Raw genomic sequence first — 45,081 nt, 5'->3', positions numbered from 1 at the left:
GTTTCCCGCAACTCACGACGAGGAAGCACCCGCCCAACCCGCGCCTTCAGCGCTGTGAGCTCCTGCTCCCAAGCCAACAACGACCCTGACCACGAAGCGACAGACATGGTGCCTCCATAACCTGCCGAAGTGAATCAGAAAATCAAATGATCCGCAACTGTAGTACTAGGTCGGCCGTTGCAAGAATTGGGGGCCGCCCGGTCGGCAGGACAAATTCGATGGCTTCACGTAGGAGCAGACCAATCCTTGCCCTCAAGCAGGATGAGCGCTCTTCTCGCTATTGGCCGCCCATCGGTTACGTGCTGCAGCAGGCTGAGCACACCTGGCTTCAGACTTTGAAGCGATCGGTACCGTTGGCAGCGATTTATGGGCGCAAAGAATTTGCGAATTTGCGTGAAATGAACTGTTGCAACATTTTGATGGCCGATAGTGTGGCGTCCACCAACTTCGGAAGGCTGCGATGCCACCGGCATCGCAGCGGCAGACTCGTCCGCCGCCTTCGCAACCTCGATGCCGATGCGAGCAGGACCGGGCGCGCCGCAACGAGCAACTTTGCGCCCACTAAGACGCTGCCGCATGGAAACCTCGGCGCGTTGCGCTTGTCCGCGCTCTGGCCTGGTAATCAGCATTGCACGCCTTTCAATCTATCCTTCGGGCAAGTCGTCCAACCAGCAGGCGCCCTCAAGGTAGGGCCGGGAAAATATCTTTCCGACTTTTTCGTAAGCTCTATTTTGGTGGTATCGCATATACACGCGGCTATCGGCTCCAAGGTCGAGGATCTCGATCTTTCCTGTGTAATGGGACATGATGTATTTGAATGTCTTTTGGATGCCGCTGAGACGTTGGTTGATACTGTGCACAATCTCTAGTCCGCGGCGAAAAGGAACCTGAAAATGTGACGCGCCCTTCACCGGCCTGCCTTGAAAGAGATAATAGGGGCGGATACCCATTTGATGGCACTTCGCGAAGGTCGCCGCCAAAATCTCGGGGTCGTCATTGATTTTGGCGAGAAGCACGGACTGGTTGAGGAACTGTACGCCCTGCGCGCGCAAGGAGCGAATGTTGCGCTCAGCCTCGACTGAGATTTCACCGAAGTGGTCGAAATGTGTGACGATCACCGCGGCTTTACCCGCTTCATGGATCCGTTGGAACAAGGCCGGCAAGGCGGGATCCTCGAACCGCTTGGGCGCGTAGGCGGCTATTTTTGTGCCAAATCGAATCGAGTCCAGATGTGGGATCGGCAGCAGATGATTAAGAATTTTTTCGAGCTTGGCGGTGCTGAGCACGAACGGGTCGCCTCCTGATAACAACACGTTCGTCATCTCAGGATGGTTCCCAATATATTGTGCGATCTGCGCGAAGTCAGTTGCGATTTCATCGGAGTCCTTGCCAACGATCCGTTTCCGAAAGCAATACCGACAATAGGAGGCACAACGGTCTGTTACCAGCATCAACCCGGTCTGGGCATACTTGTGCTGAAGTCCGGGCACGACCGTGTTGTCGTGCTCGCCGCTCGTATCCAGATTGCCGGGACTCTCGAATTCTTCGAGTGAGGGCTCGACAATGTACTTAAGCTGGTCGTAGTAACCACTGGTGGTAATCTGCTCACGATAGGATTTTGTGACACGATAACGCGTGATGCTGTTGGCCTGCAGCTCACCCTCGGCAATGACCCTTGTCCCCTCTATAAAATTCACGGACGACGTTCCTCCGCCAACTGGGGTGGCGCCGACCAGAACCGTTGCTCGGGGTCGGCCACCGTCCGGCTCACCGCCTGCTGCAGCTGCCTCGCAAAGCGTTCGACCGTGCTCCGCTCAAAAAGCGACGTCGCGTAGATCAAACTCCCACGGACCGCCTCCACATCCGCTGCAGCCGTCAGATCGTCCCGTTTCAGCGGCAGGCCGACGTCCGCCGGCCCTATCCGCTGGAAGGGCTCACCGTCCTCCACCCCGAAAGCTGTGCGCAGCACCTTATGACGCACCACCAACGCGTCCAAGGCTGATTGCAGGGCAGCCTCTTCCAGCTCGCCGCGAAGCCGTAATCCCATCTGGCTATTACAGGTCTCGCTGCCACCGCCCAGGCGCGAAAGGAACCAAAGCCGCTGCTGGGAGAATGACAGCGGTACCCGCGACGCACGCGGCAAAGCTGCAATTGGCGGGACCGCACTCGGCGCAGCGTCTATCACATTGATGTGGGTCGTTCGCGCAACTTTCATTTAGAAACCCCTGGGCTGGCGACTCCGAGACCACCAACGTATCCTTCGCCGTGCCTCCTGCAATCGGCGTGCCACCGAACCGCAATCCGCGTGCCACCGAAGAGATTGTGGGAGGAAGGGGACAAAGCTATGTGTTTTGCGCCACAACCGTGACCTACTTGTCCCTCAGCGTGTCAAGTTCCCAACATGGACGTCTTCAACCGAACAGGACGGGCACAGTACTATAGCATAGTCGGGCGGAGCGCCCCTCGTGTCCCCGCCGCTTCCGCACCATGTTAGTCGTCTCGTTGCCAGGCACTTATTGCGATGGCCGCCCCGAAGTTTGATGTCGACGAGGATCCTGCTCGATCCCCCTGTTCATTGCAGGATACCTACCGGTTTCAGTGTGCGTCGTGACCGATCAACGTCATAGAGACAACACCCGCTGTGCCGCGGACATCCTAAAACGTTGCAAGAGATCATTAAAATCATTTTACAGAATCTTTGCGACCGCAAATCGGCTGTCGATGGTACTTTTCACCGCAAGGTCTGGGGTCAGGCACCAACAAAAAGCCGACGCGTGTCTGCGCTCGAACCAGCACAGCACGCCACGGAGGTCGACGCAAGCAAATGACAAGAAGAGCGCTCATTCTAGTTGAGGGTCACAGGAGTATTGGTCCGCTATACGTGAAAGCGGCCCAGCGTTTTGGTCTTCATCCAATTACCCTGTCGGCTGATCCAGCTCAGTACGACTATCTTGGTGCGGAAAGCCTTGAGGTCATCGGTGTCGATACAGAGGATTTCGATGCTCTGATCCGCGAATGTTCCCGGCTACGTGCAACCTATGACATTGCTGGCATTACCGGCTTTTCGGGCCTCGACGAGTCGATCTATGCGAAAGTTGGCAAGCTCTGCCGGCATTTCGATCTGCCAGGACCAAACCCTGCATCCATCGAACGATGCTGCGACAAATTCACTCAACGTCAACTCCTCGCGGCGGCCGGCGTTCCAATGCCTGGTTATCGCTTGGCAGCGGATGTGACGGAAGTGGAAAGCTCTGCAATGGAGATTGGCCTACCTGTCATTGTTAAGCCAGCCGTCGGTAGCGGCAGCTGCGGCGTCCGATTGTGCCGCGACGTCGATGAGTTAGCCGAACATACGACCTATCTGTTGGGCGGGAAGCACATATGGCGGTCTTCGCCCAGGATACTGATCGAAGAATTCGCTCAAGGTCCCCAGTATAGCGCTGACACAATGGGAAATGAGGTCATTGCAGTAGGTGCTGCTGAGTTCGGGTGCCCACCGCATTTTCTCGTTCTTGGCAGCATCTTTCCGGCCCCCCTTACTGATTACCAGCATAATCGGATCGCCGATCTTTCACTGAGCTGTTTGCGCGCTCTCGACCTTGGTTGGGGACCAGCGAATATTGAATTCCGATGGACGGAGCGTGGCCCAGTCGTCATCGAAGTCAATCCCCGTCTTCCGGGTTGGACCACTCCTCGGCTGATTGAGCTGGCTTATGGTATCGATCCCATTGCCGAACACCTCAAGCTTGTGATCGGCGAGGAATGGGGTTTGCGCAGAAGGCATTCGCAGACTGCGGCCGCGCGGTTCCTGGTTGCTGCGGGCGACGGCGTCCTCGACTGGATCGAGGGCGACAGTCTGGCGGTTGCCATACCAGGTATCGCCGAAGTCGAGTTGTATGTTGAACCCAAGACGCCGATAGTCAGGAAAGGCGATTTCCGAGACACACTGGGTCATGTCATCGCCGTCTCGCCCAGCCATGTTGAGACGGAGGCGATACTGCAGCGTGCCGTCGGCCTAATCGGTTGGTCAATCACACCCTTTTCGCCCGTCGACGAACAGAAATCAATCTGCGGTTCCTCACCTTGAGGCCACTAGGGTGGGGCCAGCTGCCAACACTGCCCGCCCCGGGGAGGCGTTTGCGGTCGAGTTCGGCCGATTTCTAGAGCAGACCGATGGCGTTGCTCAATCCGAGCAGTTGTTCGACCTGTTGTCTGCTCTTGCTCTGAATTTTGATTGCCGGTGGGTTTCCTATGACTCAATTTCACCTGGCCCAGAAGGCTTAAAGTCGGTCCGACGCGACCCAGCCGTTTTGCTAAATTTTCCTGAGGAATGGCAGGAGCGCTATTACGAAATGGGTTTTGACAGGATAGACCCCATTATTAAGACGTGTCGAACGCGAGCAGACGCCTTTCGATGGAGCGAGGTATACAAGGACGTATGCACTACGCAAGACGAACGGCGCGTTTTAGACGAGGCCGCGACGTTCGGCCTAAGGTCAGGCATTAGCGTTCCATTGCATGGCCCCGGCCGCAACTTTGCGATCATGAGTTTCGCTCAAACCGAGAACGGCGAACTCCATAATAGAACAATCACGTACTTGCAGTTTGCCGCGCTACATTTCCATCGGAAGGTCATTAAGTTTGCTAGTTCTAGCGGTACCGAGAGAGGGCCTGACCTTTCTCCCAGAGAAAGAGAGTGCCTCTCATGGATAGCCCGCGGTAAATCCTCATGGGAAATAGGGCAGATTTTAGAAATATCTCTTGATACTGTGAATTTCCACGTGAAGAACGTATTACGAAAAATGGATACTTCGAACAGGACGGCAGCAGCTGTAAACGCCATAAGATTAGGAATTATATAGTTTTAAGAAGCGCCATTGGCATAAATTGTTTTGACGTGAAACCGTCTGTTACGACAGAGAGATCGCACTCTTTACTTCAGTGTCTTAAAATCTGTTCGGCAACTGCGTCCTCTACAGCCGATTGGGGGGTCGTGTCGGAGGCCGGCAGCATCTGACACGCCAAGGGAATCATGATAGTGCCGGCCTTTCGAAGCGCGAGGGTCTGTAACTGAAACGCCTCACCGCTATGACGGATGTGATACCTTCACTGTTGCGCAAATCAGTGGGTCCCTGTCGACCGCCCCGTCAGGTCCACCAGAGAACAAGATCCGGGCGAGCAAACCCGAAAAAGCTGTTCAGCACTAGGCGACGCTTTCCGTTGCCTGATTGACCGGTGACCCCGTGAACGAAACCGCCATCGATCAGGCCGATATCCCCCGCCCTGAGTTGGAAGTCGCGACAAGGAACGCCCTCGAGATAGGCTGCCGAATAGGGATAGCCCGTAGTCTCCACACCTTGAGACCTTCGGTCGGTGACTGTCGGCTTGTGGCTCCAGAGCCGCAGATTGCCACCTTCCTCGGGCATGCTGGGATAGAAGTTGAGTGCTGCGACGGTGTTGTGCGCCACCGCAGAAAGCTCGTAATCGTTCCCAGCACATAACACTTGAGCGACGTCGTCGTGGGGGTCCAAGGAGAATGTGCCGCTGCCAGACCAACTGAGTGCGCGACAAACATTAGCCTGACCGTGCTCCGAACGGGCCAGCCGCAATTCAATGCCCTGGTCGTGAAGCTCGCGCTTCAACGCGTCGAATAATGCTCGGACCGGATCAACCAAATTGCCGAAGAGGGCGTCTAGTAATGGTCGCGCAGATTCCGATTCTGCGAAATAGCTGGCTGCATCTTTCCTGTAGTGTGATGCGCCGACATATTGTCCGGGGACGCCATCTTTACGCTCCCTGAGGCCGGGACTGTCAACAAAGTTCGCGGTGATTTCTTCCGCTATTTCCGTACTGAAAGCTTGCTTAATGTGCAGAGCGGTGATCTCACCTTTCAGGACTGAGATGATCTCCGCAGTGCTGATCGAGCCGGTTCGCTCTCTGATCTCGACACGCGAGATGGCTGGGGCTTGGGATACTTGATTATTCTCCATTGGCTTGCTCCTTTAGTGCGTGATCAAGGATGGCGATGCCATGATCGAGTTCGTCATCGGTGATGGTTATCGGTGGGAGGACTTTGATGACGTCGCGATTTGGTCCTGAAGATTCGATCAGGAGGCCATTTTCGAACGCGACATCGTGCACACGGCCGACAACGGCCTGCGAACGGCACTTGAGGCCGGCCATCAGACCGCGGCCGCGCTTTTGTTCGATGCACTTGGGAAATTTCGCGACGAGGCTATCAAGGTGTCTTTGCAGTTTGGCGGCCGTCCGCTCGACGCCTGCAGTAAACTGCCTGTCGGACCACATTTTGCACATGGCCCCTGCAGTCACAAAGGCGAGATTGTTGCCTCTGAACGTCCCGCTATGTTCTCCGGGATTCCAAATGTCCAAGTCGGGGCGAATCAGAACAATGGAGAACGGACTACCTGAACCGCTTAGGGACTTCGAAAGGCATACGATGTCGGGTGCGATCTTCGCGAACTCGAATGAGAAGAACTCGCCCGTTCGTCCCGCACCGGCCTGAATGTCGTCAACGATCAAAACAACGTCGTGCTTGCGGCAAATCCGCTGAATTTCTGCCAGCCAAGGTGCGGATGCAGTGTTCATGCCGCCTTCTGCCTGGATGGTCTCCAGAATAATTGCGGCTGGCTTTTCTATGCCGCTCCCTGGGTCGCCCAATACGGAGTCGATGTAATTCGCGGAATCGAAAGCTTGGGTAGGGTAGCCGTCATAGGGGACACGGATCACATCGTGGCGGGCGACGCCGCCCAGTTCCCTGGTTGACGCCGAACCCGACACTGCCAGAGCGCCGAGCGACATCCCATGGAAGGCGTTTGTGAAGGCCATGACGCTTGAGCGGCCGGTATATTTTCGTGCCAGTGCCAGCGCTGCTTCGTTAGCGTTTGTGCCGGTCGGCCCAGGAAATTGTATCTTGTAAGACAGCCCCCTGGGCTTCAGGATCGAATCCACAAACGCTTCAATGAAGTCACGCTTTGCCGCTGTATACATGTCTAGCGATAGGAGAATGTTCTCCCCAACCATATATTCGATTGCCGGTGCAATAATGTCTGGATTGTTGTGGCCGTAGTTGAGTGCGCCGGACCCTACAAGAAAATCGATATAAGGGTTACCGGCCTCGTCCCAGATTGTCGCCCCAAGGGCCTTCGTAAAGACTGCAGGAAACGACCGCCCGTAGCGACGAACGTTGGACTCATAAGCCGTAAAAATTTCAGTGTTCATTTCAGGGTCCCTCTGCGTGCCGCGTCGCGTTCAATGAGTCCGCGACAAAAGGGAGACGCTCGCGCGGCAGCTCAACTGCTGCACTGACGCATTTCGGAACCTCCTCTACCGTAGTCACGTTGCTCTGCACGGCAATATCTCGCGTCTATGCGTTGGACGAACTCCGTTCTAGAGTTTTCGGGGAGGCGTCGATACTACGGCATTTGGTAGTTGACGCACCTGCTTGTACCCGGCGAAACGCCCTGCCAATCCTATCAAGCTCAGCGCTAGCACCGGCTCATGTGTGACAGGCGCTTCTGCCATGCAGCAGCATGCTAAGGTGTTGCAGGCCGCTTCGGCAGCAACACGAACCGCATGGTGCCCCGGCTCGTAGTGTAGCTCGGCGGTAGCGAAGCCGCGCGCGAGCGCGCCCTCAACAGCGCCGTAGCGAGCGAGCGGCGTAGCGGGCGATGATCGGCGTTCTTCGATGTCGGGGCCGCTTTCGGACCGCTTCTGAAGCGTCTCGACCAACTATGCATAAATGAGGATCAGGGTCTCGAAGCCGACGGCGGAGGACATTACAGTCTGTATGTCGGACCAGACTAAACTAAGCCGGTTCCCCCCCTTTTAGGCCAACAAAAGTTTACCAGACAACTTTGTGCTGAGAGATACCCACATGATCTGTCGAAGCCGCGTAAAAGTAGGGGACTAGACTCCATCGACCGGGTTCACACGAGGCAGATGGAGGCGGCCCGCCTTATGCAGTCTCGAGAAGATCGACATTCGCTCACGCGCTTTCAGGCGGTTTGCCGACCTCCAGTCAGCATGCGGACGCCTTTGGATGGGCATATTCGCACATCCTACAAAGCAGAAAGCCATCCGTCCCATCCCATTCATGCGGTCGACGATTTGGCTAAAAACTGGCCCTTCAAAGAGATCTGCGTATTCGTCGCGCAGAAGATTGCCCAATACGTGGCGCCGTTCAAAATCCATGCAGCAGCGCGTAACGTCACCGTTTGGGAGAAGAACATTCCGATACTGCCGTCCGTCAACGCACGTCAGCGCGCCGACGACTGGCTGCCGTGGTTCGACGACCTTCGGATCGACGCTTCCACCCCTGCTGCTCAGAGGCCGCGCGCGAACTAGCGCTTCGGCGGGGATTATCCCGGCGATATCCGGATGGACCTCGCCCAGGGCTATAAACCGAATCAAGGCGATGTCTGTGTCGACCACTTGACGAATCAAAGCGAGATACTTGTCTCCGACAAGACGGCTATTCATGTATGCGCCATCATCGAGAACATGGACCACGAATACCCTTGAGCGCAGCGCTTGCAAGCGGTGTAGATCCCGCCCCTTCATTCCTACAAGCGTCGTGAAAATCCGGACGCCATGGCCTCTGGCGTAAGCGTGCTCGACCATTTCGGTGCAATCCGGATTGAGCCAAGGCTCGGAGTACCCGGCGAAACTAATGTCGACGGAAGTTGGTACGCGCGCCAGGCACCGCTTGAATCTTCAAGACCAAGGTGCTTCACATGAGAGACCGCTTTTTGCCGATGGGCGAATTTGTCCTGCGGACAATAAGAACATCCGACGATGCAGCCGGTGGTCGTCGTTATTTCCAAAACCCTGCCGCCGCCTGGGATGGCAGAGCCCAGTTCCTGTAAGATCATCGGATATGCCTCCACTTTTATGGCATTCTTGGCGAATCCTGATTATTCAAGTAACAAGTTACTGATTTGATTGAAATCTGGCGTTATCGCATACCTCGCGTATATTAATTACCTCTCTCATAATATCAGATATATCGACCACGGTTCTAATATTCGACGATAATACCGATTTTCGGTTTCCGTAGTATCGATCGGTCAAATTTCTCGATAAACTCAGTCAGCTTCGCGTTGGGCGGCAAACAACCCCCGACTCCATTGGTTTGCTGGGCGGCCCTGGCACCTAGTTTGGGCGCTTCGCCCGCACGGCAGGATGGCGAAATCGCAATCTGCCGAGCGTCAGCCGTGGCGGAAGGTGTCGCTGTACCCGTTGATGGCCGGCCCGCCGCCGAGATGCGCGTAGAGCACCCTCGATCTCTCTGGAAAGAAGCCTTTCTGGACGAGGTCGATCATCGCTTGCATAGATTTGCCCTCGTAGACGGGATCGGTAATTATACCCTCGAGCCGCGCACACAGGCGGATGGCCTGCTTCGTTGCCTCGGACGGAAGGCCGTAACCGGGAGACGCGTACCCCTCGAGCAGCACCACGTCATCCTGGATGATTTCCATGCCAAACTTGACGAGCTTCGCAGTATCCCGGGCAATACTTAGCACCTGCGCCTTGGTTTGGGCGGGGTGGCGGAGGCATCGATACCGAGCACGTCGCGCTGTCGACCGTCCTTGGCGAATCCAACGAGCATGCCGGCATGCGTCGAGCCTGTGACCGTGCAAACGACGATGTAGTCGAAGGCAAACCCAAGCTGTTTCTCCTGGGCGCGCACCTCCTCCGCCAACCCGACGTACCCAAGCCCGCCATATTTGTGAACTGAGGCCCCGGCCGGTATCGCGTAGGGCCTGCCGCCCCTTGACTTCACCTCATCGAGCGCCTGTTCCCAACTGCGGCGGATGCCGATATCGAAGCCCTCATCGACAAGGCGCACCTCTGCTCCCATGATCCGGCTCAGGAGAATGTTGCCAACCCGGTCATAGACGGCGTCCTCATGTAGTACCCAGCTCTCCTGAACCAGGAGACATTTCATGCCGATCTTGGCGGCGACCGCAGCGACCATGCGCGTATGGTTGGATTGCACACCCCCGATGGTGACGAGCGTATCAGCGTTTGACGCGATCGCGTCGGGGATGATGTATTCGAGCTTGCGGAGCTTGTTTCCGCCGAACGCGAGACCGGAGTTGCAGTCCTCGCGTTTGGCGTAGATTTCCACCTTGCCCCCCAGATGCTTGGAGAGGCGGTCGAGCTTTCTCGATCGGCGTGGGTCCAAATGTGAGCGGATAGCGTTCGAACTTTTCCAGCATTTTCTCTCCGGAAACACGCGATGGAGCTGAATTAGCCATTCACAATTCATTCGAGAGGCGTCTTTGATTTGACGTCATCTGCATTATCCGGCGCCAGAAGAGTCCCATTACCTATTTCCAGCGCCTCGTTTGTCATTGAGAGTTGTAACTGCACGCCGGCGTGCGGGAGATTACCCCAATGCGTACGGCATTCAAGAACTGCATCTCCTGGATTATCTAGAATGACCGGATTGCTGTCACCATGGACCTCTCAAGCGCAGTATTCCTTCTAATATCTGCTCAATGTTGATGGTTGGTCCAAAGTGGCGCTATCTTGGGCACTGACCTTGTCACGGCGCCTCAAGGCAGCAGCAGCGATATGGCCATCATTTGATCGCGCTGGAGCAAATCTGCGGATTCATTCGTCACCTCATCAAGGTCTGGCGGCTCGCATCCAACTTCCTTGCAACTGCCGAAATGCTCAGCCCTTTGGCCAGCTCGGCTAACGTAGCCAGACCGCCAGATCAGAAAGAGCACGCTTGCGAAATAGGCCAGCTGAAGGAGCAGCGAATAAGCCAGCGTGGTGACGACTACTGTGCCGATGGAATGAGAAGCGAAGTAGACAGTCAGTGCGGTGCTGCACAGCACCAGCCCCAGGACGCGACAAAAGATTCTAAAGGGCAACGCCGTTCTCCTGGTCTTGTCTCCTCAAATCATGCTGCGACCTGGTCGGCCGCAACATGGGTCTGGCAGTTCTTCGGGCAGACGCGGCCGCAGGCTCCGCAGCCAATGCAGCGGCCGGCATGGTCGACGACCATGATCATGCGATTGAGCTCGCCGTCGAAATCGTCGTCTTCACCGTCGCAGGCGCCGAGGATTTCACCCGCGTCATCGACACCGTAAAGATGCATGACCTCGCGAGAGCAGACTTTGAAACAGCGGCCGCAGCCGATGCAGGTCGTGCCGTCTATAGCGGTGAGATATTCCGGCACCCATCCGGAGCCGTCGCGGGTGATAAATGTGCTCGTCATCGTAACTTCTTCATTGCAGCGAGCGCTCTCTTGGCACCATCCAACTGGGCAAAAACCGCCGACGTTTCTTGGGCAACTTCCTCTATCTCCGTCCATTTTCCCGGGAGATTCTCTGCAAGGTCGCGCAATTTCATCTTGGCAACTGCCGCGCGCAGCTGAAGCTTTCGGACTTTCTTCCCCATCTCATCTAGCTTTGACATAAATCCTTCCTCGAAATCGGTTTCTTCACGCCCGTGCCACGTCGGGATAGGCTTCGATGGCTGCAGTCGCATCGTCGGCCAGTTTCGTACCGGCCTCCGCGAGCTTCCTGAACGTGTCGAAGCCGAACCGGTAGATGTCTCGACAGAGCGACCAACCGCCCGGCCGTGAAAAGCAATCGTCCGAAGCCCCCATGGGTTTCATCTCCATCGTTGGCGATCTCATCAGGCCGGAGCGCTCCTCGATCCTAAGCCCGACGGCCGTGTAGAACATATCGAGCTTCCACAGCACTTCCGGATCGGGATCGCCGATGATGGGGATCGCACGGCGCTGTTTTCTGGTGATGATGAAGTCGCCCAGCAGTTCGGCGTCCGATTTGCCTTCCCGTGACCCGGAGGCATCCTGAGCACCGATCAGCCGCACGAGGCATCTGACAAAAAGCACGGCAAGGGCCGCCTCGTCCTCGTTGACCGCAGGGCTGACTGCGGTATCAGTTCGCCTTCTCCTCATTTCAGTCCTCTTCCTCGAAGCACGCTGCCTGTTTTCGGGGACACCTACTTCGGGCACACTTGCGCAGCCGACGCCCGGCTCGGCGCGGCTGATTCCACGCCATTGATGTCCCTCTGGCCGACCTTGAACACGTCCTCGACTGCGAAGTCTTCCACGCAAATTCGCGTCGAATATCACCTCCGCCGCAATGCGGCCGGAGGCCATGAAGATTCGAGCCTCGATCCTGCTGCAAACGATCGACCAAGTGCTGCATGGACCCTCCTTGCTGCGGTCACACCAGGGAAATGGACGAATTGGCCAGTAAGCCATTTCGACCAATCATCCCTTTCTATGTTTTCTCCTTGGCCGACCGCGCTTTGGCACCTTCGGGAAATTGTTTTGCGGAGCCGCACAGAGAGCTCCGTAACAAACTTTCCCACCCCTGTACTTGGCGAGGGCCTGCAGCAAATCCGGCAGATGCTGCTCTTTCAATTCGGCCGGGATAGGCTCCGGACCGTCCAGCGACGTCAGTGCCATTTCGACCAACTCGATCGCGCGATCATTGTTGCCGTTCTCGTGATAATACCGGGCAACCGCGGGATAGGACCGGAACTTAGGGCTGTCGCCTTGCGGGGGATTCAGCGCCAGGATGTGTTCGGACAGCTCCTTGCCCATCGCGAAGCGCTCAGCAGGGGGAAGGCGCGAATGGTCATTGGCCGGATGGAAAAGTTGGTCTAGCGCCGAAACCATCCAGTCCTCGGAGTTTTTGTCGATTGCGTCGCGAACCAATTGGCGCATCACGGGCAAGCCGGTCCACATGTCTTGAATTTTGTGTAGCAACAGATGCGCATGAGCCAGGCGAAAATTGATGTCGTCGGGCATCAAGGCGATGCCCTCTTCGATCGCCCAGAGCGCCGTCTTCCAATCTTCTAACTTCACCGCCGCCCAGAATCTGTCATCGATCGGCTGCTTCAACGCTTGTTCGCGCGCCATTGGTTCGCTTGTGGCGATCCGCTCCATATCGGCGGCTTTAGCTTTATCGCTGATGCGCCAGCTGCCGTTGAGCACTTTGGACAAAACCTCATCGAGTTGGCTGGGATGACCGGTAAAGGCGATGTGGCCGTCTCGGTCGACCACGAACGAGGTCGGAATCCCGACGGAAAAGCTGGGTTTCATCCAAAGCTTGTTCATTTCACCTGTGTGGTCGAACGCGATCCGATAGCTCAGATGCGAGCACTTTTCGGTCAACCACGCGTCCAACTTGGTGCGAGCCTCAACGGCTGTTGGAGCGTCTTCATTAGCCGCGACGCCGACGACCTCAAGTCCGCTGTCCCTGTATTTTTCCTGGAGCCGCATCAGATCGAGCATCTCCGCCATGCATAGTTCGCACCAAGTTGCCCAAAATTCGACGATATAGACTTTGCCGGGCTGGAAGTTCGCAAGGGGCTCGCCACGCAGCCAGTCCTCCACTTTGATCGAAGGAGCCGGTGACCCCATCTGCAATACCATGTTGCTCTCCAAAGCTGTTGCCAAAGGTTGCGTGACCTATGCGCGAGCTTGTTCCCCCTTTGAGACGGGGCACGAGGGTTCAAGGAAGGGAGAGCATCGCTCGTCTTGCGCATCTGCGTGCAGTCAGCCTCCACTCCGTGTTGCTGAAGCTCAATTCGCAAAGGCCGTGCCAACGCGCTAAGCGCGCACTAAACGCATGATGACACTAGAAAATCACCTCCGGATGCCCAAGATGGCCGGTTGTATTGAACCCGACATGTTTTCTGCTGCTGTCCGGTTTCGGACACGCATCACTCGCTTCGCCGCGCCAGAAAAGCGTGGCCACGAATGGCTGAACAGGCATTCGGGCTGAGGGACGAGCAGATGGACATCATGACTGCGTTGACTGCCGCTAGGCCCGTCATCATCGTCCGCTTCACGCCACCGGCTTGAGCGTCTTGCCGTTCCGGTCCATAAGGCGGTAGCGGATCTCGCCATTTGCGATTGCAGGGGGGCCGCTCCATCCGAGCCCGGCCTCGGCCCCCTCGCCCGCCTTGCGATTGAATTCCTGGGCTGGTGTCATGGGAGTTCTTCACGACCCAAGCCGGTCCAGCTGTAGCTCGCCAATACCGCCATCCTCAGATCGATGATGTCGTTGCGAAAAAGGCCAGGATGAGTGCCGGCATGTGCGGCCGGTGAGCTCTCCGGGGTTCCTGCTTTGTGCCGATATGTTCTGTGTTCCCTGTGCTCAGGCGCTACAGGGACCGCCTGGTGCGATGTGAGCGTTGTCAGAATTTGACCAACCCCAAAGGCCGCTCCGTCGCCACGCGGGTCGGGCGACGGCCGTCCTTGCCGCTAACCCGCTACCATCCCTGACGACGACAACGTGATTAATGCGATCGAGTCCCGCCGACTCCGGCAGAGCACGACCCTCCAGACTCGAAGTTGAGGGCCTTGGCCACGGCACGGTCGCGTTGTTCAGCTCCGGGCCAGTAGTCAGGAGAGATCGTGATAGCGCTAATACGATGCGGCTACGGTCCGAACGCCGCCTGCCGCGCTGAAACGACGCTCTTTCTCGACCTTGACGCCGACCTGCGAAGCCCCGGTTTTGACTGCATTGAGGAGCGCCTGTACCTCTGCCGGCCGTTGGTCTCCGCGTTACGGATCATCTCGGGCGAGGAGAACCCCCGAGCGCGCGTTAGAGACGTCCGCGATGTTCTCGGCGACGGCGCGTGCAGATTGGCTCCGAGGAGCTTCGCGAAACTGGGCGCGTTTGCCGCGGCCTTTCTCCGACTTGGCATCAGCATAGGTGACCCAGGGGAGTAGAGCTTCGAACAGCATCGGTGCTGCTTCAAAACCCGTTAGCGAGCCAAAAAACAGCGGCAATGGCGGCTTCCCCACTATCCATCTCGTTACGCCACCGAAGAGCCGCTCGCGCAGCGGTCGGCTGCCGTAAGCGCCCATCACTATCATGTCGGCAGACGTGTCGATTGCGTGCTGCGCGAGCACCGTGGCCACTGGTTTGCCGGCGCTCGCCAGCCGGTCAACCGACACCCAAGCACCGTGCCGAGTGAGATAGGCAGCGATGTCGGCTCCCGGCTCGGTGTCGTTTCCGGTGCAGGTCGCCTCCGGATCGACGAGTGCGACACGAACTTCCTCAGCATCGGCTAGCAAATCCAGCGCTTCCCGAACTGAACGGGACGCCTCGATTCGCAAATCCCAGCCGACCAGCACGCGCCGTGGAGACAGAGTCGCCTCAGCGCCCTCCGGCACGACAAGCACCGGCTTTCCGGTGTCGAACAGGCTGCCGTTGATAACAAGGGGACCGACGTTAATGTCGTTGAGAAGTGCGGGGCCGACGATTGTCAGGTCGTTGCAGAGAGCCCGCTGTCGCACCGCGTCACCGATGCTGGCCTGATCGCAGTTGGCAATATCGACATCATAGCACCGCCACGTGGCTCTCAGCAGTTTGTGAATTTCCCTGGATGTTTTCTCCAAACTGGCTGTGTCCTGTGAAAATCTCTCGATTTGCCTGTACCGTTTTTCCAGTGCGGCAATGGCGTGTGCGCGATTTCCAGGCCACTCGGGGATGCCATCGCCCAGCGGCGGAGGCGACATAACGAGCCGCGGAGGCGACATAATCAGTACGGAAAGATACGCGCCGACTTCGGCACACAAGCTCGCAGCTGTTCTGACGTCCTGGTCGGAGTGGTCAGCTCCCGCTACACTGAGTAGGCTTTTGAAGGCCATCTGACTGCTTCTTTCTGAATATGTCGTACCTGCCGGCGCGTTTCGAAGCCGCAAGACTTGCCCTCAGCACGGCGGAAATGCGGAGTGGCACCACATCGGTTATCTATTCAGCCGTCCGGCCACTCGAGCGAGTAGCCGGCCGACCTGACGGTACGAATGACGCTGGAGGGGGAGGCCGCATTCAGAGCCCTTCTGAGCCGGCTGATATGGACATCCACGGTGCGTACACCGACATGGATATTGGCCGGCCAGGCCGCGCTGATCAGCTCGTCTCTGGTGAAGACCTTGCCGGGAGTCTCAAGCAAAAGCCGCAGCAGGTTGAACTCGATCGGCCCAAGGTGGACTTCGTGGCCATTACCCCGAACGCGGTGGGCATCGAGCCTTATCTCAAGGTCGCCACAGGAGATCCAGCCGCCGTTTTCAATCCCGTTCGAACCCGGCTTTGGCAGCGCCAGCTTCATCCGTAGACAGTCAAGCAGCTGGGCCGGCGCGAAAGGCCGCACAAAGCTCTCGTCAATACCAGCCTTCAAGAGATCGAGGTGCTGGTTCTCGGCGCCGGGCGCGATCAGCGCAATTACGGGCAGGCCGCCGGTCCGGGGCTCCCCCTTGAACCGGGCGCAGATTGTGGAGCCTGTCGCGCCTGCCGGCCCGCAGTCCAGCACTACCGCCTGGAGCTCCCGTTCATCGGCCAATGCAAGTGCTTCCTTCACGCCGCCTGCCGGCTCACTCGTGAAGCCGTCCACTCCCAGAATGTGGCTGAGGAACAGATACAACTCAGCATCTTGCGAACAGATCAGGACCAGTGGCTTCATCAGCGCTACCCCAAGAACCACATCGGCCTCGACCGCCTCCATTGAGAGGGCTGGCCATCGCATGTCCTCAAAGCCTGACATGATCCCCTTGATCGAAAATTGGTTCCATCACGCCCGCGCCACCTCGGGATGAGCCTCAATGGCTGCGGTCGCATCGCCGGCCAGTTTGGTACCGGCCGCGGCGAGTTTCCGGAACGTCTCGAAGCCGAACCGGTGGACGTCGCGCAGGGTCTTCGACAGAACGACCAACCGCCCGGCCGTGAAAAGCACGCGCCCGAAGCCCTCATGGCTCATCTCCATCATCGGCGATGCCATCAGGCCGGAGCGCTCCTCGATCGCAAGCCCGACGGCGGTGTAAAACATCTCGAGCCTCCACAGCACGTCCGGATCGGGATCGCCGATGATCGGGATCGAACGGCGCTGTTCCCTGGTGATGATAAAGTCGCCCAGCAGCTCGGCGTCCGATTTGCCTTCCCAAGACCCGTGGGAATCATGAGCCCGGACCAGCCGCACGAGACATTTGACGAACGGGGTGGCAAGGGCCGCCTCGTCTTCGGCGACAGCAGGGCTAAGCACGGCGTCAGACATTCGCCCACTCCTCATTTCAGTCCTCGTCCTCGAAGGACGGGCTCTGTTTGGCGACACCTGCCTGCGCCAGCACCTTGCGCAGCCAAGGGGGAGGACACGTCCTGAGCATCATCTGCGTGCGCAACAGCACCTCTTCGATTGTTTGGGGCTGCGGCACTTTGATCGGATGAATTTTTGCCGAAACAACCTTGGCTGCCGAAGGTCCGCCGATCGCCAGACAAAACAGGAGATGACATCCCTTGAGCGCCTCCACCTTCGGCGTGATGCGGTCATCGCCCTCAGTTCGGTGCTTCCCGCTCTCGTCGGAAACGTCATCGAAGGCCACGGCCTCGACGAGATTCCACTCCTCGCGCGACACGTCGTAGACAGCAAAGCGCCTGGCCGACCCGAAATGGGCATTGAGGTTCTTCATATCCTGCGTGGCGATCGCCACGCGCAATGCGCCGGCTTGGCGTTCCGGCGTCGGTGCGTGAACCTCGTCAGTGACGAGCGAGAGGCGACGAACGGAGCTCATCTGGGATTTCTCGCTTACGGAGTGGATCAAGCGCCTCAGGGGTCGGCGCGTGCCGGTTGGCTTCAAAGATGTTGGCAACCTCGAAGATCATGTCGCGGGTCCCCTGATAGAGGATTGTGAGCTTGTGCTGGCTGCCGAGCCGGTCGAAGATCGGGAAGCCGACCCGCATGAGCGGAATGCCGAGGCGCTGCGCCGCCTGGCGGCCATGGGAATGGGTGACGAGAAGATCAGCGCCGGCGCCAAGAGCTTCCAAATCGCCGAGATCGCCGATCTGAACCGACTGCGCCGGTACTTCCTCCAAAATTTTCGACATGTCGGTCGTGGTGACCGCCGCTGCGATTTCGGAGCCCATGCCGATGAAGAAGCTCGCGAGTTGGTAGAGTTGGTCTGGTTCAGCAGCGATCGCAATTTTCTTGCCTCCAAAGTGGAAATGTCCGTCGAGCAACGCGTCCTGCAACTGCGCCCGGCGACGGCGCACCTCAGCCGGCGCCGCAGCGCCCGAAACCGCGGAGAGCAGCGAGACGAACCGGTCTGCGTCCTTCAATCCAGTCAGCGACCGGAACAGCACATAAGGCACGCCGGTCAACCTCTGCAGCAGGTCGGCCGGGCGGCGCATATGCTCACCGATGACGATGCATTGCTCGGCCGTGCCAAGCTCGCGGATATCCTCGACGCTGGTGCCGCCATAGGTGGTCGTGACCCAGCGGTCGGGCACGGTACCGTCAAGCGAGCCGGAGACGTCCGGCAGAATCACCGGCTTCAGTCCAAAGCTTTCAACCATCTCACGCAAATGCTCTAGGTCAGCCACAGTGAGGTTCCAGCCAGGCAGGATCACGATCTTCTTCGACTGCCGCGCCTGCTCGCCGCGCCGCGTAATCCTTTCGATCATCGCGGTGACAGCCTTGGCCCAGCCCTCTTCGATCGCGCCGTCGAAATCCGGCGTGTTGGCTAGTACCACATCCGTACCCGCGAGTTCTTCCGTGCGCTTCAGCCTGATATTGGAGATATCTCCTGCGCAGTCTTCGCCCCGGGTTTCCACCAGCGCCGTCGTGCAGACCCCGATCAGCGTTGGCTTTGTGCGGGCCTTGAGGTTGAGGATCGCCTCTTCCAGATGGTCTGCCCCGCCAAGGATCGTCGCCACCTCGTCCATCGCCGTCGTCTGCAACGGGATGGCTTCCTTGAAATGCCGCACGAACAGCACGAGCGCAAAGCTGGTGCACCCCTGGCTGCCGTGGAACAACGGCATCGCGCCGTCGACCCCAAGGAAGGCGAAGGCGGCACCCAACGGCTGCGATGACTTCAGCGGATTGACCGCCGCCGCTTTGCTCTGGGGAAGGATGCGGACCATCGCTTCCTCAACACTCGCTGAAATCGTCGGTCATCGTGCCGGCGAATTTCTTGAAAGCCTGGACGGTCGGGGTCTCGCTCTTTGTGCTCGGCACTTCGTCCTTCATCGCAGGCTGGCAATCCCATGGTGCCGGCTCCCGCACCTGGCACCAGATCGGGTTATGAATGGCGAGGTCGATCTGGCGTACGAGTTCCACCATGCCGTCATAGCCGGCGTAAGGGTGTTGGCGCTCCTGGTTGATATCGAGCCAGGGTGTCTTGGCCTTCAGCGCGATGAATTGCGTACGCCCGCCCGACAGCATGATATCGGCCTTATGTTCTGAGAGCATGGCGTAAAGCTCGCGCGGTGCCATCTGCTCGAACATGTGGTTGTCGTCCTTGAGCATCTGTTTGACGCGCTCCTTGTCTTCGACTGTGGATTTCTTGACCGAGGTGCCGACGATCTCGATGCCGATCTCCATCAGTGCATGGACGACCGACCAGGACTTCACACCGCCGGTGTTGAGCAGCACGCGCTTGCCTTCGAGCCTCGGCCGGTAGGCCGCGAGCTTCTTCCACGCAATCGCCTCCTCCTCTGCAATCAAGGCCTCCGTGCGGTCCAGGATCTCCGGATCGGCACCCTTCTTCACGAGCAGCTGAGATATCTGTCGGAGCGCTTCCGAGGTGTCCGTGATGCCGTAGAAGGAGCCCTCGAAGAACGGAATATCCCAGCGCTGCTCCATCTTGCGGGCGAGATTGATGAGCGCGGTCGAGCACACCATCATAGCCGCCCGGGCGCGGTGCGCGCAGGCAATGTCGAAGTAACGCGCGTCACCCGGAATGCAGGCGCGCACCCGGATCCCGAGCCGATCAAGGAGCGGTTTCACGAGCCAGAACTCGCCGGAGAGGTTGAATTCCCCAAGGATATTGATGTCATACGGCCCGGCGTCGTCCGGTTCTACCGTGCCGATGACATGCTTGAGCAACGCCTCGCCGGCAAGCTTGTTGCCGAGATTCTTGGAGCCGACGAAGCCCGGCGCATTGACCGGCACCACCGGCAGGCCGAACTTTTCCGCCGCGCGCTTGCAGACGGCCTCGATGTCGTCGCCAATCAGCGCCGTCACGCAGGTCGGATAGACGAAGATAGCCGGCGGCCCATACGCTTCCTTGATCTCGCGGATCGCTTTGAAGAGCTTCCGCTCGCCCTGCCCCATCACCACGTCGAGTTCGGTGAGGTCGGTCGTGAAGCTTGTGCGCCACAGCGTTGGCCCGGACGAAGCCGCACCGCGGTTGTCCCAGGAATTGCCCTCGCAGGCGAGCGGCGCATGGATCAAATGCGCAACGTCGGTGATCGGCTGCAGCACGATCTTGGCGCCATCGAAGGCACAGCCGCCGGCCGCTGCCCCGGGGGTCGGTGGCTTCGAACAGCCCTTTTTGCGTGCCTTGGCATCCTTGCCGCGGTTCTTCTCGCAGGCAGGCTCGTTGAAGACATCCTGGATTTTGGCTCTGAGCGAGGACATTGCGTCGGTCTCCAAAGTCCCTTGGGAAGACGACCGGCCTCACCGAAGCGCCGGCCGCCAGCCTTAGCGGGTGAGGTCATACGAATAGTCCGTCACGCCCGTCTCGCTTGTCTCGCGATCGAGCTTGTCGAAGATCTTGTCGAGGATCGTCGTCAGGACGCGCAACCCGCCTTGGTAGCCCATAAGCGCAAACCGATGGTGATGGTGGCGGTCGAAGATCGGAAACGTCAGCCGGATCAGCGGCGTGCCGGTGTCGCGCTCCAGATACTTGCCATAGGAGTTGCCGATCAGCAGGTCCACCGGCTCGGTGAAGAGCAGCGAGCGCATCGCCCAGAGGTCCTTGCCCGCCCAGACTTGAGCACCCTTGCCGAAGGGCGATGATGCAAGCAGTTCGTTCAACTCCGCTTCCCATGCCGAGGTGCCGTTGGTGGCGAGGCAATGGGTCGGCTCGCCGCCCGTCTCCATAATGAAGCGGGCCATGGCGTAGACAAAGTCCGGATCGCCGTAGATGGCGTATTTCTTACCGTGCAGCCAGGATTGGCTGTCCGCCATCGCGTCAACAAGTCGGCCGCGCTCCAGGCGGATTGCCTCGGGGATTTCCTTGCCGGAAATCGCGGAGACCTCCATCAGGAAGTCGTCGGTCGCCTGGACTCCGAGCGGGTAATGGAACGAGGCAGTCGCCTGCCCTACCCCCTCGCAATACTCCAGTGTTTTTCGGGTATTGTAATGCTGTAGCGAAAGTGTCGCCTCGGCGTTGAGTGCCTTCCTCACGTCTTCGATCTTCGTGCCGCCGTCATACATGCGGTATTCGCCGTCCGACGGCGTGTCGAACTGATCAGAGGCGTCTTGGATGAAGGTATAGGACACGCCTATCAGATGGAGCAGGCGCTTAAGTTCCCGGTTGTTGCCAACGCAAAAGCCGTCGAAACCCGGAATGATGTTGATGATTCCCTCGGCTTCCGTTCGCTCCTCGCCTTTCCAGAAGTGCTCCAAAATGCCCTTGATCGTTACGTCATAGCCGTCGACATGGCTACCGACGAAGGCGGGCGTGTGGGCGAAGGGCACGTCGAAGTCGCGCGGGACCGAGCCTTCGTCCTTGGCGTTCTCGATGAAGCTATGCAGGTCGTCGCCAATGACCTCTGCCATACAAGTGGTCGAGACGGCGATCATCTTCGGGTCGTAGAGTTGGTACGTGTTGGCGAGCCCGTCGACCATGTTCTTCAGACCACCGAACACTGCCGCGTCCTCGGTCATCGAAGAGGAAACTGCCGAAGCAGGCTCCTTGAAATGGCGCGACAGGTGCGAGCGGTAATAGGCCACGCAGCCCTGGCTGCCGTGGACGAAGGACATGGTTCGCTCGAAGCCTGCGGCCGCGAACACCGCGCCGAGCGGCTGGCAGGCCTTGGCGGGGTTCACGACAAGCGCTTCGCGAGCAAGGTTCTTTTCGCGGTATTCCCACGTCTTGGTGAATTCGCGTTGGTCGGTAACGACCTGGTCCGGGTGCGGACATTCGAAATTCAGCCTCTTCTCGGCGAGCATCTGCCTGTATTCCGGCTCGCGGAACAGGGGCGCGTGGTCGAGAACTTTTTCAGCCGACTGCGGCATGGGTGGTTACCTCTTTCCATCTGGCCCGCCATACGGCGGCACAGGGACGTCGAAACGTTTCAGGTCTCCCGCGGACAAAGGGCCACAGGCGTTCAACGGCCTCCCGGCTTCCGGGAGGCCAGGTTTTCATTCGGCTGCGATCGCCGCCGACGGCTCGGCTTTTTTCTTCCAGGGGGCGTCGTAGAGGTTCCAGACCGGGTTGTTGATGGCGAGATCCATGTCGCGGGCGAAGATGGCGAAGCCGTCGTAGCCGTGATACGGGCCGGAATAATCCCAGGAATGCATTTGACGGAACGGTATGCCCATCTTCTGGACCGGGTACTTTTCTTTGATGCCGGAGCCAACGAGATCAGGACGGATCCCCTCGATGAACTTCTCCAGCTCGTAACCAGTCACGTCGTCATAGATCAGCGTGCCCTTCTTCACGTAATGGCCGGTACGCTGATAGTCATCATTATGGCCAAATTCGTACCCAGTGCCGACGATCACCATGCCCAGGTCCTCATATGCCGTGACGACGTGACGGGGGCGCAGCCCGCCGACATAGAGCATCACCGTCCTGCCTTCGAGGCGCGGCCGGTACTTGGCGATGACGGCATCGACCAACGGCCGGTATTTGGCGATGACCGCCTCGGCCTTGGCCTCGATTTCCGGCCCGAAATGCTTGGCTATCTTGCGCAGAGAGGCTTCGGTCTGGGAGGGGCCGAAGAAATTGTACTCCATCCAGTCGATGCCATACTTTTCCTCCATATGCCGGCAGATGTAGTTCATCGACCTGTAGCAATGGATGAGATTGAGCTTGGCCTTCGGCGCGCGCTCTATTTCGGCCAGCGTAGCGTCGCCCGACCAGTTGCCGACCACGCGCAGGCCCATCTCCTCGAGCAGGATGCGCGAAGCCCAGGCGTCGCCGCCGATATTGTAGTCGCCGATCACATTGACATCGTGCGGGCTGGCCTCGAACTCGACGTCCTTCTTCTCGAACACCCAGTCGCGGATCGCGTCGTTGGCGATGTGGTGGCCGAGTGATTGCGAGACGCCGCGGAAGCCCTCGCAGCGCACCGGCACGATCGTCTTTTCGTGCTCCTTGGCCTTGTTGCGGGACACCGCTTCGGTGTCGTCGCCAATCAGGCCGATCGGACATTCGGATTGCACGCTCATGCCCTTGTTCAGCGGAAACAGTTCCTCGATCTCGTCGATGATCCGTTCCAGCTTCTTGTCGCCACCAAAAACAATGTCCTTCTCCTGGAAATCGGAGGTGAACTGCATCGTGACGAACGTGTCGATGCCGGTCGTGCCGACGTAGTAGTTGCGGCGTTGCGACCAGGAATATTGCCCGCAGCCGACCGGGCCGTGCGAGATATGGACCATATCCTTGACTGGACCCCACACCACGCCTTTCGAGCCGGCATAGGCGCAGCCGCGAATCGTCATCACGCCGGGGATGGACTTGATGTTCGATTTGACCTCGCATTCGGAAAGGACCTCGCTTTCATTGCCAGCCTCGTCGCCGCTCTTTGCGACGCTGAGGTGCTTTTTGCGGCGCTTCGCCGCCTTGTCAGGATATTGCGACAGCACCTCCTCGATAAGCTTCGCATGGAGGGCGCCGTCATTCTCGTATTCCAGGCTCATGGGACCCCTTTCAAGGTTCAGGGTGACGCCTCACCGACGAGGCGCCGTTCTTTGAAAGGCGCGCCAGGTCAGGCCGCGCCCCCAGTCAGTAGCGGTCGTTACTGTGCGGCCGCCTTCGCCGCTTCCTTGACCTGAAGCTCGGCAAGCATCTGCTCATCCGTCTTCATGATGCCGAAGTCGAGCAGCATGTCCTCGAGCTCCTCCATGGTGATCGGGGTGGGGATGGTGCCCTGGCCCGAATTGGCATGGATCTTCTCGGCCAGCGCCCGGTATTCCCCGGCCTGCTTGGAGTCCGGCGCATACTGGATGACAGACATCTTCCTGAGTTCGGCGTGCTGGACGATGTTGTCGCGCGGCACGAAGTGGATGAGCTTGGAATTGAGCCTGGAAGCCAGCGCTTCGGCGAGGTCGAGCTCGCGGTCGGTTTGGCGCTCGTTGCAGATCAGGCCGCCGAGCCGCACGCCGCCCGAATGGGCGTATTTCAGGATGCCCTTGGCGATGTTGTTGGCCGCATAGAGCGCCATCATCTCGCCGGACATGACGATATAGATTTCCTGGGCCTTGTTCTCGCGGATCGGCATCGCGAAACCGCCGCACACCACATCCCCGAGCACGTCGTAGGAGACATAGTCGACATCGTCGTAGGCACCGTTCTCCTCGAGGAAGTTGATCGAGGTGATCACACCGCGGCCGGCGCAGCCGACACCCGGCTCAGGGCCGCCCGACTCCACGCATTTGATGCCTTTGTAGCCGACCTTGAGCACGTCCGCGAGTNGACACCCGGCTCAGGGCCGCCCGACTCCACGCATTTGATGCCTTTGTAGCCGACCTTGAGCACGTCCGCGAGTTCCAGGTCTTCCACCGAACCTTCCTCTGCCGCGAGGTGCAGGACCGTATCCTGCGCCTTCGCGTTCAGGATCAGGCGGGTGGAGTCGGCTTTCGGGTCGCAGCCGACGATGAGGATTCTCTGCCCGAGGTCGACAAGGGCGGCGAGCGTATTTTGGGAGGTGGTGGACTTGCCGATGCCGCCCTTGCCGTAAAAGGCGATCTGACGCAAACCTGACATGTAGCTTTCCTTCCTTCGTTCCATTCATCGCGGCTGCCGCGACATGAATGCCGGTCGGGCAGCTGTCGCCGCCTCGCACCCAAGGATCTCAAGACTCGTGCCAACTTGGCTGATCGAACCGAAGAATAATTTCGTGGTTGCTTTTCAGGGATTTAGCTCGAGGCCAAAGAAAGGATCGTCGGAACAAGCCGTGTAGCGGACCCGACAATGGCGACACAAAGCGTCGGATCGCGATCCTCAGTCACCGCACTCGTTCGAACCGCATCGTTGTGTTGAGGTGGGCGAACAGCATCTCGACCCTCTAGCGTTAATTGCGGCACCGTGATGGAGCCGGAGGACGAGGCTGACAGCAGCAACACCGCCTGCAGAATTGCAGTGGAGTTCATCGCAGCGTTCACTTCGGCGAGGTTCCGGCGATCTTCTCCAGCGTAGACCGCGCCTGTGGAATGAACCGTGTCGCCACTGCGGGTGCGAGCGTGAGAAGCAGTTCGGCGGCGGACGCGATCGTTCGCTCGGGTCGCGCAAGCACAGCCTCGACCGGCGGCACCGTGGTCGCCGGAAACGAAAGGCGGAAGCGGCCGTTGCTGACCAGATAGGCGCACCCACCGAAAATCCACGCCACGAGCGGCTCTTCAACACCGAGACGGAGCCGCGAGGCATTGACATGGAACAGTAGCCATGCGCTTGCCCAGCAGAATTCGGCGGGGCGCGCCGTTAGGTCCTCGCGCAGCAGCCAGATCGTGTTGGCGGCGCCATCTCGATCGGTCGCGATTATCGTAAGGTCGCCACGCATGCGGCGAAGCAAGGAATGAAGTGCTCCGATCTCGGACGAGGCCAATCCCTCATGAACAACTGCGTCGATCGCGTCGAACGCGCCGGCGAGCGCCGCGGCCGTGGCGAAGCTCAACAGATAGTCTTCAGCCGCACGGCGCAGGTCCTCATCGGCGTCTTCACGAATCGTCGCCAACGGTATCGTGCCGCGTCTGGGGTTCTTGAGCGCAGCGTCGGTTTCGAGCCACTCACCGGAGGCGACCATTTCGGCGACCGAGGCATGGCGCCGCACTCGCTGGACGAAATCGGTAGGATCGTGGGTTGCGATAGTCCTTCGATCCTCGGCGATGGCCGCTGAAAGCTCCGACGAGACGATCGGGCCCTCTACGAGATAGTCACGAAAATCGCGATAGAAGCCGGTGGGTGCCGCGAGTGCTTCGTCCGCATCGGCGAGTAGGTAGAAGGCGACGTCGAGGGCGACGACTGGATGTTCGCGGATAGCTTCAAGCGGCTCGGTGTTGCTGGCGCAGCCAGGCGAATAGATCACTTCTTCCTGAGCGCCGGCCTTGGTCCCCGTGATTTCGCGGTAAAGCCAGAGCAGGCCATGGCGCACGACACGGTGGCAATGGGCTTCGGCTAGCGTACCCTCCGGGTCGATGCCAGGCAGGGCCGACAGGGCGTCGCGCATCTTGACGATCGCGATTTCAGGCCGGCCCGCGCAATAAGCGGCATGGGCGGTATCGGCGAGCAGCCCGATCGCCATCGCGCGCACCGAAGGCATCTTGTCGAGCGTCGAAGCCTCCCCCTGAGCACGTTCGAACCATTGCTGGGCGGCTGCCCAGTCGCCGAGCGTCGCGGCGCTTATGCCAGCCTCGCGAGCGATATAGGCCCGTTCGATAGTGTCCTGGCCGCCGGCTTCTGCAGCCGCTGTCAGCAGCGGGAGCGCCGCGGCATGATCGCGCCTGAGCCAATGGATCTTGGCCCGGGCGCGCGAAATTGCGATGTCGAAGCCGAATTTGCCCTCGGCTTGCGCGAGGCAGGCAAGTGCCCGTTCGGCATCGTCGCCATTCTCGTCGAGGCAAATGGCCCGCGCTATCGCGCAGCGCGTCGCGAGCATGGCATTGCCCCAACTGATCGCGAGGTCTGCGCAGGCGGCATAATCGCGGGCAGCGGCCTCCCAATCAAACGTGTGGGTTCGCGATTCCTTGAGCCAGCCATGGTTGACGAGGATCGAAATATCGCCTCGCCCAGGCTGGAAGGATGAGAGGACCCGGTCGCGCGTCGCGGGCTCTTCATTATCAAGTCGCTCCAGGATTTCCTTGAACCGAGCGACCGTTCGGACGTTGCCAAGTTGCGCCCCAAACAACACGCCGCTCACATGCGGATCGCCGGCAACGGACTTGAAGTTGCTGTTGGCCGTGGCGAGTTGGGGCGAGATCCCAAGCAGCCGGTCGAACCGAAGTAGTATCTCCAACCAATCGGAAAAGAGCTCGCCGGTGCGCGGATGAAGTAGGAGCTTGGAAAGCGTGAAGCCCTCGATGAGTTCCGGTCCCGTCACATGAAAACGCTCGCGTTCGAAGGCGTCCCAGGCAGCCCGAGCATTCCCGGGAGTGCCATAAGGAAGAAGGACGAGCAACTGGGCCAATCGCAGCATCGCCGACGCTGCGAGGTCTTGCGGGAAGATCGGCGTGTCGGTTGCGAAGGCCATAAGCTCGCCCAGGAAGGGAGCGAGAAAATCCAGCACCTCGACCGGGCAGGTGATCACACTATGCGCGAAGGCGAAGACGAAGCCACCCTCCTCGCTCCTGAGCGCGTGATGCATCGCTGCGGGCGCATCAAGTACGGAGATGCTCCTGGCCCGGAACATCGCGTCGGCAATGCGGCGATGAACGGCGCGGCATTCTGCGGAGGTGAGCACATCCTCAGCGGCATCTTCGAGCAATGGCGAAACCCGCAGTCGCTTTGTCCGATAGGGCTCGATCCAAGGACCAACGAGTTGGTCGAGCAGAAGGCCGGGAAGCGGTACGATCGGTTCCAGCCCCGCGATCTCTAGGGCAAGGCCGCGGTCGAACCCACCGCGGATCAGGCTAGCGCGCAGCAGCAGCGTCTGTGCGTCGGTCGGAAACGCCGCGATCAGGCGTTGTCGCGCTGCGCGCCGTTCCGCGCCCAGTTCGTCGGGGATCTGCCCGCCCAGGACCGCGCCAATCGATGCCCTTGACCAATTTGCTGACTTGAGATGGAGCAGCGCCGCCATGGTGAGCTGAGGATGGCCGCGTGCCGCAGCGCGATAGACCGCACCGGCGTAGTTGGTATCGCCGCCGGCCAACGCGACGAGTTCGGTAACTTCCTCCTCCGCCAGATACGCGACCTCGACTGCTGAGGGCGCCTCGGGTGCCAGTTGGTAATGGGTAGCCTTGGTCGGTGCGCGATAGCTTGTGATTACCGCAGTACAATCACGTCGCCGAAGGCTGGTGACGACGCGCAGCAGCGCATCACGTACGGCAGGATCGTCGATCTCGTTCACGTCATCCAGAATAAGGTGCGTTGCGGACGTGGCAGCCAGTTCCCCCCGCAGAAGCGACAACCGTGCGGCGGTCTCGGCGGGAGATAAGTTGCGGAAGTCGACGATCGACCACCGCCCTTCACAGCAGTCTGCCACGACGCGCGCGGCGAGCGACTTGCCCAATCCCGTCGCGCCGCTCGCGATCGCAACCCCTGCTGTGCGGCGTGCGGTGTCGAGCGCGGCGACTAAGTCTATTCGCGGAGCCCGGATCGCGGGAAGAGGTAAGTCGCTCGCCGGTACCAGCAAGGCCGGTCGCGTGAAGGTCGCGCCTGTACCGCCGCCCTGGAGCGCCGCCGATAGTTGCTGCAGAGGAACTGCAACAATGGCTGTCTCGTCGATTAGCACGAGGAGATCGGCACGACGCAATTGTCGCGCATTGCCAGTAACCGCCGTCATCAGCAGGCGCTCGACAACCGCCGGCAAAACAGCCCTCCCCGTATGGCTTGAGAGCCGTCTTGCGGATGCAACATATTCGATAAGCCCAGCCTCAAGCTCGTCGCGCATGCCCGCAATGCCCGGTGCGCCACAATCCCAGTGTATGCGCCGGAGGAAATCGCTCCGGAACGCATGGTCGTCCGTCAGTGCTTCGAGATGGGCTTTCGTGGACGGCTCCAGATCGAGCGCTGCCACCAGCGTGCGTAAGGGCCCGACATCGGCTCCCGCCGCGGCCCGGCGCCAATAATGAAGTGCGGCACCTCCTGCGATGCGATGCGCCTTGCTTCGCTCCACGCCGATTTCGGACGTGGTCAGATAGTGGAACGAAACAGCGCGCTTGGGATTGCGGTGCACGAGATCGAAGAAGGAATCGATTGCGGCGCGAACACCTGCCGACTGGAGGGTGATGTTCGCGCTTCCGCCCGTGTCTTTGACTTGGGTTCCTGCGAGCGCGTCACGTGTTGCGACTGCATAGTCTTCGGCCACTTCGAGGTGGAGGATCTCGCCGTCTCCCAAACCCAGCCAGGCCAAGCCTGATGCGTAGAGCTGATAGCCATAACCGCGCAGCGCAGCGGTTGCCTGGCGCGCGACATCACCCTTTGGTGCATCGAGGCTTGGTCCTGACCCGAAAACGCTCGTCAATAAAGCTCCTCCAGCACGGCACACCCCCGGCTCACGCTCGGTCGTCATAAATGCTCGCAAACGCTGTGCTCAGACCTGGATCGCGAGTCTCCCTGAATCGTACAACGGAGAGACGACGTTGCGCTACGAGGAAAGCTTTCCACCTAACCGCAGTCGCTCACCTGGTTTTTCGCGCACTCGAATACCTGTTGAAAAAGACCGCAAGCCGGCTGACGGCCTAGTGCCAACATTTCTCCTTCTCGGCCCAACACCCATGCCACCGGTAGGCCTCGGGCGATGCGGGCACCGCAAGCCATCACAGCGCGAGAACCAGCCACCGCCGTTCATCGCTAAGCCTTTTAGCGATGAACGGCCGCGCCTGGCACGCCGGGTCTGGCGAATCGCTAGATCAAATGCAAACTCGCGACTATGGTGTGAACCAATCCCGCAATGTGCAAAACAGGGTTCGAACACAAGACCTTACATACTCTGCGGACATTAGGCCGAAGGGCCACAATGTGCGATCTGCTTCAAAACTTTTAAAAGAAACAGCCGACAAACCGACGCGCCATGCGCGCTTTATCCTTCCATCTTAATCGATTGTGTTTGGCAATAATTTTTATTCATCGTCGTTCCTCCTTACGGCTACGATAACATACGAATCTATTCTCTGTGCTACGATTCCGCTTTTGAACGTCGAGTTCCGATGCGCCGTGCAATCTTCCGCGCTCTGCGACGGGGTTAGTCGGCTGCATTGGTGCAGCGCTCGAACCGTCGTGGCGCTCGTCGAGACGGTTTTGCATTTGCTGGCAAAGGAAGCGTTTCGCAGCAATCCGAAGCTGATCCTGCCAGAGCGGCTTGGGCTCGATAACAAACGCCTGGTGATGAAGCCCAGCCTGGAGGTCGAAACCGAATTTCTTCGGCTCAAGTACAACGATTCCAAGACCATCATTCCCGACCTGTATGTTCGCGCGCTCGGCTATAACCTGTTCGTCGAGGTCGCCGTCACCCATTTCGCGGACAGCGCCAAAATCCAGCGCCTCAGGGAACACAAGATCCCCGCCGTCGAAATCGATCTGTCCAAGCCTCCGCGTGACTCGCTAAGGGTTGCCATCAACGAGGCGGTGCTGAAAACCGCAACGCGTCGGTGGCTCTATCATCCAGGCATCGAAGCTGCGCGGGCCAAGCAAGACGCAGATGAGCTCAAATGGCAGCAAGAACGGGGCAGGCGCGAGGCTGCCGCGACAGCCAAATACCGAAGCTGGGTTGAGCAAACAGCGGCAGCATACAGACAGGCACTGGCGAACCCGGTCGGCCGTGACTTCGTCGTCCCACGCGAGGTCGAGCTTCAAGCGATCGGTCTTGCAAAGTTTGTCGGCCGCGACGTCCCGGGCTTCGCCTGTTTTTCCGAACCGCCGGCGGTATGGCAAGCCATCATCCTGGCCGAGGTCTTTCATGATCGCTGCCTCGGCAACGCTCAGTGCAAAGCCGTGCCGATCGTCAACCATTTGGAAAAACGCCGGCTGATCCAAAAGGCCTTTCTGCGTGTGTCTGGCGAGGTGGCAGACGATGTCACCGCGATCGATGCCCGCTTCGCCCCGGCTTGGAAGGCAGTCGACAATTATCTGAAATATTTGCTCGGTGAGGGTGTCCTTATCCCGCAAGGCTTCGGTTTCATACTCGCCCCGGCGTTCGCTAAACCATGGAACGAGAGGACCCTGGCAGCAAACCAAAGAACCACTTTGATTCAGGAAACCGTGCAGCGGGTAGGGTGGATACTTGGCGAGCTTCCCGAAGACGAACGCGCCGGCACAACGGTCGAGCAGTGGCTGCAATCGATCCACCAGGAATCCGGTTTGACGTATGACAGGGCACTTCGGTCGGAGGTCGAGGCGCCCAAGATCATCGGCGAAATCGAAACCATTGTGCAGATGCTGGAAGGAAACGGTCCTCTTTTCTATGGGAGCGCAGGGCTGCCTATCGGCAATGCGATTTCCCGCCGCAAAGCCAAGATGGAAGAACAGGCCGAAGTGCGCCGCCAACGGCAGCTGCTGGAAGCAAGTCGCCTTCGTCACTCGCGGCGGAGCGTCCTCGATGGGAACCTCCTGTTTCGTAACCTGCCGTACTTCATGAAGATCGAAAGGCGACCCACGCGTAGATGCCTACGAGGGCATGCATGTGGACGCGCCGAATAACGACGTAACCATCACTAACGTAACGACCGGGCAGAAGATTGTTGGCCGCTTCGCCTACCACAACGAGCTGAAACGGCCGGAGCTTATTTTCTGCTTTTGCCTCTCTATGGCTTATGATGACGGTTTGCGAAAATTCGGGGGAGCGTGCATAGAAATTACCGATGAGCAGGCATTGCGCGACCGCATCGCTGGCGCCTTATTGCGCCGAAGCCGTTACCGGCTCGATCGACCATTGTTGCGAGCCGACCGGATCACCTACTACCGAACTGATGCCGCCGTGGCCGAAGGGGTCGATATCAAGAACCCGACACACCTTCCTTTTTTGAAGCGCGATACCTACGCTGCGGAGCAGGAATACAGATATGTCTTTGCAAAGCGGGGAGGTTACGAGCTCAATCAGGTCATCGTGAACAGGCATCATGAGCGCAACGCCGACATTGGCAAATTGGAGGCTGACGAGATTACGGTTCGCATCGGCTCCATCCGAGATATTGCAAAGGTGAGGGCCGCCTGAGCTATCATTTGCATAGACTTGAACCTCTCACGCGCAGCTACGGCTTTCATCACCACCCGGATGGGAGTTTGTGGTCTGCACAATCCCTTCGCCGTGCCCTGCGATCTCAAGTGCGAGATGCCGCGACGTCTAGTTGAGGCCGGCGAGCCATTTCTAAAAAAAGGCCCCGTGACAGAGGGGCCTCTGAATTATGTCCAGCGTCGCAGACAAACCGTGGCATAGCGTAGACGAGATCAGCATAGGAAATGCCCTTCGTGATGGCCCCTTAAAGGCCTCATGAAAATCTACGCATACTGCCTCAACATCGAACAGGGCATTGCCCTAGGAAATCCGCCAGATGCCCTGCGGGTCAAATGCGAAAAACGGTCTACCATCCTTGGGTGGCTCTTCGGTAGGAACCCGTCGAGGTTCAGATATTGGGGTGGACTGTTCACCAAATCAGTATCGGCTTCGCTGACACATGGTGCCTCGCTTCGGCGCCGCGTGGCTCGTCAGCAGTTCGAGGTAGGCCGCAACCTGCAACGTGTGGATCTCGAGTGCAGCCACTGTGGCGTTACGCATTCCTCAACCTGATAGTGCTGACTCGGGCCTTAATTTTTACGCTAAATGCTCGCCTTCCCTGACCGTCGGACTGGCAGGGAGTTGCTCGCCTCGACTGGCTTGAAGAGTCTGATGGGCGTCATCTCGGAATATCGAACGCTGAATGGACCGAAATTCCGCATGATCCGGCGCCATTCGTCAGTTAACTCAGACGGCGTAAAGATCAGACTCGGCTCAAATTTGCCGTGTGTGTCAATTCGAAAACCGTCACGGCCGTATTCGGCCAACTTGTATTGGTTCCCGATAAAATGAATGGCTTTGATCTTGTCTGCCAATGTCTTGTTCATGAACAGAGCAATCATGCTGTCGTCAATGTCAGAAAGACGGAGATAGGGACCGAAGCGAAAGCTACCGCCACCATACCCAAACTCAGCACGCAAAAAGCGCACGTTCTCCATCCCGACTGACGTGAATGTGCGGACGCTGATGCCCTCTCCGTCATCGTCCCCTTCGTCTGCGGGAGCGTTCTGTTTCGAGTCATCTCCCGACGTCGTAATGCGTTGCTCCCACTTGGCTCCCATCATCCCGTGGAAGATGCCCGCGGGCATGGCCTCGACGTCCGCCAAAGATTTTGCGCTCGCTCTATCAGCGCGATCCGACGTTCCAAACATCACCATAAAGAGCCCATCTCTCGGTTCGGCGAGACTCATACTCACGAAAAACCGGAAGTGGCCGATTTCATTGCCATTGTATTCGCGGTCCAGCTCTAAGAGAACGAGGAACTGCTCAAGGGGAGCATTCATCTCATGCAGAAATTGCATTCGGTTCAGCGATCTCTTTATTTCGCTAAATCCGTCAACAATCACACTTTGGATATCGTCGCCCCATCGCGCGAAGAATGTCGCCTGTTCTGCGTCAGACATTGGGATGCCGAGTGACTGAAATCGGATCGCCATTCCGTCGGCACCGTCAAGAACCAAGCGAATTCTTTCCCGATCGAAGATTTCGCAATAGGCCAACCCGCTTTTCGTGGCTTTCTCAACCAGGGCATTCTTTTCGCCGGCTGTAAGATTCACGTTTGTGAAGAAGACAAAGGCCTTGATTTCAGGATCGGCTGCGGTCGCACTCGCCAAATCCGCCGAGAATTTTTTATGGGCTTTCTTCTTGTGATCCGTTGAATCGCTAGCTTGATTGACAAACCCGATAGCACCATAAGTTTTCTGTTCCCCATTCAAGACAGCTTCGATGTCTCGACCGCCATCAGGTCCGCCCCGAGGGTGACGTGGTCGAACATTCGTGAACCGCTTGTCCAAAGCAAGGACGGCAGTGCACATACGTTCCCTTTGCAACTGGTTTGTGTCCAGATAGCTTTTCAATCGTTCATCAGTTCCGAACGTCATGGGACCAGTTTCTTTGATAACAATGAAAGAGCGAGATCCATTTTTTCCTTCTAAACTGTTGCTTGTCAGCGAGTCTGATCGACCGGTGTCGCTCGACTCAAATTACTGGCAAGAATTTCGTTTAGAAGCTATCCCAGTCCGGGGAAACAGCGGTGCTCCATTCCTGCGGAATGCGGTTACGCCAGGGGATGGGATCTAGCAGGCTGTTGAAGAAGTCTGGCGTACTGCCTTGAGGATGGCTTCGTCGCCGTTGTGGTAGGCGAATGTGATCTCGATCGAGCCGTCGTCGAGCAATTCGGCATGGCCATCGCCTGTGACGTCGTCCATCTCGTCACATCCGCCCCATGTGAAGTGAACTATCGAGAGGCCATAGCTCAGATCGAGGCCGGCTTGCAGGGCGCCAAAGGCGATCTCGCCGTTGTTGTCGGGTCCGATGGTGATGGTTGCGGGTCCACCGAGGTTCAGGTAACCGCGATCCCACAGATCGGCTTCGATGATCCGCCAGCGGCCGATCAGTTGGCAGCCCGCGGGCGCGGTCATTTCGGCGCCGCCAAGAGCTTGGGCAGCCGCACCAGATTGTAGGCGGCGGCCGCGAAGGTGAAGGCCCACCCAACGCGGTCGCGGCCGCGCAACTTGGTCTTCTCCTGTCCGGCGACGGTCTTGATCCAGCCGAACGCCTCTTCGATGCGCTTTCTGATGCGCTGGCTGACGGCATAGCCACCGTGACGCGTGGTCCGGCGATCGATCGCGGAACGGCGGCCGTTCGTGTTCTGCGCCACGTGCGGCGTCACCTTCATCGAGCGCAACTCGTTGATGAAGTCCTCCGCGTCATAGGCCTTGTCGGCGCCGAGCGTGATCGCCTGCGGCCGGTCGGCGCGAGGTTCGATCATATGCAGGGCCGCCACTCGCTCGGCATGCCCGTCGGCCAGCGTCAGACAGGCATCGACCAGCAGGCCATGGCGGTTCTCCATCAGCCCATGTCCCATGAAGCACAACCTAGCCTCCTTGCCCCGCCCTTTGCGGTAGAGCCTGGCGTCGGGGTCGGTGGTCGAGGCGTGCGTCTCGTTCGATCGCCTCTCGCCGTGGAAGTCCGCTTCCGCGTTACGCCCGCCGTCCTGAGCCGGCGGCTCGCCTGAGTCATCTTCGCCCGAACCGCCCTTCGGCTTGACGCTCTTCATCGACGCCCAGGCCTCGATCAGCGTTCCGTCGACCGAGAAGTGATCCGTGGAAAGGAGCTTCTTCACCTTGGGCTGCGCCAGGACTGCACTTAGAAACTTCGCTGCGACGTTGCCCTCAAGCAGCCGGTCACGGTTTTTGGAGAACACCGAATGGTCCCAGGCTGCGTCGTCGACACCGATGCCGACGAACCAGCGGAACAAAAGATCGTATTCCAGCCGCTCCATCAAAAGCCGCTCCGAGCGGATCGAATAGAACGCCTGCAGCAGCATCGCCCTGAGCAGCTTTTCCGGCGGGATCGACGGCCGACCGATCGGTGAATACAGCGCCGCAAACTCCCGCCCCAGCGCCGAAAGGGCCTCGTTCACAATCGCCCGAATGCGGCGCAACGGATGATCGCGTCGCACCCGCGCCTCAAGGTCCACGTAGCTGAACAGTTCGCCTGTCTGTTCGTCTCCGCCTCGCATGCATCCGTCTCCGAATCCCTTCGGAGACAATGAATCATCGTTGCAAACCGATGACGAGTACCTTTTTCAACAGCCTGCTAGATGATGAATTCCTTTTCGGATGCACCGCATGTCGCGCGGATCGCCGAAGCCCTTTGGGCGCGAGAGCCGGTGGGATCTGCTGCCTTACTGGTTGGCGCCGGATTCAGCCGCAACGCAACTCCGGTGCGAGCCTCTGGTGGCACGATGCCAGACTGGAACGACATCTACGGAACAATGGTAAACCAGCTTTACCCGGCAAACTCCGGCCAGGCGACAGACCAAAACCAACAACGAGAACGGCTGTTGAAACAGAGTGGCGCGACCAGCGCCTATCTGCGGGTGGCAGAAGAATTCGAGGCACAATTCGGACGCAATGCGCTCGACAAATTGATATTGGCAAATGTCCCCGACCGCCAGTTCACACCGGGTAAACTGCACGAAATGCTCGTCCAGCTCCCGTGGGCCGATATCATGACGACCAACTGGGACACGCTGCTTGAACGAGCGGCTGAAAGCGCAGAAGAGCGGGTCTATGACATCCTGCGGACCGTCGAGGAGATTCCGGAGGCGCGGGCACCGAGGGTCATCAAGCTGCACGGCAGTTTCCCGTCGCATCGCCCATTTGTCTTCACGGAAGAGGATTTCCGGACCTATCCGGCGCGATTTGGGGCTTTCGTCAACCTCGCGCAGCAGCTCGCGATGGAGAATACACTGGTTCTGCTGGGATTCTCGGGCGACGACCCGAACTTCCTGTTCTGGTCTGGCTGGGTGCGCGATCGGCTAGGGCCGAAGGCCCCGCTTATCTATCTGGTGGGCGCGCTTGGATTAAGCGCACCGAAACGCAAGATGCTCGAAAGCCGGCGCATCCAGCCAATCGATCTCGCGACACTTGAGATGTTCGAGACCTGGCCGAAGAGCCAGCAGATGGAGAATGCCCATCGGTGGTTCCTTGAATGCTTGCGTGCGGCTGAACCGTATCGAGCGAAGCGCTGGCCGCGACCAGCTGCAGGTTTTGTACCCCCGCTCGTGCATGTGAGCCCGGTTCCCGATTCAAGATCACCGATGCCGGATCCGCGGTGGAGTGACATCAACACACCTGTGCAAATGGTTCGCGAGTTGGTCTTACAGTGGCGGCAGAACCGTACCATATACCCCGGCTGGATTGTGCCTCCCTTCGATACGAGCCAGTTGCTCTGGCGACGTCTATCGATGCGTCTCGACGATATCATTAGCGGATTGCGTGCCCTCGACGAGGACGAGCGGCTCGATGCATTATTCGAGCTCAACTGGCAACAGGAGGCGGCGCTCGTTCCGCTGGCATTGACCGTCGATGATGTAGTTCTGGAACTTCTGGACGCTCTGATCGGTCGTTACGAACAACTACCCCCCGAACCGGCAAGACAATTTCGAGCCCTTGCGCTGGCGATCTTGCGCCACGCGCGCGAAGAGAACGATGCCGGCCTTCACAAGCGCTGGTCGGATTGGCTGGCGCCCAGGCTCGCGGAGGATACGGAAGGGCTCGAGCGCCTGACCTATGACAGCTGCCTGCGCCTGCGCGCAGATTTTGATATCGACGGGCTCGAGGCAGCGCTCAAGAAGTGGAATGTCCAGGGCGACAGCTTTTGGCTGTTGCGCAAGGCGGCCTTGCTCGCGGATCTTGGGCGGGACGAGGAAGCGTCGCTGTTGTCGGTGCAGGCGCTCAACGCGATCCGCGAGCAAACTCAGCGGGGTGTGACGGACATCGCCTCCTGGTCACGTGAAAGTTTCGCGCTGCTGTTTCGCAGTTCCGTGCTGTTCGGCGCGCTTGGCGATTGGCATGAGAACGGGCCCGTGCGCGACCGGTTCGATATGCGCCAGGAGGAACTCCAAGCGCGTGGCTGCCCGGGTCGCAGCGACTTCTTCAACTTAATGGACCGCCTCGCTCAGCCGGCGCCACCGCTCAAGCAGGAGCGAGAAAGCACGCGGCGATTTGATCTGGGCTCGATATATCGAACCTTCAATTTTGGACCACTAGATCCACGCATTGACCGGCTTCTTGCTTATCAGGCTCTCCGTTTCCAGGAAGAGGGAGGCCTGCCGCTTCGCATTGGACATGCAGCGGTCGCCAGGCAAGTCGTGTTCGAAGCTGCGCGCTGGCTGATGGATGTCGCACCAACAAGGGCGATCGATGCTTTTCTTCTGGCCTCACCTGGATCCACGAGCAAGCAGTTTGACGCGCTTTTTTCCCGTTCGATGGTCGCCAGGGTCAACGCGGGCGAGGCGGACCGTCTAATCGATCGCGTTCTCCGCCTGATCGATGCGGCGAAGAAGCGTGTCGATGCGGGAAAAACTGAGCAGCGCTTTTGGATGGAACGGCTCAAATCCGCGCTCGAAATCGCTTCGCGCGTGGTCCTGCGCACGCCGCATCGCGCTCCAAAGTTGCTGGAGATCGGACTTGCCCTACATGCTGATCCCCGATTTCCCCGTAGCATCGATATAGGCGATCAGCTGCGCCAGATGGTGAGCCGCTGCTTTGAGGCTGCGGAGATCCCCGCGCACGATGCGATGCTGCTCGCAATCTTTGAGCATCCGATCACCAGGAACCCCGGCAATTTCGCCCATGGCGTTCGCGATCCGGAGGAGAATCTCCCGAGCGACGTCAAGATGGGGAAACCCGATCCGAAATGGCGGAAGATCGTCTCAGATACACTCGCGGCGTTGCGTCAGGCCGATACACGGCTCCCGGCCTCGTCGCGGACGGCATGGCTGTTCAATGCCAAGCTGCTCAACGGAAAAGACTTACAGGTATTTGGCGAAGCATTGTGGGATCCAGCTTATGTTGAAGACGGCCTGCCCAGCGGGACTGTCTTCTACCCCGGTGCCTTCCTCTCATTTCCAAAGCCGGCCAGCGCGGATGCGCAAGGAGCCTTGTGTGCCAAGTTTCTTTCCGACGCTCCGCTCACGGATGCAGATCTCAAGAGCGGTGCGTTGGCAAACCTGCTCAGAGAGAATCAGTTTCTGATCGACGAGGCTCATCTCGTTGCGCTGATCGAGCGTCTTCACGTTTATATTGCAAATCATGCTGCCGTATCGGCGAGACCAGACCTGTTCAGCAGTAATGATCGCAACTTAGCGCAGGAATGCGGGCGGATCGTAGCGAACCTCGCGATGCGAGCAAAATCAAGCCCCGCTGCGACCAAGAAATTGCGGTCCCTGGCGATACTCGATCGATATCCGCTTCGTCTGGAAGCTGCCTACCCCTGGCTCCTCGATCTGGGCATTGTGACGGTGGATGCTGCCACGAAGGGGCTGCGAGCGTTGATCGGAAGTGGCGATGAGACCGATGTGCTGGTTCTCTCGGCCCTGCTGGATCAGATTTACTGGTCGAAAGGCTGCGAGGCCGACCTTGAAGCGGCGCTCTGGCCCGAGATCGCGCAGGTGGTAGCGGTGCGAGCGCCTTCACCATTAATGTGGGCCCTTCGGTTCTTGGCATGCTCAATGCGCACGGACCCGGCGCGGGTGCCAGCCAAAATCGATGACGTATTGAGCATCGGCCTCGCACTGATCCTCGAAGAAACCGAGATGACCGGCCCGGCCGAGCAACTGCGCTACGACCCATTCCTCGCGCGGCACTTCGGCGCCATTTTGGTCAGCGCGATGGACCGGAACAAGCGCGGGGACCCGGCCATGCGCGCCGCCTGGTCAAAGGCGATTGAAAGCGATCCCTTGCCCGATACGCGCCGCGGCCGGGCAAACGCGTTTCGTGAATACAAGGCTGGAGGCGATGCGAACGAGGATTGATGCAGAGCGTGGCACAGCATTGGCTTCATCGATCAGCATCACCAGCCAGCGACCATCGCCGCACTTCTTAATCACCTCTTGACACAGACCCCCGTGGTCGTTTCCGTTAACTAGTATTTCGTTGTCACACACGTACCAAACGTGCCGTAGCATTCGTAACCTGTCCGATTGTTCTTGTGCTTGTTCAAAGTCGCATCGTAGCTCTTCTTGCTGAACGTCTTTCCACAGACGGAGCACCTGAAGACGTAGGTTGGGCCATTTGCCGCGGTGAAACTCGAGCTTCGGGTCGATCTAAGAGCGGGCAAACGCCGAACAACTGGCGTGCGGCGCACCTCGAAAGTTGCTCCTGGGCCCGAACTCGCGGTCAGTGAAATGCTTTGAAGGCCTGATGGCGTAAGTTCAATGGGGTAGCGCGGTGCGAATGGCGTCTGGGTGGCTTTGACCCCGAGAATGCTATCGACCAGATAACTGCGCGGCTGCCCGTCGTCTGCGCGCACCGCCATGAGCAGCACGTCTCCTGCCTGCGAGCGGCGGAGGGAGTAAGCTTCGATCGCGCGCGTGGAGCGGTTGCCTTGCTTGTCCCGGTAATCAATTTCCACGAGGAGCCGGTTAGCCGCAGCGAAGCGGATCATCTCAACGAAGGTTTGGCCTCGGCCGCCCGCAGTCAAACCGATGATTCGTTCACGGATGAGCGTGTCACCAGTGCGGATAGGCATCGCCGCGAGTGGTTGCGTGACGGCGCCTTCGAGCCAGGCGAAAATTTCTGGGAGCGACTCCCAGAAGGTCGCGACCGGCAGGAGCGCCGGGAGCTGGTGCTGCAGCATGTGGATCCAGCCCGTTTCAAGATCCCTGCGGTGCGGCTCAAGGTCAGCTATGCGCGGAATGTCGATGCCCTTGAATTCACATTTGGCGCGCAGGACTTCCATGAAGCGCTGCGGGTCAGGGCGTGCCTCGGCATTTCGGTAGAGGTGCACGACGTCATAAAGGTCGCGTGGGCGTGTCCGCTCTGCGAGCGCGCGGAATTTTTCGGCGAAGGCTTCCACGTAGTCATAGGCCAAGACCTCGATTCCATTTTCTGGACCGTCGCTGTACGGGTGGAATATCTGCGCACGGACAGGCGGTAGAACGACACGTTCGTCAGCCGTCAGGTCGAGTTTGATGCGCGGAAGCGCGTGGGTTGATGAGACAGGCCCCTTATAGCTGATCTTTCCCTGACACGAGATTTGCCCACGGGGATTCTGATAGATCTCGAACTCTTGCTTGTCGGCTGGAATCTCGATGCCTGTTTGTTCGTAAAGCCATTCACTGATTTCAGAAAACGTGCTCCCCAAAAAGTCGGCGTCGAGTTGGTCGGGTTTGATAAGCGTGAAATCGAGGTCTTCGGAAAAGCGATAGGTCTCGAAGAAACATTTCTTCAGGCACGTGCCGCCCTTGAACACCCAATTCTCCGCGAGATCCTCGTGCCGGTAGATGCCGGCGAGCATCCATCCGAGGACGTAGTCCTTCTCAACGACATGTGGCGTGAGGGATGTCTGCTGGGCGATGGCGAGGATTTCGCGCTTCTCGATCATGTCGTTCCCTCGCGAGCCCAGCGCGGGGGCACGCGCAGTCGCCACTTTGTCACAACGTGCGGCCCATCCTGGGCGGGGTCGAGCTTGGCGTGGCCGCCGCTGAGATGGTGTTCGCAAAGGCGCGCGAGCGCCGCCCCTTCGGGGGAGCGTTCCGCCAGAAAGCCCAGGCGCTTGAAAACGGCGCCATTGGCGAGACGCACCGCGTACTCGATGAGCTTCTCATCGTCGCGGTCACTGCGGCGTAGGTAGGCAGCGAGGCAATCGGCCAGGTGCTGGATTCCGCCGCCGATCGCTGGGTCATCCAACATATCGATGATCGTGCGGTGCACGTCCGACACGGGCACACGCGTCTGATGGCGCCAGACGCTCTTCGTGCCAAAGAGCTTCCGCTCATCGATGTGCTTCAACGAAAAAAGCGTGCCGTGTCTCTCTTGGCGCTTCTGCCGCACCGCCTGTGCGGTCATCACGAGAATGTCCTTGAAGAGTTGTTCGGTGAGGTCCCAATGCTCGGCCGCCGTGCGACCCCCGATATAGGCTGGCGCGAAGAGCGCGGGGACGAGCACCCATGGATCATCAAGGACGCGATCCGACCCCAACGTATCAATTGACGCCGCGACATAGGCGCCGCGGCCCACGCGGCTCAGCCATCCCTGCTCCACCCAGCGCGACAATCGCTGGGCGGCGGCGGTACGGTCGAGTTGGAGAGCAGCCACTACGTCATCGACGTGAATGACGTCGCCCGCCGCGGACAGCACACGGACAAGTTGCGAACGACCCTGGGGAAGGTGGGCGGCATTTTTCTCCATCTGCATTACTTAGCAAAAAAGGCGAATTTTTGCAACTAGAGCAACGAAGTTGCCATTGCTGTATCACTCCAATTTCGCGATAAGTGCGAAGTAGAGCGAATGGATCAATAGGCAAAAGCACCAGCGGCCTATCCGTTCTTCGATGCCGACGAGGTCGAGCTTGCCGTGATTTACGCCGAGGCAACGCTGCGCGAGCCGCCCACGATAGAGCGACGAGCCCCCCAAGGGTGCGGTCATCGTCGCCGATAGGCACGTCTCTTGCCGCACCCGACGGGATTCAAACTTGTGACCTCTGCCTTCGGAGTGCCTGGCCACCTCGAATGCCTCGGACGGGCGCCTGCTTGACGTCACTGAAACTCAGCCCCTCACGGGATCAAATGTCGAAGAGTAGGCGGCAGCGCGTAGACCTCCTCGAGTTTGGCGGCGCCGATCGCCTGCCGTGTTGCGCCTGCCCGAGCCAGGATCGAAGGGCGCCGTGTTTTGCGATCAGATCACCTAGCGCGTCAAACATCGTATTGCTGATCGCCTGTTGCTGGGCGCGAAGGTGATCTTCGAGCAGCTTGTCGCGGCAAATATAGCCGGCATTGACGCCGGGAATGGCATGTTCATCAAGAGGCGGGCATCAAACTCCGTGACGCCGGCTGGCGTCGCAAGAGTTCTGAACGTCTGCCGCAGATCATTGCCCCACTTTGCCAGAACTTTGCGATCCTCCTTCTGCTCGGCCAAATGCCCGCTGTCGCTAGCTGCTGGGAACAACCAGTTGTCGGCCTCAAACGGGTATAAAGGGCGCGCAAACCGGATTACCCGCGTCAGACAGAGGATCATCTGCCGCGATAGCGGAATGTCGAAGGCGCGGTCGGTACCGCCCTTGGGCCGCGGGATGTGCAACACGCGGCGCCGAGGATCGAGATTATGGGGTTTGGTCTCTATCAACGCCGTTGGCCGGCATCCCGAAAGCAGCGAGAACAAATGGAATTCGCGCCGTATTGGATTTGGCAGCGCGGCGACTTGCCGGAACCAGTGGGTTAGATCCTCCAGCCCCGTCGAGGTGTTCCGACGCCCCTCCGAGTTCAATCGACTACGCTCGCGGGATTATCGGCCGGGAGATAGCGGTGCGCTTTGCGCGCATGATTATAGATAGCCCGCAGCGTCCGCATGGCGCCATTGGCGATATAGGGACCATGCTCCGTGGTAATCTCATCGTGCCGCGAGATGACCTTGCTGGGATTGTCAGCCAATTCCTGCAAGGGCGTGTCGAGCCAATCTCTAAAAGTCGTTCGACGTGGTCCCGATAGCCTTCTATGGTACCTTCGCTTCGGCCCTTCCGAATGAGGTGGGCGTCCCGATACCGTTCCCAAGCTTCCTTTAGAGTTACGCGACGGTGCGCGGCGGCCAGACCGGCAGGCTGTGTCCGATCCCCATTTGCCGGCGAGGCTTCGCCTGCTTGCTGGTCGGCCTCGGCAGGCTTTGGATTGGGGTGCTCGCCCCTTCGAGATCTGCGCAACATACGTCTTGGCAGTTGCGCGCGCCTCGCGTGTAGACATCGTCGCCGCGTTACCGATCCGTACTGAGATTGTGGCGATGCGCTTGCCACCTTCGCGCAGGTCGCCCTGAACGGCGAATACTTTCCTCCGCCTTCCGACCACAACATGGAAGCCTTTGAGCTGGGCGTCGCGGGCGCGATACTGTTCCGAACTAGGCGACTCGAGGTCGCTGATCGCCTTGTCGTTGAGGAGGATACGAATGTCGGCCATGGCCTAGTTCTGCGAGTCTGGGGGTACACCGGCCGAAAATCTAGCCGGTTTTCGGCCGGTTTTAGACTCGCACATAGTTAGATGGTGCGTCTACGCAAAGTACGAAGTATCGCTTAAGTGGCTGTGGAATCATACAAATTGTGTACTGTAGCGAAAAGACGGATGCACCAGGAAAGCATCAAGATAAACTATGAATCTGCGGGTCAGGAATTCGAATCTCTTCGGGTGCGCGCAATGTCACCTATGTCTCGGGTTGCTCAAAGGCCCTCAAATTCATAACCTGAAGGTCACAGTTCAAATCCTGTCCCCGCAATAATGCCATAACCTTCCTGATTAACCGGGGCTGTTTTTGCGTTCCGCGTCTAAGGTTCGAGATGACTAGTTGTGCCCGATTTGCCCCTTCCCCACCACCAACTGCTCCAACATGCGATGGCGAAAATCAAAGGGTTCCGCGCATTTCGCATCAGGGCGTCCCAAGTCTGCCGATTGATTGATGAATAGTGCGGGTCGTGCTCCGGGTGCGTGTGCCACTCGCCGACGAAGCTTTCAGTTCCGCCGCTCAACGTCCAGGCAGCCATGGCCGCCACCTGATGGCCCGCGTCACGGCGGTTGAACAAGGTCCGTCTTAACTTCCGCCGGCAGCGGGGCGGTACAGTCCACGATCTCGATGTGCGGACCACGATACGAGCCGATCGGGGCTTTCGGTCGATGACGTTCGACGGGAAGCAGGCATTTCATGTTGCTAATTCCAGCCCATCGGCATTGCGGCCTTGGCCCAATCTAGAGCCATCTCGCAGGCAAGGGCAGCTGCGGAAGCAGACCTACTGACTGGGAATCTCATCCAGCGAGCAACTCAACAGTTTTATGATCTGTTCGCGTATCATATATAAATATAATGATACGCAAAGAGATCAATCTTCCTCCCTGCCTTTAGCGCCGCGCGACGGTGGACGCGGTCCGAAACTAACGCCCAATCAGCGCTCTGAAATCATCGGCATATTAAATCAAGGCCGTCCGGCAGCTGAAATCGCTCGTCTCTTCGCGTTCATAGGGCCGACCGCGCTGACTCGGGGTCAATGTGGATCGCTACTCCTTCATTGCAATGGATTTGCACCATCTACTCCCTGCCGGTCTCCCGGCGCACCTTGTTCCGACCCCTTCAAGGGCTCAGCTCGGTCGGTGTGACCGATCAGCCCGATCAAAGCGATCGACTTAGGCGTCAAATGCGGCTTCACTCTCGGCTGTCCAGTCGGCATGGTGGGGCGCTTCCCTCATCAATTCCGCGACCAGCGCGAATCGCCCCGCATCCGCGACTTTCTGCCTAAGTAAGACTAGGCGCCCGCCGCCACGTGCGGGCGACGCCCGACATCAACCGGCGGGCAGATGCGCCGAGGGCAACAAGCGCGCCTGACGCAACGCCGCCAGATCAGCCGAGCCGGTGCAGAAGCAGGCGACGGTCAACTGGCGGATGACGATTTCGAAATGCGCGACAACCGCCTCGGTGGATACCGTAGCCGCGCGCAGCACGCCGGCCGCCTGCCCGGCGATGTCCGCGCCCAGGCGGATGGCCTTGGCCACGTCGACGCCGTCGCGGATCCCGCCCGACGCGATCAGCTTCACCGTTGGCAGCGCCCGACGTACCCCCTGCACGCTGGCCGGGGTCGGAGTCCCCCAATCGGCGAACGCCATCGCCACTGAACGGTCGGCGGCATCGCGGGCGCGCTCGCCCTC

Annotated in this window: 33 protein-coding genes and 2 pseudogenes; 5 read left to right on the top strand and 30 right to left on the bottom strand. The window is 59.0% G+C overall.

Annotated features, from left to right (window positions below; translation table 11 throughout):
• Positions 1-644: 644 nt before the first annotated feature.
• Together X773_RS68540 and X773_RS68535 are read right to left on the bottom strand one after the other, a co-directional pair.
• A complete protein-coding gene (locus tag X773_RS68540; protein WP_023679753.1) occupies positions 645-1,697 on the bottom strand; it encodes a KamA family radical SAM protein in 1,053 nt (350 codons plus the stop codon).
• Positions 1,694-2,215, bottom strand: a complete 522-nt coding sequence (locus X773_RS68535) for a condensation domain-containing protein (protein WP_023679752.1) — start codon at positions 2,213-2,215, stop codon at positions 1,694-1,696. Before X773_RS68535 ends, X773_RS68540 begins: the two co-directional genes overlap by 4 nt.
• A gap of 609 nt (positions 2,216-2,824) precedes the next feature.
• Between X773_RS68535 and X773_RS68530 the strand changes: the two genes are divergently transcribed.
• Both X773_RS68530 and X773_RS68525 read left to right on the top strand, forming a co-directional pair.
• Complete coding sequence (locus tag X773_RS68530) at positions 2,825-4,087, top strand: acetyl-CoA carboxylase biotin carboxylase subunit family protein (RefSeq protein ID WP_023679751.1); 1,263 nt, start codon at positions 2,825-2,827, stop codon at positions 4,085-4,087.
• 10 nt (positions 4,088-4,097) lie between these two features.
• Positions 4,098-4,862, top strand: coding sequence for a LuxR family transcriptional regulator (locus tag X773_RS68525; protein WP_023679750.1), 765 nt, complete (start codon positions 4,098-4,100; stop codon positions 4,860-4,862).
• Positions 4,863-5,147: 285 nt separating this feature from the next.
• On the opposite strand, the gene X773_RS68520 is transcribed toward X773_RS68525, so the two are convergent.
• The 20 genes and pseudogenes from X773_RS68520 to X773_RS68435 all read right to left on the bottom strand — a co-directional run bounded on the left by X773_RS68520 (position 5,148) and on the right by X773_RS68435 (position 29,147).
• Positions 5,148-5,990, bottom strand: a complete 843-nt coding sequence (locus tag X773_RS68520; RefSeq protein ID WP_023679749.1) for a hypothetical protein — start codon at positions 5,988-5,990, stop codon at positions 5,148-5,150.
• Complete coding sequence (gene ectB / locus X773_RS68515) at positions 5,980-7,239, bottom strand: diaminobutyrate--2-oxoglutarate transaminase (protein ID WP_023679748.1); 1,260 nt, start codon at positions 7,237-7,239, stop codon at positions 5,980-5,982. The genes X773_RS68520 and ectB overlap by 11 nt, the downstream gene beginning before the upstream one ends.
• A gap of 687 nt (positions 7,240-7,926) precedes the next feature.
• Positions 7,927-8,211: a hypothetical protein gene (locus X773_RS78515; protein ID WP_245274822.1), complete on the bottom strand. Its 285-nt coding sequence runs from the start codon at positions 8,209-8,211 to the stop codon at positions 7,927-7,929.
• Between the two features lie 1,016 nt (positions 8,212-9,227).
• Positions 9,228-10,241 (bottom strand): annotated as a pseudogene (locus tag X773_RS68505) (1-aminocyclopropane-1-carboxylate deaminase).
• 339 nt (positions 10,242-10,580) lie between these two features.
• On the bottom strand, positions 10,581-10,904 hold the full coding sequence (locus tag X773_RS68500; protein ID WP_031212688.1) for an exopolysaccharide production repressor protein: 324 nt from the start codon (positions 10,902-10,904) through the stop codon (positions 10,581-10,583).
• A gap of 29 nt (positions 10,905-10,933) precedes the next feature.
• Positions 10,934-11,251, bottom strand: a complete 318-nt coding sequence (fdxB, locus tag X773_RS68495) for a ferredoxin III, nif-specific (RefSeq protein WP_023679742.1) — start codon at positions 11,249-11,251, stop codon at positions 10,934-10,936.
• Complete coding sequence (locus X773_RS68490) at positions 11,248-11,451, bottom strand: CCE_0567 family metalloprotein (protein WP_023679741.1); 204 nt, start codon at positions 11,449-11,451, stop codon at positions 11,248-11,250. The genes fdxB and X773_RS68490 overlap by 4 nt, the downstream gene beginning before the upstream one ends.
• Positions 11,452-11,476: 25 nt before the next feature.
• Positions 11,477-11,959: a DUF269 domain-containing protein gene (locus tag X773_RS77615; protein ID WP_198023636.1), complete on the bottom strand. Its 483-nt coding sequence runs from the start codon at positions 11,957-11,959 to the stop codon at positions 11,477-11,479.
• Between the two features lie 318 nt (positions 11,960-12,277).
• Positions 12,278-13,447 carry a TlpA disulfide reductase family protein gene (locus X773_RS68480; RefSeq protein WP_023679738.1) on the bottom strand — a complete coding sequence of 390 codons (1,170 nt, stop codon included), beginning with the start codon at positions 13,445-13,447 and terminating at the stop codon, positions 12,278-12,280.
• A 415-nt stretch (positions 13,448-13,862) separates the two neighbouring features.
• Positions 13,863-14,009, bottom strand: a complete 147-nt coding sequence (locus X773_RS76795; RefSeq protein WP_023679736.1) for a hypothetical protein — start codon at positions 14,007-14,009, stop codon at positions 13,863-13,865.
• A 575-nt stretch (positions 14,010-14,584) separates the two neighbouring features.
• Positions 14,585-15,676: a universal stress protein gene (locus tag X773_RS0139390; RefSeq protein ID WP_023679735.1), complete on the bottom strand. Its 1,092-nt coding sequence runs from the start codon at positions 15,674-15,676 to the stop codon at positions 14,585-14,587.
• Positions 15,677-15,783: 107 nt separating this feature from the next.
• The gene (locus X773_RS68475; protein WP_023679734.1) at positions 15,784-16,569 is read right to left on the bottom strand and encodes a response regulator transcription factor; all 786 of its coding nucleotides are present in this window, start codon (positions 16,567-16,569) and stop codon (positions 15,784-15,786) included.
• Between the two features lie 27 nt (positions 16,570-16,596).
• Positions 16,597-17,076, bottom strand: a complete 480-nt coding sequence (locus X773_RS68470; protein ID WP_023679733.1) for a NifX-associated nitrogen fixation protein — start codon at positions 17,074-17,076, stop codon at positions 16,597-16,599.
• 16 nt (positions 17,077-17,092) lie between these two features.
• The gene (gene nifX, locus X773_RS68465; protein WP_023679732.1) at positions 17,093-17,590 is read right to left on the bottom strand and encodes a nitrogen fixation protein NifX; all 498 of its coding nucleotides are present in this window, start codon (positions 17,588-17,590) and stop codon (positions 17,093-17,095) included.
• The gene (gene nifN / locus X773_RS68460; protein ID WP_023679731.1) at positions 17,556-18,938 is read right to left on the bottom strand and encodes a nitrogenase iron-molybdenum cofactor biosynthesis protein NifN; all 1,383 of its coding nucleotides are present in this window, start codon (positions 18,936-18,938) and stop codon (positions 17,556-17,558) included. The genes nifX and nifN overlap by 35 nt, the downstream gene beginning before the upstream one ends.
• Positions 18,939-18,945: 7 nt before the next feature.
• A complete protein-coding gene (gene nifE / locus X773_RS68455; RefSeq protein WP_023679730.1) occupies positions 18,946-20,436 on the bottom strand; it encodes a nitrogenase iron-molybdenum cofactor biosynthesis protein NifE in 1,491 nt (496 codons plus the stop codon).
• A 63-nt stretch (positions 20,437-20,499) separates the two neighbouring features.
• The gene (gene nifK, locus X773_RS68450; RefSeq protein ID WP_023679729.1) at positions 20,500-22,041 is read right to left on the bottom strand and encodes a nitrogenase molybdenum-iron protein subunit beta; all 1,542 of its coding nucleotides are present in this window, start codon (positions 22,039-22,041) and stop codon (positions 20,500-20,502) included.
• A 126-nt stretch (positions 22,042-22,167) separates the two neighbouring features.
• Entirely contained in the window at positions 22,168-23,670 is a 1,503-nt protein-coding gene (gene nifD / locus X773_RS68445; protein ID WP_023679728.1) for a nitrogenase molybdenum-iron protein alpha chain, read from the bottom strand.
• A gap of 98 nt (positions 23,671-23,768) precedes the next feature.
• Positions 23,769-24,736 (bottom strand): annotated as a pseudogene (locus X773_RS68440) (nitrogenase iron protein).
• A 394-nt stretch (positions 24,737-25,130) separates the two neighbouring features.
• Positions 25,131-29,147, bottom strand: a complete 4,017-nt coding sequence (locus tag X773_RS68435) for a hypothetical protein (RefSeq protein ID WP_023679725.1) — start codon at positions 29,145-29,147, stop codon at positions 25,131-25,133.
• A 755-nt stretch (positions 29,148-29,902) separates the two neighbouring features.
• Between X773_RS68435 and X773_RS68430 the strand changes: the two genes are divergently transcribed.
• Together X773_RS68430 and X773_RS68425 are read left to right on the top strand one after the other, a co-directional pair.
• Complete coding sequence (locus X773_RS68430) at positions 29,903-31,321, top strand: hypothetical protein (protein WP_023679724.1); 1,419 nt, start codon at positions 29,903-29,905, stop codon at positions 31,319-31,321.
• Positions 31,305-31,835 (top strand): hypothetical protein, encoded by a 531-nt coding sequence (locus X773_RS68425; protein WP_156937450.1) that lies wholly within the window; start codon positions 31,305-31,307, stop codon positions 31,833-31,835. The genes X773_RS68430 and X773_RS68425 overlap by 17 nt, the downstream gene beginning before the upstream one ends.
• 602 nt (positions 31,836-32,437) lie before the next feature.
• On the opposite strand, the gene X773_RS68420 is transcribed toward X773_RS68425, so the two are convergent.
• From X773_RS68420 to X773_RS68410, 3 genes are all read right to left on the bottom strand, one after another.
• Positions 32,438-33,775: a hypothetical protein gene (locus X773_RS68420; protein WP_031212683.1), complete on the bottom strand. Its 1,338-nt coding sequence runs from the start codon at positions 33,773-33,775 to the stop codon at positions 32,438-32,440.
• 195 nt (positions 33,776-33,970) lie between these two features.
• A complete protein-coding gene (locus X773_RS68415; RefSeq protein ID WP_023679720.1) occupies positions 33,971-34,315 on the bottom strand; it encodes a hypothetical protein in 345 nt (114 codons plus the stop codon).
• Positions 34,312-35,418 (bottom strand): IS5 family transposase, encoded by a 1,107-nt coding sequence (locus tag X773_RS68410; RefSeq protein ID WP_023679719.1) that lies wholly within the window; start codon positions 35,416-35,418, stop codon positions 34,312-34,314. The genes X773_RS68415 and X773_RS68410 overlap by 4 nt, the downstream gene beginning before the upstream one ends.
• Positions 35,419-35,499: 81 nt before the next feature.
• On the opposite strand from X773_RS68410, the gene X773_RS68405 reads away from it, so the two are divergent.
• Complete coding sequence (locus tag X773_RS68405; RefSeq protein ID WP_023679718.1) at positions 35,500-39,219, top strand: SIR2 family protein; 3,720 nt, start codon at positions 35,500-35,502, stop codon at positions 39,217-39,219.
• Between the two features lie 110 nt (positions 39,220-39,329).
• Here the strand turns inward: X773_RS68405 and X773_RS73900 are convergent, their stop codons facing one another.
• From X773_RS73900 to X773_RS68385, 5 genes are all read right to left on the bottom strand, one after another.
• Positions 39,330-40,790 (bottom strand): nucleotidyl transferase AbiEii/AbiGii toxin family protein, encoded by a 1,461-nt coding sequence (locus X773_RS73900; protein ID WP_023679717.1) that lies wholly within the window; start codon positions 40,788-40,790, stop codon positions 39,330-39,332.
• Positions 40,787-41,602, bottom strand: coding sequence for a type IV toxin-antitoxin system AbiEi family antitoxin domain-containing protein (locus X773_RS68400; protein ID WP_023679716.1), 816 nt, complete (start codon positions 41,600-41,602; stop codon positions 40,787-40,789). Before X773_RS68400 ends, X773_RS73900 begins: the two co-directional genes overlap by 4 nt.
• Before the next feature lie 489 nt (positions 41,603-42,091).
• Positions 42,092-42,670, bottom strand: a complete 579-nt coding sequence (locus tag X773_RS78510) for a hypothetical protein (protein WP_023679714.1) — start codon at positions 42,668-42,670, stop codon at positions 42,092-42,094.
• Positions 42,667-43,350, bottom strand: coding sequence for an integrase arm-type DNA-binding domain-containing protein (locus X773_RS78505; protein WP_245274821.1), 684 nt, complete (start codon positions 43,348-43,350; stop codon positions 42,667-42,669). Before X773_RS78505 ends, X773_RS78510 begins: the two co-directional genes overlap by 4 nt.
• 1,368 nt (positions 43,351-44,718) lie before the next feature.
• Positions 44,719-45,081, bottom strand: a 363-nt coding sequence (locus tag X773_RS68385; protein WP_023679712.1) for an alpha-hydroxy-acid oxidizing protein, incomplete at its 5' end; no start/stop codon positions are given.

The organism is Mesorhizobium sp. LSJC280B00 (genome assembly GCF_000502835.1).
In the GTDB taxonomy this organism is placed as follows: domain Bacteria; phylum Pseudomonadota; class Alphaproteobacteria; order Rhizobiales; family Rhizobiaceae; genus Mesorhizobium.
The sequence above is the reverse complement of the archived record's forward strand: the minus strand, read 5'-3'. Positions and strand labels throughout refer to the sequence as shown.

What these genes read in the sequence shown, in the direction of transcription:
- X773_RS68535 (WP_023679752.1), bottom strand. Translation starts at nt 2,215, where the DNA reads ATGAAAGTTGCGCGAACGACCCACATCAATGTGATAGACGCTGCGCCG.
- X773_RS68530 (WP_023679751.1), top strand. Translation starts at nt 2,825, where the DNA reads ATGACAAGAAGAGCGCTCATTCTAGTTGAGGGTCACAGGAGTATTGGT.
- X773_RS68520 (WP_023679749.1), bottom strand. Translation starts at nt 5,990, where the DNA reads ATGGAGAATAATCAAGTATCCCAAGCCCCAGCCATCTCGCGTGTCGAG.
- ectB (WP_023679748.1), bottom strand. Translation starts at nt 7,239, where the DNA reads ATGAACACTGAAATTTTTACGGCTTATGAGTCCAACGTTCGTCGCTAC.
- X773_RS78515 (WP_245274822.1), bottom strand. Translation starts at nt 8,211, where the DNA reads ATGGATTTTGAACGGCGCCACGTATTGGGCAATCTTCTGCGCGACGAA.
- fdxB (WP_023679742.1), bottom strand. Translation starts at nt 11,251, where the DNA reads ATGACGAGCACATTTATCACCCGCGACGGCTCCGGATGGGTGCCGGAA.
- X773_RS68490 (WP_023679741.1), bottom strand. Translation starts at nt 11,451, where the DNA reads ATGTCAAAGCTAGATGAGATGGGGAAGAAAGTCCGAAAGCTTCAGCTG.
- X773_RS77615 (WP_198023636.1), bottom strand. Translation starts at nt 11,959, where the DNA reads ATGAGGAGAAGGCGAACTGATACCGCAGTCAGCCCTGCGGTCAACGAG.
- X773_RS68480 (WP_023679738.1), bottom strand. Translation starts at nt 13,447, where the DNA reads ATGGTATTGCAGATGGGGTCACCGGCTCCTTCGATCAAAGTGGAGGAC.
- X773_RS76795 (WP_023679736.1), bottom strand. Translation starts at nt 14,009, where the DNA reads ATGACACCAGCCCAGGAATTCAATCGCAAGGCGGGCGAGGGGGCCGAG.
- X773_RS0139390 (WP_023679735.1), bottom strand. Translation starts at nt 15,676, where the DNA reads ATGGCCTTCAAAAGCCTACTCAGTGTAGCGGGAGCTGACCACTCCGAC.
- X773_RS68475 (WP_023679734.1), bottom strand. Translation starts at nt 16,569, where the DNA reads ATGTCAGGCTTTGAGGACATGCGATGGCCAGCCCTCTCAATGGAGGCG.
- X773_RS68470 (WP_023679733.1), bottom strand. Translation starts at nt 17,076, where the DNA reads ATGTCTGACGCCGTGCTTAGCCCTGCTGTCGCCGAAGACGAGGCGGCC.
- nifX (WP_023679732.1), bottom strand. Translation starts at nt 17,590, where the DNA reads ATGAGCTCCGTTCGTCGCCTCTCGCTCGTCACTGACGAGGTTCACGCA.
- nifN (WP_023679731.1), bottom strand. Translation starts at nt 18,938, where the DNA reads ATGGTCCGCATCCTTCCCCAGAGCAAAGCGGCGGCGGTCAATCCGCTG.
- nifE (WP_023679730.1), bottom strand. Translation starts at nt 20,436, where the DNA reads ATGTCCTCGCTCAGAGCCAAAATCCAGGATGTCTTCAACGAGCCTGCC.
- nifK (WP_023679729.1), bottom strand. Translation starts at nt 22,041, where the DNA reads ATGCCGCAGTCGGCTGAAAAAGTTCTCGACCACGCGCCCCTGTTCCGC.
- nifD (WP_023679728.1), bottom strand. Translation starts at nt 23,670, where the DNA reads ATGAGCCTGGAATACGAGAATGACGGCGCCCTCCATGCGAAGCTTATC.
- X773_RS68420 (WP_031212683.1), bottom strand. Translation starts at nt 33,775, where the DNA reads ATGACGTTCGGAACTGATGAACGATTGAAAAGCTATCTGGACACAAAC.
- X773_RS68415 (WP_023679720.1), bottom strand. Translation starts at nt 34,315, where the DNA reads ATGACCGCGCCCGCGGGCTGCCAACTGATCGGCCGCTGGCGGATCATC.
- X773_RS68410 (WP_023679719.1), bottom strand. Translation starts at nt 35,418, where the DNA reads ATGCGAGGCGGAGACGAACAGACAGGCGAACTGTTCAGCTACGTGGAC.
- X773_RS68405 (WP_023679718.1), top strand. Translation starts at nt 35,500, where the DNA reads ATGATGAATTCCTTTTCGGATGCACCGCATGTCGCGCGGATCGCCGAA.
- X773_RS73900 (WP_023679717.1), bottom strand. Translation starts at nt 40,790, where the DNA reads ATGATCGAGAAGCGCGAAATCCTCGCCATCGCCCAGCAGACATCCCTC.
- X773_RS68400 (WP_023679716.1), bottom strand. Translation starts at nt 41,602, where the DNA reads ATGCAGATGGAGAAAAATGCCGCCCACCTTCCCCAGGGTCGTTCGCAA.
- X773_RS78505 (WP_245274821.1), bottom strand. Translation starts at nt 43,350, where the DNA reads ATGGCCGACATTCGTATCCTCCTCAACGACAAGGCGATCAGCGACCTC.